General features: G+C 30.5%; 65 protein-coding genes, 2 tRNA genes and 1 rRNA gene (1 of these 68 running past the window's edge). 39 read left to right on the top strand and 29 right to left on the bottom strand.

The annotated features are described in order from the left end of the window. Window positions 1-640 carry the 3' portion of a fructose-1,6-bisphosphate aldolase/phosphatase gene (gene fbp / locus MBBWO_RS06575; RefSeq protein ID WP_116670099.1) on the top strand. 455 nt of this gene lie to the left of the window's left edge, so only the last 640 of its 1,095 coding nucleotides appear in the window; its start codon lies beyond the left edge, outside the window; its stop codon occupies window positions 638-640. A 16-nt stretch (window positions 641-656) separates the two neighbouring features. Here the strand turns inward: fbp and MBBWO_RS06570 are convergent, their stop codons facing one another. Next, window positions 657-899 (bottom strand): DUF3781 domain-containing protein, encoded by a 243-nt coding sequence (locus tag MBBWO_RS06570; protein WP_116670098.1) that lies wholly within the window; start codon window positions 897-899, stop codon window positions 657-659. A gap of 52 nt (window positions 900-951) precedes the next feature. On the opposite strand from MBBWO_RS06570, the gene MBBWO_RS06565 reads away from it, so the two are divergent. Then, on the top strand, window positions 952-2,079 hold the full coding sequence (locus tag MBBWO_RS06565) for an ABC transporter permease (RefSeq protein ID WP_116670097.1): 1,128 nt from the start codon (window positions 952-954) through the stop codon (window positions 2,077-2,079). Window positions 2,080-2,088: 9 nt separating this feature from the next. Beyond that, window positions 2,089-2,793 (top strand): ABC transporter ATP-binding protein, encoded by a 705-nt coding sequence (locus MBBWO_RS06560; RefSeq protein WP_116670096.1) that lies wholly within the window; start codon window positions 2,089-2,091, stop codon window positions 2,791-2,793. A 43-nt stretch (window positions 2,794-2,836) separates the two neighbouring features. Here MBBWO_RS06560 and MBBWO_RS06555 read toward each other — a convergent pair whose 3' ends face one another. Together MBBWO_RS06555 and pgsA are read right to left on the bottom strand one after the other, a co-directional pair. Next, on the bottom strand, window positions 2,837-3,079 hold the full coding sequence (locus MBBWO_RS06555) for a DUF357 domain-containing protein (RefSeq protein ID WP_116670095.1): 243 nt from the start codon (window positions 3,077-3,079) through the stop codon (window positions 2,837-2,839). After that, complete coding sequence (gene pgsA, locus MBBWO_RS06550) at window positions 3,076-3,642, bottom strand: archaetidylinositol phosphate synthase (RefSeq protein ID WP_116670094.1); 567 nt, start codon at window positions 3,640-3,642, stop codon at window positions 3,076-3,078. Before pgsA ends, MBBWO_RS06555 begins: the two co-directional genes overlap by 4 nt. A gap of 58 nt (window positions 3,643-3,700) precedes the next feature. Between pgsA and MBBWO_RS06545 the strand changes: the two genes are divergently transcribed. The 5 genes from MBBWO_RS06545 (at window position 3,701) to MBBWO_RS06525 (ending at window position 7,411) form a co-directional block, all read left to right on the top strand. Beyond that, entirely contained in the window at window positions 3,701-4,282 is a 582-nt protein-coding gene (locus tag MBBWO_RS06545; RefSeq protein ID WP_116670093.1) for an L-threonylcarbamoyladenylate synthase, read from the top strand. A 33-nt stretch (window positions 4,283-4,315) separates the two neighbouring features. Further along, a complete protein-coding gene (gene radB / locus MBBWO_RS06540) occupies window positions 4,316-5,020 on the top strand; it encodes a DNA repair and recombination protein RadB (protein WP_116670092.1) in 705 nt (234 codons plus the stop codon). Window positions 5,021-5,103: 83 nt separating this feature from the next. Further along, window positions 5,104-6,279: a pyridoxal phosphate-dependent aminotransferase gene (locus tag MBBWO_RS06535; protein WP_116670091.1), complete on the top strand. Its 1,176-nt coding sequence runs from the start codon at window positions 5,104-5,106 to the stop codon at window positions 6,277-6,279. A 3-nt stretch (window positions 6,280-6,282) separates the two neighbouring features. Beyond that, complete coding sequence (locus MBBWO_RS06530) at window positions 6,283-7,032, top strand: ferredoxin (RefSeq protein WP_116670090.1); 750 nt, start codon at window positions 6,283-6,285, stop codon at window positions 7,030-7,032. A gap of 1 nt (window position 7,033) precedes the next feature. Then, window positions 7,034-7,411 (top strand): putative zinc-binding protein, encoded by a 378-nt coding sequence (locus MBBWO_RS06525; protein ID WP_116670089.1) that lies wholly within the window; start codon window positions 7,034-7,036, stop codon window positions 7,409-7,411. A gap of 4 nt (window positions 7,412-7,415) precedes the next feature. Here the strand turns inward: MBBWO_RS06525 and MBBWO_RS06520 are convergent, their stop codons facing one another. After that, complete coding sequence (locus tag MBBWO_RS06520; protein WP_116670088.1) at window positions 7,416-9,194, bottom strand: ribosome biogenesis/translation initiation ATPase RLI; 1,779 nt, start codon at window positions 9,192-9,194, stop codon at window positions 7,416-7,418. Window positions 9,195-9,317: 123 nt separating this feature from the next. On the opposite strand from MBBWO_RS06520, the gene pth2 reads away from it, so the two are divergent. The 7 genes from pth2 (at window position 9,318) to MBBWO_RS06490 (ending at window position 13,292) form a co-directional block, all read left to right on the top strand. Further along, window positions 9,318-9,656 carry an aminoacyl-tRNA hydrolase gene (pth2, locus tag MBBWO_RS06515; protein ID WP_116670087.1) on the top strand — a complete coding sequence of 113 codons (339 nt, stop codon included), beginning with the start codon at window positions 9,318-9,320 and terminating at the stop codon, window positions 9,654-9,656. 89 nt (window positions 9,657-9,745) lie between these two features. Further along, window positions 9,746-10,399, top strand: a complete 654-nt coding sequence (locus MBBWO_RS06510) for an amino acid kinase family protein (protein WP_116670086.1) — start codon at window positions 9,746-9,748, stop codon at window positions 10,397-10,399. Beyond that, window positions 10,400-10,561: a zinc finger domain-containing protein gene (locus tag MBBWO_RS06505; RefSeq protein WP_116670085.1), complete on the top strand. Its 162-nt coding sequence runs from the start codon at window positions 10,400-10,402 to the stop codon at window positions 10,559-10,561. It begins immediately after the preceding gene. A gap of 28 nt (window positions 10,562-10,589) precedes the next feature. After that, window positions 10,590-10,859, top strand: a complete 270-nt coding sequence (locus MBBWO_RS06500; protein ID WP_116670084.1) for an elongation factor 1-beta — start codon at window positions 10,590-10,592, stop codon at window positions 10,857-10,859. Between the two features lie 684 nt (window positions 10,860-11,543). After that, a complete protein-coding gene (locus tag MBBWO_RS08250) occupies window positions 11,544-11,666 on the top strand; it encodes a hypothetical protein (RefSeq protein WP_279303191.1) in 123 nt (40 codons plus the stop codon). A 173-nt stretch (window positions 11,667-11,839) separates the two neighbouring features. After that, window positions 11,840-12,559: a DUF4012 domain-containing protein gene (locus tag MBBWO_RS06495; protein ID WP_116670083.1), complete on the top strand. Its 720-nt coding sequence runs from the start codon at window positions 11,840-11,842 to the stop codon at window positions 12,557-12,559. Window positions 12,560-12,734: 175 nt separating this feature from the next. After that, entirely contained in the window at window positions 12,735-13,292 is a 558-nt protein-coding gene (locus tag MBBWO_RS06490) for a GNAT family N-acetyltransferase (protein WP_116670082.1), read from the top strand. Here the strand turns inward: MBBWO_RS06490 and MBBWO_RS06485 are convergent. Next, complete coding sequence (locus MBBWO_RS06485) at window positions 13,282-14,073, bottom strand: type II secretion system F family protein (protein ID WP_243408483.1); 792 nt, start codon at window positions 14,071-14,073, stop codon at window positions 13,282-13,284. The two genes, MBBWO_RS06490 and MBBWO_RS06485, sit on opposite strands and share 11 nt — an antisense overlap. 155 nt (window positions 14,074-14,228) lie before the next feature. Beyond that, window positions 14,229-15,686 (bottom strand): CpaF family protein, encoded by a 1,458-nt coding sequence (locus MBBWO_RS06480; RefSeq protein WP_116670080.1) that lies wholly within the window; start codon window positions 15,684-15,686, stop codon window positions 14,229-14,231. A 109-nt stretch (window positions 15,687-15,795) separates the two neighbouring features. On the opposite strand from MBBWO_RS06480, the gene MBBWO_RS06475 reads away from it, so the two are divergent. Beyond that, window positions 15,796-16,725: an SAM-dependent methyltransferase gene (locus MBBWO_RS06475; RefSeq protein ID WP_116670079.1), complete on the top strand. Its 930-nt coding sequence runs from the start codon at window positions 15,796-15,798 to the stop codon at window positions 16,723-16,725. Here the strand turns inward: MBBWO_RS06475 and MBBWO_RS06470 are convergent. Then, window positions 16,722-17,978 carry a tripartite tricarboxylate transporter permease gene (locus MBBWO_RS06470; protein WP_116670078.1) on the bottom strand — a complete coding sequence of 419 codons (1,257 nt, stop codon included), beginning with the start codon at window positions 17,976-17,978 and terminating at the stop codon, window positions 16,722-16,724. The two genes, MBBWO_RS06475 and MBBWO_RS06470, sit on opposite strands and share 4 nt — an antisense overlap. 643 nt (window positions 17,979-18,621) lie before the next feature. Here MBBWO_RS06470 and feoB point away from each other — a divergent pair. The 3 genes from feoB to MBBWO_RS06455 all read left to right on the top strand — a co-directional run bounded on the left by feoB (window position 18,622) and on the right by MBBWO_RS06455 (window position 21,416). Further along, entirely contained in the window at window positions 18,622-20,637 is a 2,016-nt protein-coding gene (feoB, locus tag MBBWO_RS06465) for a ferrous iron transport protein B (RefSeq protein WP_116670077.1), read from the top strand. Between the two features lie 272 nt (window positions 20,638-20,909). After that, a complete protein-coding gene (locus tag MBBWO_RS06460; RefSeq protein ID WP_116670277.1) occupies window positions 20,910-21,140 on the top strand; it encodes a FeoA family protein in 231 nt (76 codons plus the stop codon). 78 nt (window positions 21,141-21,218) lie between these two features. After that, on the top strand, window positions 21,219-21,416 hold the full coding sequence (locus tag MBBWO_RS06455; RefSeq protein WP_116670076.1) for a hypothetical protein: 198 nt from the start codon (window positions 21,219-21,221) through the stop codon (window positions 21,414-21,416). A gap of 259 nt (window positions 21,417-21,675) precedes the next feature. Here MBBWO_RS06455 and MBBWO_RS06450 read toward each other — a convergent pair whose 3' ends face one another. Genes MBBWO_RS06450 through MBBWO_RS06440 form a run of 3 tightly spaced genes read right to left on the bottom strand, consistent with a single transcriptional unit; the run spans window position 21,676 to window position 23,959 of the window. Next, window positions 21,676-22,965 (bottom strand): oligosaccharide repeat unit polymerase family protein, encoded by a 1,290-nt coding sequence (locus MBBWO_RS06450; RefSeq protein WP_116670075.1) that lies wholly within the window; start codon window positions 22,963-22,965, stop codon window positions 21,676-21,678. Between the two features lie 13 nt (window positions 22,966-22,978). Next, window positions 22,979-23,770, bottom strand: a complete 792-nt coding sequence (locus tag MBBWO_RS06445) for an adhesin (RefSeq protein ID WP_116670074.1) — start codon at window positions 23,768-23,770, stop codon at window positions 22,979-22,981. 15 nt (window positions 23,771-23,785) lie between these two features. Next, entirely contained in the window at window positions 23,786-23,959 is a 174-nt protein-coding gene (locus MBBWO_RS06440) for a 4Fe-4S binding protein (RefSeq protein WP_243408482.1), read from the bottom strand. Window positions 23,960-24,128: 169 nt separating this feature from the next. On the opposite strand from MBBWO_RS06440, the gene MBBWO_RS06435 reads away from it, so the two are divergent. Next, window positions 24,129-24,211: transfer RNA gene (locus MBBWO_RS06435), tRNA-Leu, on the top strand. A 39-nt stretch (window positions 24,212-24,250) separates the two neighbouring features. After that, window positions 24,251-24,323, top strand: a tRNA-Thr gene (locus tag MBBWO_RS06430). Between the two features lie 54 nt (window positions 24,324-24,377). Here MBBWO_RS06430 and MBBWO_RS06425 read toward each other — a convergent pair. From MBBWO_RS06425 to hmd, 7 genes are all read right to left on the bottom strand, one after another. Continuing rightward, complete coding sequence (locus MBBWO_RS06425; RefSeq protein WP_116670073.1) at window positions 24,378-24,938, bottom strand: UPF0254 family protein; 561 nt, start codon at window positions 24,936-24,938, stop codon at window positions 24,378-24,380. Further along, window positions 24,931-25,572 (bottom strand): hypothetical protein, encoded by a 642-nt coding sequence (locus MBBWO_RS06420; protein WP_116670072.1) that lies wholly within the window; start codon window positions 25,570-25,572, stop codon window positions 24,931-24,933. Before MBBWO_RS06420 ends, MBBWO_RS06425 begins: the two co-directional genes overlap by 8 nt. Window positions 25,573-25,585: 13 nt before the next feature. Further along, window positions 25,586-26,293, bottom strand: a complete 708-nt coding sequence (locus MBBWO_RS06415; protein WP_116670071.1) for a Nif3-like dinuclear metal center hexameric protein — start codon at window positions 26,291-26,293, stop codon at window positions 25,586-25,588. 4 nt (window positions 26,294-26,297) lie between these two features. Continuing rightward, window positions 26,298-27,110: an SAM-dependent methyltransferase HcgC family protein gene (locus tag MBBWO_RS06410; RefSeq protein WP_116670070.1), complete on the bottom strand. Its 813-nt coding sequence runs from the start codon at window positions 27,108-27,110 to the stop codon at window positions 26,298-26,300. Beyond that, complete coding sequence (locus tag MBBWO_RS06405) at window positions 27,107-27,589, bottom strand: DUF3236 domain-containing protein (protein WP_116670069.1); 483 nt, start codon at window positions 27,587-27,589, stop codon at window positions 27,107-27,109. Before MBBWO_RS06405 ends, MBBWO_RS06410 begins: the two co-directional genes overlap by 4 nt. A gap of 35 nt (window positions 27,590-27,624) precedes the next feature. Then, complete coding sequence (gene hmdB, locus MBBWO_RS06400; RefSeq protein ID WP_116670068.1) at window positions 27,625-28,623, bottom strand: 5,10-methenyltetrahydromethanopterin hydrogenase cofactor biosynthesis protein HmdB; 999 nt, start codon at window positions 28,621-28,623, stop codon at window positions 27,625-27,627. A gap of 150 nt (window positions 28,624-28,773) precedes the next feature. Continuing rightward, entirely contained in the window at window positions 28,774-29,787 is a 1,014-nt protein-coding gene (gene hmd, locus MBBWO_RS06395; RefSeq protein ID WP_116670067.1) for a 5,10-methenyltetrahydromethanopterin hydrogenase, read from the bottom strand. Window positions 29,788-30,128: 341 nt separating this feature from the next. Between hmd and hmdC the strand changes: the two genes are divergently transcribed. The 9 genes from hmdC to MBBWO_RS06350 all read left to right on the top strand — a co-directional run bounded on the left by hmdC (window position 30,129) and on the right by MBBWO_RS06350 (window position 38,544). Further along, window positions 30,129-31,631: a 5,10-methenyltetrahydromethanopterin hydrogenase cofactor biosynthesis protein HmdC gene (hmdC, locus tag MBBWO_RS06390; RefSeq protein WP_116670066.1), complete on the top strand. Its 1,503-nt coding sequence runs from the start codon at window positions 30,129-30,131 to the stop codon at window positions 31,629-31,631. An 89-nt stretch (window positions 31,632-31,720) separates the two neighbouring features. After that, window positions 31,721-32,539 carry a hypothetical protein gene (locus MBBWO_RS06385; RefSeq protein ID WP_116670065.1) on the top strand — a complete coding sequence of 273 codons (819 nt, stop codon included), beginning with the start codon at window positions 31,721-31,723 and terminating at the stop codon, window positions 32,537-32,539. An 18-nt stretch (window positions 32,540-32,557) separates the two neighbouring features. Next, window positions 32,558-33,442: a phosphate signaling complex PhoU family protein gene (locus MBBWO_RS06380; protein ID WP_116670064.1), complete on the top strand. Its 885-nt coding sequence runs from the start codon at window positions 32,558-32,560 to the stop codon at window positions 33,440-33,442. A gap of 164 nt (window positions 33,443-33,606) precedes the next feature. Then, window positions 33,607-34,422 carry a phosphate ABC transporter substrate-binding protein gene (locus MBBWO_RS06375; RefSeq protein WP_116670063.1) on the top strand — a complete coding sequence of 272 codons (816 nt, stop codon included), beginning with the start codon at window positions 33,607-33,609 and terminating at the stop codon, window positions 34,420-34,422. A gap of 106 nt (window positions 34,423-34,528) precedes the next feature. Continuing rightward, on the top strand, window positions 34,529-35,338 hold the full coding sequence (locus MBBWO_RS06370) for a phosphate ABC transporter substrate-binding protein (protein ID WP_116670062.1): 810 nt from the start codon (window positions 34,529-34,531) through the stop codon (window positions 35,336-35,338). 24 nt (window positions 35,339-35,362) lie between these two features. Beyond that, window positions 35,363-36,238 (top strand): phosphate ABC transporter permease subunit PstC, encoded by an 876-nt coding sequence (gene pstC, locus MBBWO_RS06365; RefSeq protein ID WP_116670061.1) that lies wholly within the window; start codon window positions 35,363-35,365, stop codon window positions 36,236-36,238. Window positions 36,239-36,240: 2 nt separating this feature from the next. Continuing rightward, complete coding sequence (pstA, locus tag MBBWO_RS06360; protein WP_394340367.1) at window positions 36,241-37,086, top strand: phosphate ABC transporter permease PstA; 846 nt, start codon at window positions 36,241-36,243, stop codon at window positions 37,084-37,086. Window positions 37,087-37,089: 3 nt separating this feature from the next. After that, window positions 37,090-37,839 carry a phosphate ABC transporter ATP-binding protein PstB gene (gene pstB, locus MBBWO_RS06355; RefSeq protein ID WP_116670059.1) on the top strand — a complete coding sequence of 250 codons (750 nt, stop codon included), beginning with the start codon at window positions 37,090-37,092 and terminating at the stop codon, window positions 37,837-37,839. A gap of 15 nt (window positions 37,840-37,854) precedes the next feature. Beyond that, window positions 37,855-38,544, top strand: coding sequence for a phosphate signaling complex PhoU family protein (locus tag MBBWO_RS06350; RefSeq protein WP_116670058.1), 690 nt, complete (start codon window positions 37,855-37,857; stop codon window positions 38,542-38,544). Window positions 38,545-38,581: 37 nt separating this feature from the next. Here MBBWO_RS06350 and MBBWO_RS06345 read toward each other — a convergent pair whose 3' ends face one another. The 7 genes from MBBWO_RS06345 to MBBWO_RS06315 all read right to left on the bottom strand — a co-directional run bounded on the left by MBBWO_RS06345 (window position 38,582) and on the right by MBBWO_RS06315 (window position 43,325). Then, window positions 38,582-39,421 (bottom strand): fumarate hydratase, encoded by an 840-nt coding sequence (locus tag MBBWO_RS06345; RefSeq protein ID WP_116670057.1) that lies wholly within the window; start codon window positions 39,419-39,421, stop codon window positions 38,582-38,584. A 123-nt stretch (window positions 39,422-39,544) separates the two neighbouring features. Further along, window positions 39,545-39,973 (bottom strand): 4Fe-4S dicluster domain-containing protein, encoded by a 429-nt coding sequence (locus MBBWO_RS06340; RefSeq protein ID WP_116670056.1) that lies wholly within the window; start codon window positions 39,971-39,973, stop codon window positions 39,545-39,547. A gap of 12 nt (window positions 39,974-39,985) precedes the next feature. After that, window positions 39,986-40,480, bottom strand: coding sequence for a 4Fe-4S dicluster domain-containing protein (locus MBBWO_RS06335; RefSeq protein WP_116670055.1), 495 nt, complete (start codon window positions 40,478-40,480; stop codon window positions 39,986-39,988). Between the two features lie 16 nt (window positions 40,481-40,496). After that, a complete protein-coding gene (porB, locus tag MBBWO_RS06330) occupies window positions 40,497-41,363 on the bottom strand; it encodes a pyruvate synthase subunit PorB (RefSeq protein ID WP_116670054.1) in 867 nt (288 codons plus the stop codon). 1 nt (window position 41,364) lies between these two features. After that, complete coding sequence (porA, locus tag MBBWO_RS06325; RefSeq protein ID WP_116670053.1) at window positions 41,365-42,510, bottom strand: pyruvate synthase subunit PorA; 1,146 nt, start codon at window positions 42,508-42,510, stop codon at window positions 41,365-41,367. 24 nt (window positions 42,511-42,534) lie between these two features. Further along, window positions 42,535-42,777, bottom strand: coding sequence for a pyruvate synthase subunit PorD (gene porD / locus MBBWO_RS06320; RefSeq protein WP_116670052.1), 243 nt, complete (start codon window positions 42,775-42,777; stop codon window positions 42,535-42,537). Between the two features lie 23 nt (window positions 42,778-42,800). Beyond that, a complete protein-coding gene (locus MBBWO_RS06315; protein WP_116670051.1) occupies window positions 42,801-43,325 on the bottom strand; it encodes a pyruvate ferredoxin oxidoreductase subunit gamma in 525 nt (174 codons plus the stop codon). A 335-nt stretch (window positions 43,326-43,660) separates the two neighbouring features. Between MBBWO_RS06315 and MBBWO_RS06310 the strand changes: the two genes are divergently transcribed. Then, window positions 43,661-45,259 (top strand): dihydropteroate synthase-like protein, encoded by a 1,599-nt coding sequence (locus tag MBBWO_RS06310; RefSeq protein WP_116670050.1) that lies wholly within the window; start codon window positions 43,661-43,663, stop codon window positions 45,257-45,259. A gap of 11 nt (window positions 45,260-45,270) precedes the next feature. On the opposite strand, the gene MBBWO_RS06305 is transcribed toward MBBWO_RS06310, so the two are convergent. Then, window positions 45,271-45,678: a 1,4-beta-cellobiosidase gene (locus MBBWO_RS06305; RefSeq protein ID WP_116670049.1), complete on the bottom strand. Its 408-nt coding sequence runs from the start codon at window positions 45,676-45,678 to the stop codon at window positions 45,271-45,273. A gap of 141 nt (window positions 45,679-45,819) precedes the next feature. Between MBBWO_RS06305 and MBBWO_RS06300 the strand changes: the two genes are divergently transcribed. The 7 genes from MBBWO_RS06300 to MBBWO_RS06270 all read left to right on the top strand — a co-directional run bounded on the left by MBBWO_RS06300 (window position 45,820) and on the right by MBBWO_RS06270 (window position 51,471). Beyond that, window positions 45,820-46,677, top strand: a complete 858-nt coding sequence (locus MBBWO_RS06300; RefSeq protein ID WP_116670048.1) for an AAA family ATPase — start codon at window positions 45,820-45,822, stop codon at window positions 46,675-46,677. Between the two features lie 5 nt (window positions 46,678-46,682). Continuing rightward, window positions 46,683-47,843 (top strand): VWA domain-containing protein, encoded by a 1,161-nt coding sequence (locus MBBWO_RS06295; protein ID WP_116670047.1) that lies wholly within the window; start codon window positions 46,683-46,685, stop codon window positions 47,841-47,843. 10 nt (window positions 47,844-47,853) lie between these two features. Beyond that, window positions 47,854-48,774: a TIGR00269 family protein gene (locus MBBWO_RS06290; RefSeq protein WP_116670046.1), complete on the top strand. Its 921-nt coding sequence runs from the start codon at window positions 47,854-47,856 to the stop codon at window positions 48,772-48,774. Then, window positions 48,767-48,979, top strand: coding sequence for a MoaD/ThiS family protein (locus MBBWO_RS06285; protein ID WP_243408481.1), 213 nt, complete (start codon window positions 48,767-48,769; stop codon window positions 48,977-48,979). The genes MBBWO_RS06290 and MBBWO_RS06285 overlap by 8 nt, the downstream gene beginning before the upstream one ends. Before the next feature lies 1 nt (window position 48,980). Next, window positions 48,981-49,844, top strand: coding sequence for a damage-control phosphatase ARMT1 family protein (locus tag MBBWO_RS06280; protein WP_116670045.1), 864 nt, complete (start codon window positions 48,981-48,983; stop codon window positions 49,842-49,844). An 11-nt stretch (window positions 49,845-49,855) separates the two neighbouring features. After that, a complete protein-coding gene (locus MBBWO_RS06275; RefSeq protein ID WP_116670044.1) occupies window positions 49,856-50,587 on the top strand; it encodes an HIBADH family dehydrogenase in 732 nt (243 codons plus the stop codon). A 92-nt stretch (window positions 50,588-50,679) separates the two neighbouring features. Continuing rightward, the gene (locus tag MBBWO_RS06270) at window positions 50,680-51,471 is read left to right on the top strand and encodes an ADP-ribosylglycohydrolase family protein (RefSeq protein ID WP_116670043.1); all 792 of its coding nucleotides are present in this window, start codon (window positions 50,680-50,682) and stop codon (window positions 51,469-51,471) included. A 2-nt stretch (window positions 51,472-51,473) separates the two neighbouring features. On the opposite strand, the gene MBBWO_RS06265 is transcribed toward MBBWO_RS06270, so the two are convergent. The 4 genes from MBBWO_RS06265 to mer form a co-directional block, all read right to left on the bottom strand. After that, the gene (locus tag MBBWO_RS06265; RefSeq protein ID WP_116670042.1) at window positions 51,474-52,772 is read right to left on the bottom strand and encodes a nucleotidyl transferase family protein; all 1,299 of its coding nucleotides are present in this window, start codon (window positions 52,770-52,772) and stop codon (window positions 51,474-51,476) included. Window positions 52,773-52,804: 32 nt separating this feature from the next. After that, complete coding sequence (locus MBBWO_RS06260; protein WP_116670041.1) at window positions 52,805-53,287, bottom strand: DUF308 domain-containing protein; 483 nt, start codon at window positions 53,285-53,287, stop codon at window positions 52,805-52,807. A 43-nt stretch (window positions 53,288-53,330) separates the two neighbouring features. Next, the gene (locus MBBWO_RS06255) at window positions 53,331-54,413 is read right to left on the bottom strand and encodes an archaeosine biosynthesis radical SAM protein RaSEA (protein ID WP_116670040.1); all 1,083 of its coding nucleotides are present in this window, start codon (window positions 54,411-54,413) and stop codon (window positions 53,331-53,333) included. A 190-nt stretch (window positions 54,414-54,603) separates the two neighbouring features. Next, window positions 54,604-55,566 (bottom strand): 5,10-methylenetetrahydromethanopterin reductase, encoded by a 963-nt coding sequence (gene mer / locus MBBWO_RS06250; protein WP_116670039.1) that lies wholly within the window; start codon window positions 55,564-55,566, stop codon window positions 54,604-54,606. A gap of 659 nt (window positions 55,567-56,225) precedes the next feature. On the opposite strand from mer, the gene MBBWO_RS06245 reads away from it, so the two are divergent. Next, a 16S ribosomal RNA gene (locus MBBWO_RS06245) occupies window positions 56,226-56,339 on the top strand; the annotation flags it as partial.

The raw sequence follows: 56,339 nt of genomic DNA, 5'->3' as shown, positions 1-56,339 counted from the left end.
TGCAGGATTAGTAATCGATCCAAGTTTACACGATGGATTTACTTTTGAAGTGTTTGATGTAATTGAACATAGAAAAGTATTATTAAAATGTCCTGAAGAAATGTATGACTTACTTGCATTAATTGGTTCCACTGGAAGATATGTAATTAAAAGAGTATTCAAGAAAAATGGTGAAATCGCTGCTGCTGTAAGTACTGAAAAATTAAACTTAATGGCTGGTGAATACGTAGGTAAAGATGACCCTGTAGCTATTGTAAGAGCACAATCTGGTTTCCCTGCTAATGGTGAATGTGTTGAACCATTTGCATTCCCTCACATGGTAAGTGGATGGATGAGAGGGTCCCACAATGGTCCTATGATGCCTGTTTCAGAACTTGAAGCAAATCCAATTAGATTTGATGGACCTCCTAGAGTTGTTGGTTTAGGTTTCCAAGTTGCAGATGCTAAATTAATTGGTCCTGTTGACTTATTCGATGACCCTGCATTTGACCCAACAAGAAAAGAAGCAGCTGAAATAGCTACTTACATCAGAAGACATGGTCCATTTGAACCTCACAGATTACCTGCTGAAGAAATGGAATACACTTCATTACCTGGTGTAATGGAAAAACTCGAAAAAAGATTCGAAGATATGGAATAATTAATCCATATCTAATTTACTTTTTTTTATGTGCCGTAATTATGGTATAACTAGTTTTATTAATTGTTAATTCTATGTTATCTATTTGAATATAGTAATTTTTACCTTTGCATTTTATTTGTGAATTTTCTTTTTTTATTAAATTTATACAGTATTCCACTACATTTTCTACATCTATATCTAAGTTCTTTTTTATTCTTTCAATGCCTAATTCTGTAGTATGGATTTTTGAGATATTTGATAAAAGTTCTTTTTTCATATTTTTTTATGGTGGTTAATTTTATATAATATTTCACTACAAAAAATTAATCATGTCATTTTTATCGTTGATTGTTAAAAACCCCTTTAGGAATAAAAGTAGGGCTCTTTTAGCTATTATTGGAATAGGTATTGGATTAGCTACTATTGTTGCTTTAGGTGGAATTACAAATGGTTTAATTGCCAGTGCTGAAGATACTTTGCACTCAGGAGGTACTGATATCACTATTGTGGGTTCAGAATCTGCTTCAGCGCAAGCTACATCTTTTGGAACAGCAACGGTTAGTGAAGATTGGATTGATAAAGTAAACAATGTTAGTGGTGTTGATCAATCGGTTGGAGTTTATTCAACAATGCTGACATCACAGGAGATTCCTATGCTTTCAATTGTTGGAATTGACCGTGATGATGTAAGTTTTGCCGATTTAACTATTACTGATGGAGAACTATTTGATAAAAATAGCTCTGAAGTTGTAGTTGGTAAAGTAATGGCTGAAAATGAAGATATTGATGTTGGTGACTCCGTAACTATTGGACAAGAGGATTATGATGTTGTAGGAATCTTTGAATCTGGTAATTCAAATCAAGATATGAGTTTATTTATGGATTTAGGAAAGACTCAAGAGTTAGTTCAAGATGAAGGCAATATAACTGCCATATTTGTTAAAGTTAATCCAGATTATGATGTGGATGCAGTAGCAGATGATATTACTAACCAATATGGTGATAATTTAACTACAGTCACATCTTTATCTGATATGGCAATGGTTGGAGACATGATTGACATGCTTAATGGTGCTAGTTGGGGTATTTCACTTTTAGCTATTATCATTGGTGCTGTTGGTATTATTAATACTATGTTAATGTCCGTTCTTGAAAGAACTAGAGAGCTTGGTGTTTTAAAGGCAGTTGGATGGTCTGGAAAAAGAATCCTTGGAATGATTATTGGCGAATCAATTGTAATTACTTTATTTGCAGGTGTTGTTGGTTCAATTGTTGGAGTAATTGTTGTTGAATTATTTACTTCCCTTAATTTACTTGGAGGTATGACTCCTGTTTATACAATTGACATATTTGTACAGGCATTTGCAATAGCTATTGTTGTAGGTATTTTAGGTGGTTTATATCCAGCTATTAAAGCAATTAAACTTCCTCCAACTGAAGCATTGAGGTATGAATAGGTGAGTAACATGGCTAATATAATTGAAATTAAAAATCTAAAAAAATCTTATGAAGATGGCCATATTAAAGCTTTAAATGGAATTGATTTAACAATTGAAGAAGGAGAATTTGTTTCAATTATAGGTCCTTCAGGTTCTGGGAAATCCACATTGTTAAATATGTTAGGGGCTCTTGATTTACCAGATAGTGGTTCAATTAATGTTGCTGGTTATGATTTACTTTCTAACACTAAATTAAATGAGTTTAGGGGAGATAAATTGGGATTCATATTCCAGCTCCATAATTTAATTCCTAATATCTCTGTTGTTGAAAATGTTGAAATTCCAATGTTTACTAAAGATTGGTCTTCTAAACAAATGCGTGAAAGAGCTTTAAATCTTTTAGATATTGTTGGTCTTAAAGATAAAGCAAAACAAATGCCAAATAAATTATCTGGTGGGGAAAGACAAAGAGTAGCTATTGCAAGGGCATTAGCTAATGAACCCTCTATAATTTTGGCAGATGAACCTACTGGATCTTTGGACTCTAAAACAAGTAATAAAATTCTAAAACAGTTAACAAAACTTCATAAAGAAGAGAATGTAACTTTAATTGTTGTTACTCATGATATGAATGTTGCTAAATTAGCAGATAGAGTAATAGAAGTTTTAGATGGAAAAATAATTGATGGATCTGAAGGTTCTCTATTAAATAGTGAGATTAGTATTAACTAATCCTTTTTTTTCTTTTTTTTTAAATAAAATAAAAAATAGTGGACTAGATAAGTCCATGTATCATTCTTAATGCATCTAAAAGTCCGTGACTATATTCAATGCATCCAAAGGCAGTACGTATGTCTTCTTTTTCAAGATAATATTTTGAATCGTTTTTATAGTCTATAGCTCTGTCATAAACTTCTTTTTCGCTGCCTTCAAATGTTATGTGAGCCACTTGTTTTAAATTACGTTCTAATTTCTCAATATCAATAGCTATTTTTTCAGCACTTTCTAAATCGTTCATTTAAGTTGCCTCCATACGTGATATACTCTTTGACCAACAGTAATGTAAGATAAAATTACTAAGATTATTATAATGTATGTGAAATAGATTGGACTTGTGAAATATCCTATAAGTGCACCAATCATTAATATTATCATACGAACAGCTCTTTCAGCTATTCCTACTTTACATTCAACCCCCTGGGATTCTGCTCTTGATCTAACATAACTTACGGTAATTGCAGAATGTATTGCTAAAATTCCAACAAACCAGTCACAGTATCCTCCAAAGATAATACCGATATAAATTATTGCATCTGCGAATCTGTCCATTGTTGAATCAAAAAATGCTCCAAATTTGCTTGTTCTATTGTGAAATCTTGCAATAGCCCCATCCATAACATCTAAAAATCCACTTATTAAAATAGCTATTACTCCTAAAATAAGCATATGATTTGCGAATCCGTATGCTGCAAGAAGTGCAACAAATGGCGAGATTAATGTAACAATATTTGGATTTATATTTAAATTCTGAGCAATTGGATTCAATATTTTTGTTAAAAGGGGTCTTAAACTTTCAAGCATAAGTATATATAAAGAATTTAATCATATATAATTGTTTATAAATAAATTAGGTAATTTAATGAGAATATTGAAAACAAATAATGAAAATCCAGATAAGGAAGTTATTGAAGAAGCTATTAGGGTAATGGCTCATGGGGGTATTGTTTTATACCCTACTGATACAGTTTATGGTTTGGGAGTCAATATTTTTAATAAAAAAGCTGTTCGTCGCATTTATGATATTAAGAAAAGATCTTTAATGAAACCATTATCCATTATTGTTTCAAGTAAGGATGCAATTTCTCATGTTGCTAATTTAAGAACTAGGGACAAAATTTATGTTGACAAATTTTTGCCAGGACCATATACTCTTATTTTAAATAAAACTAAAATCGTTCCAAGAGTTGTTACAAGTGGTTTAAAGCATGTTGGAGTTAGAATACCTGATAATGAAATAGCTTGCAGGATTTCTGATTTATTCCCAGTTACAACAACCAGTGCTAATTTGTCTGACCATGAAGTTTGTGAAACACCTGATGAAATTTTAGACCAGTTGAATCATGATGTTGATTTAGTAATTGATGTAGGTAAACTAAAAAGAAATAAACCATCTACAATTATTAATTTAACTTCTGAGAAGCCTATTATTTTAGAACGTTAACTTTTTTATATTAATTATCACAAAGTTTATATTATGAAAATATTAGCTGATTTAGAAGATAACTATAAAATTCCAACAAATTCCTCTATTGATGAGCTTATTGGTGGTGGAATTGAAAAAGGAACTATTACTCAGATTTTTGGCCCACCAGGTTCTGGTAAAAGTAATATTGCTTTAACTTTAACTGTTAATGTGGCTAAAAATAATAAAAAAGCAATTTATATAGATACTGAAGGAGGTATCTCTGTTGAAAGAATTAAACAAATTGCCAAATTTGATTTTTCTAAAATAGCTAGTAATATTATGGTTTTTGAACCAACTACTTTCACAGAACAAAATGAAAATCTAAAATCTATTGAATTTTGGCTTAGAAATAATCATGAAGATGTGGATTTACTTATATTGGATTCTGCGGTTGCTCTTTATAGGGTTGATGATATGAAGTCTTCTAAACTTAATAAAGAGTTAGGTAAACAGATGGGTATCTTATCTAAGATTGCACGTCAATATGATATCGCTGTTGTTTTAACTAACCAGATTTACAACTCCTTTGATGATGATGGTAACAATGATATTAAAGCTGTTGGTGGAACTATTTTACAATATTGGAGTAAAGTCATTCTGCAACTGGATTTAGGTGATGAACCAAATCAGAGAGTTGTTACCTTAAAAAGGCATAGGAGTATTGCAGAAGGTAAATCCTCTACTTTTAAAATTACTTCCAGGGGTATTTCATAGCTGTTTTTCCATTAATTTTATTAATTATAATTAATAGATATATAATGATAATAATTTTATTCAGATTATGATATGTGATAATTATGAACACTGATAATAAGGGGATTGAGGATACCCTTCAAAAGAAATATGATAAAATTGAAAGAGTTCCTCCAAAAGGTTATGATTGCGCAAATGACTTTTTTGAAGATGTTTTTAATGATAAAGAAATGATTTGGATGGGTCAAAACACAAATCATTTACATGATGATACAATAGCTAAAGCTATGGCTAATTGTGTAATGACAAAAGAGTATTGTAAATATCCACCTCCAGAAGGATTTTCCGATTTAAAACAATTAATTTTAGATGACTTAGGTTTAGAGAATCAAGAAGTATTTTTAACAGCTGGAGCTACTGAATCTTTACATATTTGTATGAATGGGTTATTAAACAAAAGTGATAATGTAATTACTTGTGATCCAGGTTATTTGATTATAGGTACTTTCGCTGAAAGATTTGCAGATGAAGTTAAATATGTTCCAATTTACAGTGAAGAAAATAATTATAAGTTAACTCCAGAACTTGTAAGGGAAAATATGGATGAAAACACAAAAATGATTATTTTAATTGATCCATTAAATCCATTAGGAACTGCTTACACTGAGGAAGAAATCAAAGAATTTGCTGAAATAGCTATTGAAAACGATATCTATCTTTTACATGATATTACCTATAAGGATTTTGCAAGACAACATTTTGTAGCTGCAAAATATGCTCCTAAGAATACTATAACTATTTATAGTTTCTCTAAAATATTCGGTATGGCTGGTTTAAGGATTGGGGCAGTTATATCCACACCTGAAATTAATGAAGTTTTAAAAAATGTTGTTGTTAATGATTTAGGTGTAAATATAGTTGCACAATATGGTGCAATGGCTGGATTAAAATCTAAAGACCAATGGATAGGTGAGATTAGGGAAACTTCTTTCAGCAATCAAAAATTAATTAAAGAAATGATTGATGGAATTGATGGAGTATTTTTACCGGTTTACCCATCTGATGGTAATATGATGGTTATTGACTTGTCTGGTGTTGGAATTTCTCCTAAAAAAATGTCTGAATATTTATTAGACAAAAAAATATTTACAAGAGAAGGAGAATATACTAGCCGGTTAGTTGGGGATAAATATCTACGTATAAGCTTTTCAATTCCAGAAGAAGGCATTAAAAAGTTCTGTGAAGAATTCCCTAAAGCTGTTGAAGCTTTAAAGAAGTAAATTATGATATCTAATACTGAGGAAAGGAGAGATATAAGATTTAAATATCATTCTCCAGTTCCTAATTCTTATAGAATTCCAAACCCTTCAAAACCTCTTAGAAATATTTCTGATGAAGTTTTTGAAGAATTTAAAAAAATGGCCTTTGAAATAGGTGTTGCTGGTTTAAGTTATTCTAAATTAAGTGATGACTTTAAAGCAGAGTGGAATATTGATTTTGATAATGTAATTATTTTAAAATATGAAATGAGTCCTGACTTCCTTTATTTAGAACCATCTAAAGAAAAATGTAAATTAATTGATGATGAATTTCAGGAAGTTGGGGGATTTATTTATGACATTGCTGATTTTTTAAGAGAGAATGGATTTGAAGCTAATTTACTTAATCCTTTAGATGATGAAGTTAGTTTAAGAGCCATTGCTACACAATCCAATGATTGTGTAATTCTTAGAAGCAATATGTGTCTTTTTAAAGAAGGATTAAACATGGGTTTCTTCATGTTATCTACTTCTATTGATAATTTGCCTTTCAAAGAAGAAAATGATATGTTATGGGCTGCAAAGTACTGTGAAACCTGTGGTAAATGTATAAACAAATGCCCGCTTAATGCATATGATGAAAATGAAAAAGTGCTTCGTAAGGTATGTACTGCCCATAGTGAGGGCTGTAATGATTGTATTTTAAATTGTCCTTTTTTTAAGAAAGGTTATGACTTTTTAGAGAAAAAATTCAAGAAAAAATTGGTTGGTTAATATGAGAGATAAAATAGCTTTAGTTTCATGTAGTGGTTTAAGTCCTTTAGGTTTAGTTGTAAGAGCAGCTACTGTTGATTTAGCATTGGAAGAAGATAATATTGTTGCAGCTTGTATTACGGAATATTCTGCACAACCTAATCAATGTAGCCCTATTTTAAAAGATGCTCCAGTTGTGGCTATTACTGGATGTAAAGATGACTGTGTATCTACAATATTAAAAGAAAAAGATGTCAAAGTTGAAAAAACTATTGATGCGGAGTCTATTGTTGTAGGTGCAAATTTAAACCCAAATGATTCCGCTAGGTTAGATGAACAAGGAGAACTAGCTGTTGTGGAATTAAAAAAAGCAATTTTAAAAGAGTTAGAAGATTTATAATCTTCTAATCTGATAAATAATAATATTCTCCTTTTTCTTTTTGTTCACGATCAAGATAACTATCTAATTTATTAACTCTTGGTCTTTTTGTTTCTTTGTCTCTTCTAAATGTGATATTTAAGTTTCCAAGGAATTCGTTCATTGATGTTCTTAAATCTGCTGGTTTTGATGCATGACCATTTAATCCTGGAGTTCCACTAAATACCATTGCTCTATCGGAGATGTAATCTATAAAGACAATATCGTGGTCAACAATTAAAGATGCAGCATTTCTACTTTCTACAAGTTTTCTGATAACTCTTGCAGCAACTAATCTTTGTTCAACATCTAAGAATGCTGTTGGTTCGTCAAAAAGATAAATCTGTGCATCTTTTGACAATGTGGTTGCAATAGCTAATCTCTGGAGTTCTCCTCCACTCAATGTTTTAACATCTTTTTCTAAAATGTCTTCTAATTTAAGAGGAGCCATAATTTCACTATTGAATATTTTAGATCCATAACTTGGAGCATACATGTATAAAAAGTCCTGTACACGTCCTTCAAAGTTTGAAACGATATATTGTGGCTTGTAAGCTATTGTGACTTCTTCATTGGTTTCACCAGTAGTTGGTTTATCCACTCCTGCAAGTATTTTTGCAAAGGTTGTTTTTCCAATACCATTTGAACCAAATGCAGTTACAATTTCATCATAATAAATTTCTCCAGCATCTACTTCCAGATTAAATCCATCATAATCCTTAGTTAAATCACTATAGCTGCTTAAAACATCTCCTTCATCTTCAGGAGTTGGAGGTCTTATTGTGAATTCAATTGGATTTTTTCTAATTCTTACATTTTCTTCAGATAAAAATCCATTGATATATGCATTAATTCCAATTCTAACTCCTTTTCTTCCAGATACAACACCATATCCTCCAGGTTCACCATATAAAATATGGATGTTGTCAGATAATGCATCTAAAGTAGCTAGGTCGTGTTCAATTACAAGTACTGATTTTCCATCTTCTGCAAGGGATCTGATTACTTTTACTGCATTTAATCTTTGAGATACATCTAACCATGATGTAGGTTCGTCAAAGTAGTAGAAATCTCCTTCTCTTAAAACAGTTGCAGCAATAGCTACTCTTTGAAGTTCTCCTCCACTTAAGTTTTTCATATCTCTATCTAAGACATTTTCAAGGTCTAATTCTTCACAGACATAATCAAATTTACCTCTTTCATCTACATTTTCAAGTAAATTTTTAACATTTCCTTTGACTACTTTTGGAAGCTGATCTACCATCTGTGGTTTTAAAATAGCTTTAATTTCTCCAGAAGACAATTGTTTAAAGTAGTTTTGAAGTGAAGAACCTTTATAATATTCAATTATATGATCCCAATTCTTAGGTTCAAAATCATAATCTCCTAAGTTTGGAATTAATTCTCCAGATAAAATTCTCATAATTGTGGATTTTCCAATACCATTCTGTCCTAAAAGACCTAATACTGTTCCTTCTGCAAGGTCTGGAAGTCCAAATAGTTCGAATTGGTTTTGTCCAAATCTATGAATTGGTTCTCCAACAGCTTCAGGTAAATTAATTATAGAAATAGCATCAAAAGGACATCTATTAGTACAAATACCACAACCTTCACATAATTGCTCTGAAATTAATGGTTTTTTAGTATCTTCATCGATTACTATTGTATCTTCTTCCATTCTAACTCCAGGACAATAACTAATACAAACATAATCACATTTTTTTGGTTGACATTTCTCCTTGTCTAAAATAGATATTCTGCTCATTAACATTCTCCTAAAAAAAGTTTAATGATAAAAATAAAGATAATTATATTTTATATTACCTCCTTTAAAAAAGTTATTTTTTTTCTAAAAATATTTAAATAGCTATTTAGAAATCAATATTTTATGAAACAAGTAATGGTTGTAAGAAATGATTTAAAAATGGGTAAAGGAAAAATAGCTGCTCAATGCTGTCATGGTTCATTAGGTGCATATAAAAAAACCAATTCTGAAAAAATTCGTAAATGGGAAAATGAAGCATATGCTAAAGTTGTTTGTAAAGTTAATTCTTTAGAAGAACTTTTAGAACTTAAAAAGCAAGCTATTATTAATAAAGTTTCTTATTATCTTGTAGTTGATGCTGGAAGGACTCAAGTACCTACATCAACAACAACAGTTTTGGCCTTGGGGCCTGATGAAGATGAAATACTTGATAAAATCACTGGGGATTTAAAGTTATTGTAGGTTAACTATCAATTTAATCGAAGCTATTTTCAATTAAATGACTATTAAGATGTTGGTGGATTTCTTTTTTTGTAGGTTGTGAAATTATTATTAAACAGGTTGTTAAGGTTGGGGGCAGTTTATTTCCAGATTATGCTATTGATTTAGTTAAAAAGTTAAAAAGCACTGATTCTTTAGTTATTCTTGGTGGAGGAGAATTTGCAAATCTTATTCGTAAATATGATGATATTTTGAATTTATCTGATGAAACTGCACATAATGCTGCTATTGATTGTATGGATATTTTGGCACAGCTGGTTGATGATAAAGTAAGTTCTTCTAGATTAGCTTATTCTATTGAAGAAGCAGAAGAAATAAATAAACTTGGTTTAACTCCTATTTTGATTGTTTCAAAGATTTTAAAAGAAGATGATCCTTTTGAATGTTCATGGGATGTTACTTCAGATTCAATTGCGGCCTACATTTCTCACCTTTTAAATGCAAACCTTTTAATAGTAACAAATGTAAATGGTATATATACCCGTGAACCTAGTGAAGAAGGTTCCAAATTCATTAGTAAAATTGATGCAAAAAAACTACTAACTTTTGAAGAATCATCAATTGACTTAATGTTGCCTTCTCTTTTAATTAAGTACGGGTCTAATTGTTATGTTGTAAATGGTAAATATCCTAATAGAGTTTTAGCTCTTATTAATGATTCAAAGGATTACAATTTCGATTATACAAAAATAATTGGTGATTAAATGAAAACAGTAGAATGTATATCTTGTAAACAAGAAATTCCATTAACTGGTCCTTTCGTTGAATTCGAATGTCCAATTTGTGGTGCAAAAATCGCTAGATGTGAAAAATGCCGTACTTTTGGCCATGCATACAAATGTGAATGTGGATTTGAAGGACCTTAATTTGATTTAATATTTTGGAGGAATAATTATGAGTGATGTAGTAGCAACTATGAAAATCATGCCTGAAAGCCCTGATGTAGATTTAGAAGCTTTAAAAGCAGATATTCAAGCTGCAATGCCTGATGATGCTGAATTCCATAAAATCGATGAAGAACCAATTGCATTTGGTTTAACTGCATTAAATTTAATGTTCATCATTGAAGATGGTGAAGGTGGAACTGAATCCACTGAAGAAGCTATGGGTAAATTAAACAACGTAGCTAGTGTAGAAATCACTGATACTAGAAGATTAATGTAATCTTCTTATTTTAACTTTTTTTATTTATTTTTACTATTTGAAAGATTTTTTCTTATTTTAATAACTTAACTTATATATTTTTGATTTGAGTTGGATGTTCTTTTGATGGAACTTGTAACATATTATTTTTACTTTGTATGTAGATCTTAAAAAGTCAACTGTAGATTATGTTAGTATAATGAATGCAGATTTTTAGAATCCTCCTTTTTTTTAAATTCCAAAAATGGTGGGCTCTATGAGAAATATTAATTATGATGTTATTTTTTGTAGAAGAAAAAATAGGAAATATGTTGTAAATCACAATTAATGTGATTTTATAAGTTTTTTTATTTTTTTTATTTTAAGAAATAAGTTTAATGACTCTCTCAGTAGTGTTAATTAACTTTTTCACTTTTTATTTTTTTATCATAATTTAGGTATACCTAAAAAAATCAAAACATTTAAATACTACTTACAACAACTCTTATTTGATGATGAAATTTAGGCATGACTAAAACTGTCTGGTTTTGTTATCTGTGTTATTGGTTACTAAACCATATTAATACACCCCAATTCGATATTAAATTAGTACTCTCTTTCTCTAATTTAATAAAAAAGACATATAACTACTCTCACGAAATTAAATATGTTTTATCATATTTAATTTCACCTACCTTTTTTAAAAAAACTATTTTTGTGATATATATGGTTAAAACTATTCCAAAAAGAAGTTGTTGTGAAACTGAGGATAAAAAGCCTACAGGAGCTAAAAAAGTCGTTAAAAAAATATTTAATTTCTTTTTTGGGTGCTGTAAAAATAAAAAATAATTGTTGCTCTTTTTTTATTAAATTTTTAAGTAGAAAAATCTTTTTCAGGTAATGCTTTATTATTCTAAACTAGTTTCTTTATTGTATATAAATTCATCAAAAAAAATATATATCTTCGATATAAATATTAAATTAATTTAATATATTCACTTGGTAAAGTTTATAGTGATAATATGAGAAGGAGAAAAAAGATAAGTATTGCCATTATAGTGGTTATTATCATAGGTATTGTAGCAGTTGTTGCGGGAACTATGTTTATGCCAACTAATAATGAGCTATCGACTGGGGAAAAACATATATTGATATGTGCATTGGATGAAAGTGAAGCTCGTCAAGGAATGGGGGGCTGTGATATGGCATTTATTGTAACTCTTAATAATGGATCCTTAGTTAATTATTCTGCAGTTTATCCTGGTGGTTTAACACACCCAACTGCTGAAGAGCCTCAAGAAGCTCAGGAAATGGGTGCTGGAGAAAAGTTACTTATGCATGATTCCTTCTGGTATGATGATGATGAACAGTCTATGAAACTTGCTAAAGAGATTGTTGAATACAATTTAAATGTTTCAATTGATGCAGTTGTTGCAGTTAATACTGAGGCAATTGATGCAGTTATTCAAGCAGCATCACCGATTGAGGTTAATGGTCAAACATTAGAGGTTAGTGGTATTGATATTATTAGGGAAGAACAATATGGTCAAGGTGTAACAAGAGGAACTGCTGTTTTAGATTTAGTTCAAGGTATCGCATCATCTGCTGATGATCCTTTAACAAAAGCAAAAATGGTTCAAGCAGCTATGGATCAATATGCTAAAGGAAATATTGTTATGACTCCTGCTGATGAATTTATTGGTTTATTAGCTTCTAAAGGTTTATCCAGTTTATTTGGATAATCTTTTTATTTTTCTTATTTTTTCTATTTTTCAACTCAAATAATAAATTTTAAATAGTATTTGATTATTTAATATAGTAATAGTCTTACAAAACTAAAAATAAGTATTACTAATGGCTTAAAATTATTTAAAAAAGTAATACTTCTAAATTTATGTTGTCTAAAGGAGTTTTAAAATGGCTATTGTTATAAAAGAAGTGTCTGAAATTCAAAACAAGATACCTTATATTAAAGATTTTATTTTTGACCAAATTAAAAAGGAATATAATGGTGATATCAATCCTCAGTATCATTATGATATTCTTGAGATTGAAAAATATTATTTCACACCTCAGAGAAATAATCTTTTTGTTGCCATGGAAGGCGACGAAATAATTGGGACAATAGCTGTCAGAGGATATGATAAATCCTTTGATGAATTTAAAGGTAAATATGATAAGGATACAACAGCAAGCATTTGGAGATTGTTTGTTGATGAAAAATTCAGACGCAATAAATTAGCTACTAAACTTTATACTGCTGTTGAGGGATTTTCAAAGGAAAATAACTATAAATATATTTATCTTCACACTCATAAGAATTTGGAAGGTGCTTTACTTTTCTGGCAAAAAATGGGATTTGACATTACTTTAGACACAGATGATGAGTTTCAGACAGTCCACATGCATAAAAATTTAATGAAATTGGATTTGGAGTATGTGGAAGATAGCGAAGAAACCATAATTAAATCTTAGGCTCTAATTTTTTTATGAAAATGGCTAAAAAAACTACAATTAATGGAAAAAAGAATATATAAAGGATTAATAAGATATCTCCCGAAACTATGTCTCCCATTACAGTAGAACCTGCCATTAACATTATTAATAAAATTACTGGTGCTAAAATAGCTATGAATGTGTAGATTAATATAAAGCTATTTAACTTCTGTGAATATTCTTTTAACTTAATCTGCATATCAAAGGTAATATCTTCAGCTATTACATTTAAACTATTGGCCAAATTTCCACCAACTCTTAAAGTTCCAACTATCTGATGAACTGCACGGGATAATCCATCAGATTTCACTCTGTCAGATAATAAATACAATGATTCTTCAGTACTCTTTCCATATTTTATTTCTTCTAAAACACGGTTAAATTCATCAGATAATGATCCGTAATTGCTTCTTGAGATTGTTATTAATGTATCATGAAGACCTTTTCCTGATTTAAGTTCAGTTCCCATATGTCTAAGAGCATAGGGCAGCTCTTGATTTAAATCATCATATTTTTTACTGTTAGCTATTTTTGGCCAATAAATTATGAAAAAAATAGTAATGGAGACTAAAACTATAAAAATTACACTAATCTCAAATCCAAAGAGTACAGTTAATAAACCAGTTATTATTAATAGGACTAAAAATAATCTGATAGAGAGATAATTAATTAATTTTATTCTTAATTTTTCTATTTCTGCTGTAAATTTACTTTTTTCTTTTTTAGATCCTTTTTCATAGATAAATTGTTTAATTAACATTTCATCAATCTGGGTTTCTTTAAATTCATTAATTGAATGGTTAATTTTTTTTAATAATTTATTTTTCTCAGATTTTGGTTTAATTCTGAAAATATCTATGAAGCTCAGTACTAAATCTCCAATAGCTATAAAAAACTTATCAAAAATAATATCACCTAACTGGTTAGTTTAATTTGGTTTAATATTGAGTCTGGATTTACATAGTAAAGATCCAATAATTTTTTAACTGCACCTATTGAGCGAATATGATTATGTACCATATAGTTCAATAATAATTTACGATTTTCAATTTCGTTGTAGAGGTAATTCATTGATTTTCCACTTGTTTTGGAGATTTCTGTTAATGTCTTGCTTGTAACTCCTATATTTTCAATGGTATCATTTTGAGGATTCCATTGAAAGATTTTATTTAGTTGAATTACATCTCCTTCCATTCCTGTAACCTCAGCTACTTCACTTATGCGTCTGAAAGAGCCTCTTGAGGAATTATAAATTCTATTTTGCATTATAATAAAATCAATGGCTGAAATCATTATTTTAGGAACTGACATTGGACTATTTGTTAATCTATTTATTGTTTCACGTGCATCATTTGCATGAAGTGTTCCAAATCCAGAATGTCCTGTATTTAATGCTGTAAAAAGAGTTATTGCTTCATTTCCTCTTACTTCTCCAACGATTATTCTGTCTGGTCTTTGTCTAAGTGAATTTTTAACTAAGTCATTCATTGTTAGTTCGCCTTTATTTTCAACATTGGGAAGACGTGTTTCCATTCTAATTACATGTTCATGAGGTATTTGGAGTTCTAAGGTATCTTCAATTGTTATTATTCTTTCCTTGGGATTAATAAATGAGGTTAATGCATTTAAGGTGGTTGTTTTTCCAGAACTTGTACCTCCAGAGATTATTGCATTTGCCTGGCGAACACCTAAACCATCAAAACAAAGCCAGAAAAATGCAGCTAATTCTACAGAAATAGTTTTAAAATTTATCAGGTCTATTATGGTTAAGGGGTCTTTTTTAAATTTTCTTATTGTCATTGAAGGCCCGTCTGCAGAAACTGGGGGTATAGTTGCATTAACTCGAGAGCCGTCATTTAATCTTGCATCTAAAATGGGTGTTTCCTGATCTATTCTACGGTTTATCTGCCTTGCAATGCTGTCAATTAACTCTATTAGCTCTTGTTCATTATCATAAATGAGATTTGTTTTCATCATTCCATATTTTCTATGATATACATAAATCGGTTTATTTACTCCAATTATCATTATTTCTTCTAATTCGTCATCTTTTATTAAGGAATCTATTTTGCCATAGCCTACAATTTCTCTTAAAAACTTCTTTGAGAGAATTTTTATATAATCAGTCCCTAGTTTTTTATTTGCTGGATTTTGAGAAAGTCGTAGAAATAAGAAATCCTGAATATCATTTAACAACTTTCTTTCATTTATCTGTAAATTTTTATCTGAAGACATTGCAATATCAACTAAATTTTCACGCACTTCTGTTAGAAGAATTTTTTCTTCAGGGTTATATTTTTCTTTTGTAACATTATATTGAGGCACTATTGATTTATTATTGTTAAATCTATTTATTTCATTTTTATTTATCATAAAACCAACACAAAATCATTTATTTGTATTTTAAAGCTTTGTTAAACTAGTTAATATAATTTATATTTCAACCGAAATGATAATTATCATAAAAGAACAATTAATTATCATGAATGAAAAATGCACCTTTGAAAACTTATCTGAAAAAATAGATGATTTAAATCCTTGTGGGAACTGTCAGGATGTACAGATAAAGAAATTCACTCCAATTAAAGATTTTGCTGATTATGATAAATTGAATAATGATTATAAACGTTGTTCTTGTGGAAAGAGACCCCTTGATGTTGTAATGGCACACATATTAAAAATAATGGTTGAAGAAGGAATCGTAAGTGAAAAAGCTAATTTAAGAAGAAATTCTCCAATTCCTCTTCCTGCATTTTGTTTCAGTTCTTTAAATCCTCAGTTTATTGGAAAAGATTCATTAATATTAATTCATTCTGATTTTGATAAAGAAGTAGCTAGTAGAATTTTTAATGAAGTTTTGGAAGTTAAGGGTGTATTAAAAGGGGACTTGTCAAAAACTATTGGGATATTTGATAAAGATTCAACAGAAGAAACATATGAAATACTCGCTGGGGATGATTCAAGGTGCGATGTATTGAGAACTTTAATCAAAAAAGATGATAAACTTGTTAAAATAATCATAAACAAATTTCAATCAGTTAATCATATTGAAGTAGCTAGTACAACAGAAGAAAAATTATTAAAGCTTTATAATTATCTTGAAAATAATGATGTTGGTAAGGTCATAGCTATTGATGGAATGTGTGGTTCAGGAGCTATTGGGATATTTTTAATGCACTATGGGTTTGAAAAAGTAATATTTAATGATATTAATCCTAAACTAGTTGAAATTACCCTAGATAATATCATTACTAATAATATTGATGGAAATTATGAGATTTTAAATTGTGCATTTGAAGATTTAGATATAACTGGTCTGGATTTATGTATTATAGATATGTATCCTGGAGCAAATATTGAAAAAATAAAAGAAAAAGCTAATAAAATAGCTAATGATGTGTTAATTATTTAACTTTGAAACATTTGCATGTAAATTATGATGGCTGGAATTATTAAAACACCCATCAAATGAGACTTGCCCACATCCAAGTAGTGAGGTAAAAGTCCCATAGCTGCGGAAGTTACTAACATTAAGGTTAGGTATGGAAGTGGGGCTTGATAGTATAGGCCAAAAATGTAGAGCAGTATAACTTGTAAGATAATCACTGCTATAGATAACTTTCTATAGTCTATGCCACTCATTAATTTTGAAAATGAATCTCCTAATTTTAGACATAAAGCTAATGATAGTGAAACAGCTATTAAAGAAGCAAAAATAAAGACAATTAAATGAGACAGGTTAAATTCAGATATTAAATAAGACATATAAACCGCTATTCCGCTTCTGGGATTTCCAATAAGATAAATTGCAATTAAAGAAAATAAACAGTCGGATGTATTTAATCCAGAAATTGCCAATAAAAAATTAGTTGTGTTTTCATCATCATTATTTGACTGTCCACTTGCAGATTGAGCAATAACACTTCCTTGAGCTGGTCCAAATCCCGGTAGGAAACCTAAGATAGCACCTGTTGTTCCACCAGTTATTATGCTTTTAATTTTGGCATTATCAATGTCTAAGTCATAAAATTTATTCTGATGGGGTATTGTTGAATTATCATTTAGACTAAATAGGATAGTGCTAATTCCAAATAATCCTGAAAATACACACATCAATGAAATGCCTGAAGATAATGGGGCTTGGAATATAATCCAGCCTAAAATTCCTGATAGGATAAAAAGTAAAAGAGACCATAGAAATCCTTTTAGAGTGCTTGTAACTTTATAAATTAAGTAAATTGATGCAATTAAAAGTAAAATCCATGTCACTGGTTTTAATAATTCATAGGTGGGTGGTAAAACAATTGCAAAAATTGGGAGAAGTAATATTGTTACAATAATTGCTCCAAATCCACCTATTGATACTATGCGAATAGCTTCTTTTGATCTTCCTTCTAAAACCATTTTATGTCCTGGAAGGACTGAAAGTGCAGTTCCTTCTTCTGGAACGCCTAAAAGCATTGATGGTATAAATTCTAGAAGTGCATGAGCTATAGACATTGAAACCATTAGAACGCAAAGAAATTCTGGGCTTACAAAAGATAAAAGAATTGTTGAAACTGCAAATAAGATTGCTCCTGCAGTATTTACATGTATTCCTGGAGTCATTCCAGTTATTGTTCCAATACCAATGCCTAATAAACATGCAATAACTAACTCAAACATAGCTATTAATTAATTTAATAGAAATATAATTCTTGTTTAAGTAAAAATATTAATTTTGATTCTATTTATTAAATTTAAGCTATTTTAAAAAGTTGTTCTTAAGTAATAGAAAAATTATAAAAAAGAGATAATATGGTGTTTAAAAGTGAGCTTCGATTTAAACACCGACTTTTTTTAGGAAAAATATGGGTTAATATGGACCCACGTGTTTCAATTAATATTAAATTAGAAAATTGTGAAAAAGCTAATTTAATATTAAACTTGTACTTTGGAGATTATATTTTTTGACCAATAATATAACAAGGCAATGTATTAGAAATTTTGGTATTCCTAAATTTCATCACCATGTATAACATTGTTGGGAGTAGTATATAAAGGTTTCTATTTTTTTAGGTATGCCTAAATTTTTACACAATTTTTTTCATGAGTGTTAGATCTTTTGGTGCAAAATGTTGACAATTTAAGTAACTTTTTGTTATTATTTAGGAATACCTAAACCTTTATATATCATAAAAATAAATTTTAGTATATGTTTAGGTTCACCTAATTTTTAGATGGGTGTTCATGAACGTTTATCAATAACCATATGTTATGGTTAATTATTGTGTGAATAAATTTTAAAAAAATTTATGGAGACTGTTTAATGAAGAATTGTATTGTAGGATTAGCGGGAAACCCAAATGTCGGTAAAACTACAGTATTCAATCAATTAACAGGTATGCATCAGCATGTAGGAAATTGGCCCGGTAAAACTGTTGAAAGGGCAGAAGGTCATTTTGATTATAATGATGTTCGTTTTGATGTTGTTGATTTGCCTGGTAATTATGCATTAAGTGCTCATTCAATTGAAGAAATCGTTTCTAGGGATTTCATTATTGATGGGGACTCTGATGTAATAGTTAATGTTGTAGATGCTGCTAATTTAGAGCGTAATTTATATTTAACAGTTCAAATGATGGAATTGGGTGCTAATTTAGTAATGGCGCTAAATATGAATGATTTCGCTCAAAAAAAGGGACATATTATTGATATTAAAGCAATGAGTGAATTGCTTGGTTTTCCTGTCATTGAAATAAGTGCTAAAGATAAAACAGGCTTTGATGAATTATTAAGCACTGTTAAAAAACAAGCTAGCAAGCCTAAGGATACTAGTGTAAAATTAGCTTATGGAGATGAATTAAAAGAACATGTAGAAGAAATAAGAGTTTTAATAGAAAAGGATAATTCTTTGAATGATGTTTCTTCTTTCTGGACAGCTGTTAAATTACTTGAAAATGATGAAATTGTACTTGAAAAAGTAAAAAATTCAAGTAGTGGTAATAAAATTATGGATAAGGTGAATGCAGTTTCAAAACACCTTCAGGATATATATGGAGAAGTGCCTGAAGAAGTAATTGCAAATGCAAGGTATGCATACATTGATGGCCTTATTAAAGAAACTGTACAAAAACCTGCTGTTGAAAAACCAACTTTAACAGATAAAATTGATAATATTGTAACTAACAGAATTTTAGGATTCCCTATATTTTTAGTTATAATGTATATTTTATTCCAAGTTGTAGTTAATGTGGCCACACCATTTATGGATCTTATTGATGGAGGATTTGCATGGCTTGGTGATTCAATTTTGGCAATTACTGGCGAATCAATTCTCGGATCCTTTTTAGTTGATGGTATCATTGGTGGTGTAGGTGGAGTACTTGTGTTCTTGCCACAAATTGTATTGATGTTTTTAGCAATCAGTATTCTTGAAGATAGTGGTTATCTTGCAAGAGCTGCTTTTGTTATGGATAAGATCATGCATAAGTTTGTAGGTCTCCACGGTAAAGCATTTATTCCACTTATATTAGGATTCGGTTGTGGTGTTCCAGCGGTTATGGCAACAAGGACAATGGAACATGAATCTGACCGTTTATTATCAATGTTACTTGTTCCATTTATGTCTTGTACTGCTAGATTGCCAGTATATGCATTATTTATTTCAGCATTCTTCTCTGCATATCAAGGAGAAATGTTATTTGCAATCTACTTGTTAGGTATTATTGTAGCTATTATTGTTGCAGCTATACTTAAAAGAACAATGTTTAAAGGATTATCTTCTCCATTTGTTATGGAGCTTCCAACATATAAAGTTCCATCACTTAAAGGTGTTCTTTTACACACTTGGGAAAAATCCAAAGGATTTATTAGAAAAGCAGGTACTATTATATTAGCTGCTTCAATTATCATATGGGTATTAAGTAGTGTACCATTCGGTGTTGAATATGGATCTCAGGAAAGTGCAATTGGTCAAATCGGTACTGCAATAGCACCAATATTTGCTCCACTTGGATTTGGAGAATGGCAACCTGCCGTAGCATTAATATTCGGTATTGTTGCTAAGGAGGTGGTTGTAGGAACATTCAGTTCCCTATTCGGAGTAGCCGAGGAAGGTGCCGGTATAGAAGGTGCTGTTCATGAGTTGTTCACCCCATTATCTGCATTCTCATTTATGGTCTTTGTATTGTTATACATACCATGTTTTGCAGCCCTTGGTACAATCAAATCAGAAACTAATGGTTGGAAATGGCCATTAACTATGGCAGCCGTTACCTTGGTAACTGCATATGTTGTTTCATTAATTGTTTACTGGGGCGGTTTGGCATTAGGTTTCACATAGGAGTTAATCTATGAGAAGTAAAAGCGGAATAAGAGGTATTAAAATACCTAAAGATAAAAAAGATTTAGAAGGTAAACTTCCTTCTAAATAATCTTTTTTTCTTATTATAATATAAATTGTAAATTGATTTTGTAAGAATTTTTTATAATAAAATATTTTTTTTGTTTACCTAAAGTTTTATATATTAGGACTTCCATATTATTATTTAGTTAAGTTTGGGAGTACCTAAAAAACTTCAATTTAGGTAAACCTAAAAATGGAGGTATACTATGATTACAAGAACTTTAAATGATGTTGCACCTGGTGAAGAAGTAACTTTAAAAACTTATCATGAAGGTGGGGATCTTGAATTAAGAAGACATCTTTTAGGTATGGGATTTGTTAAAGGTTCTAAAATTAAAGTAGAAAGAGTTGCACCTTTGGGAGATCCAGTAAAACTTAGAATAAAAGGTTATTCAGTTTGCCTTCGTAAAGAAGAAGCAAAAAATATTGAAGTCCAATAATTCTTTTATTTTCATCCTCTTTTTTTTATTATTTTAATTTAATTTTTACATATATCTAGGCTATTTTATGGTGATTTTATGGAATGTAGGATGTGTGGATTTAAATTTGATGAAACAAAAGTCCCAAATGGAGGATGTGCAAACTGTGGAAAGCACTGTTCAAACACAGTGCACTGTCCTAATTGTGGATATGCCAATTCTTTAGATTTTGAAGAAGAATTTGCATTCATTAAAAAATTAAAAGATAAATTTAACTCAAAAAAAGCTAGCCATTAATTCTTTTTATTGCTAGCTATTTTACTAACATTGATTACTTTTTTTTAACTTTAAAATTTTCATACGGTTTGCTATTGTTTATTATTAAATTAGCTATTGTAAAACTTGATGATTGATTTTTATTTTTTTAATATTGGAAGCTAATTGTAATTTAATTTATTTCAGTTGAGAAATTATCATTTTTCAAATAGTATATGTAAATGCAGAAATTAAAAAATAGATTTTTACTAAAATTTTAAAAAAGTAAAAATAATAACAGCTATTTAGCATAATGTGCTCTAAAAATATAAACTAAATATATGAAAATAGCTGCAATAAAGTAAACAAGAACTTGAATATCTAAAATTCCTGTTTCAACACCTAAAATGGTGTAGGTTAAAACTAAGCTGTATAATGAAATATAAAAATAATTTTTAGTTTTTCTCATTATTTTAAATCCAATTCCTAAAGTTGATCCAAGGATTAACATCTCAATAGCTACTCCTATTTTTCCAAAATCAGCAACCATCTGTCCGATTAAAGTTGGTGTAACTGTAACTTCAGTTCTCCATGCGATTAATTTTCCAACAAGCATTCTAGGCCCTAATTCACTTCCCGGTATTGAACTGGCTAACATTTCTCCATGTGTTGCACCAGTTAAACCTCCAATTAAATTTAAATGGTCAAGTACATGTAAAGTAAAGTCTGCTCTTGACTGTAAAGTGTAAAAAGGATTTGTTGCGGTAGTTACTGTATATTCCTCAACAGATCTGAAGTATCCAATTCCAATAATTGCACAAACTCCTAAAATGGCTCCAGCAACAACTTCCCACATTGATAGGAGGTTTCCATAATATCCAATAATAATCATAATTAGAAGAACTGCAAGTAATGGAGTTCTATAACCTAAAGCTAATAAGAATCCACAACTGATTGCTGTTAATAAAAGCAATCTAAATCTTGCCTGTGATCTTGTTATTTTTCCATCTTGATAGTATTTAAGATAAACTCCAGCTAGTATACAAACTCCAGGGATTATTAAAAATACTGGCATGGTAAATGCAGGTATTAATAAATATCTTATTGATGGCTGTAATATTGGAATTCCACCAACAGAAGCAACACTTATGAAGAAAAATACAATTGCTACAAGTATTAAACAAAAACCAATGGAATAAATATCTTTTTCATTGAAATCAATTAAGGGTTTTTCAAATTCTTTATTTAATAGAAATTTTGGAACTATAACGGCACCAATAAAAAAGGCAATAAATGCAATAATTATAGTCATAACTAGACTGTCGCTGACAGGTGTTAGTGATAACAATAAGAATGCTGCAAAAATAACTAAAACAATTAAAGGTGAGAAAATATAGGTATTTAGGATTTTATTCTTTTTAACAAATCCTAAAAAGTTTTCACCAGGATATAGTTTTTTAAAATAGCTATTGACCCATTGATTTTCAATAAAACTAAGTATTGAAAAGATTACTCTAAATATTAGAGATCTGTGGAATTCATCAGATATTCTATTTATTATATGGGTTAATTTAGTGTAGATATAGCTCATTTTTTACACAACATTAAAAGGTTTTAACATTAAGAACATTAAAGTTGTTTTCAATGTTTTCTAAGTCCTGATTAGTGCAGTTATAAATTCTAATGGTTATTTCATCGCTAGTTCCATCAATATTTCCAAGAATTCCACTAACTAAATTTATTTCATCTGAAGTAGCCCTTATTATTTTTAACTGTTCATTTAAACCAGTATTTGTTGATTTAATTGAAATCCTATGGTTGTCACTGTAAAGTGCATTTTCTGCTTCTTGGAAACTGGAACTGTCTATTGAATCAACAGTTACTGTTGTGGATATTTCATAATTGGTTTTATTTCCAAGTGAATCTGTTAACTGGCTTAAAGAAGTTACATTCATTGGACTAATCATTACTTCAGTTAAATTAGGGTAAATGCTTCCATCTACAGTAAGTGTCATTCTATTTAAATATATATCTGCATTAGGGATGTCCTGATATTCTCCTAAGAGATATTCATTTCCATTAGACTCAACAAGTACCTTAAGGTTATTTCCGGAATTATCATCCATCCATATGATATTTCCATTTAAAGAAACTGGTTCGTTATTGCTTGCATTAATACCTTCAACAGTTGTTGTAACTATATTTCCAGTAAGATAATATTTTAAATAATTTTCTACAACCTTGTTAAAGGTTGATGAATCATAGGAAGAACTTTCATCTTCACTTTGATTAGGTGAACTAATTTCTACTACTGCAAATATGATTGCAACTATAACAACTATTATTATTAGATAATCAATAATTGTAAATTTTTTTAAAAATCCTGGCTTTTTCATAATAATACCTGTAATTTAATCTTCTTCATATATTGCACCAACTGGACAGCAGTCTAAACAATTATAACAAAAAGTGCATTTGTCTTCAGTAATTTCTACTTTGAATGCTTTTTTAATAATCGCTTCTTCTGGACACATTTCTAAACATTGTTCACAGACGGCACATTCCTCGTAATCAATTTTTATCATATTTATTTCCTTTAAAAATTATTATATTATTTTTATTTAATAATATCAATATTTATATAGTTTTTTGATAAATAGTATAATATTGAGTTTTTCAATTTTTCTTTTTAGATGATAGAAAAACGATACATTTATATAGTAGAATGACACAATAGTATATTGTTGTATATATGCAGGGGTGCCCGAGCGGCCAAAGGGGGAGGACTTAAGATCCTCTGGCATAGGCCTTCGAGGGTTCGAATCCCTTCTCCTGCACTATTTTGTAATTTTTTTCTGTAAAATCCGATTTTTTTTGCCTTAGTGGCTCAGCTGGTAGAGCGCTACCTTGGTAAGGTAGAAGTCGGGGGTTCGAATCCCCCCTAAGGCTCTAATTTTATCTATTTTTAGCTATTTCTTATTAATTTTAGATTACTTTTTATAGCTATTTTTTAATAATTTCAATATTTTCAATAGATTCTAATTTCTTAAAATCGTTATTTAAAAGTAGTAATATTATTTCAATAGCTTTTTTTATGCCGCTTTCTTGACGTTTAAGTAAATCAAAACTATTATTTTCACGTAAGTCTGCATTAATGTTAGTTGTGGTTGTTATTTCCAGTTCATCGGTAACTACAGATATTCCTCCACGTCCAATGCCTGCAGTTGTTCCAATAGCTATATCACAATTAGTTAATTTTTTAACAGCTTTGGCCATTACTTTGGAAACTTCTTTATCTCCATATTCATCATAAACTTTAATTCCTTTAATAAGCTCTTTTGGTTCTGGAGGGTTTGGAACTCTTAAAATAGTTTTTACAGCATCAATAGTTGGAATAAATAGGCTGCAGGTAACTGAAATTTCACTGTAGTTAAATCCACCATATTTTTCAGGATTTTTTATATATTCACAGCCGAATTTTCCTTCATAACTTTGTCCAAGGGCATGTAATTCATTACCTATTTTTCCGTGAGTAAAACATTCAGCAGTTGCTATTTTAATCATAAATATCAATAAGTAATTTTAAAGATGTTTTTGTAACTTCTTTAGCTACTTCATCAAGAGTATAAGGTGTTACAGGCTCCATATCTCTTATAAATTTTCCAGTTGTTATTACAAGATGGTTTTCAGTAATTCCTTCTTTTCTAAGTTCTTCAACAGCAGGATTTGTATCATCAAATTCAGAAATGTCTTTAATTTCTATTTTTTCATCCCCCATACCAAAGATTCCTGCAGTACTAATTGTTTTTCCACCATAACTGTGAACATGTTTAATAATATTGGCTGCTGTAGGTATTGTATTTCCACCAGCTATTTCAATAACAACAACATCTCCTTTTACAAAATCAAGATTATTTTCATTTACATATTCTGGAATACTTATAATTTCTCTATAACTTTTATCATGAGTGCATAGTTTTTTAAAGAAATCAGTTTTATATTCTTCATTTTTTGCACCAAGCAGTGTAAATATAATATCTGAACCTGAAATTTTCTGTCCATCAAAAACAGCTATTTGAGAGGGTCCTCCTCTATGGACTTCAATAAGGTTAAGTCCTGTTCTAATACCTAATCTTCCAAGTCCAATTAAATCTATTCTTCCTTTTGGAATCATTTTACTTTCTAATTCTGATATCATATTTTAAGATCTCCTATAATTTATTCCAAGGTTCTCCTTTATTTATAACTTCTACATTTACACCACATGAAGATATGATTTCTCCAAGTTTATAAAGGCCTGGAATTTCACTATTGTGGTGGCCTAAATCAATTAATGTTAAATTGTTATTTTTGGCAAGAACTGCAGTTTCCTGAGTCAAATCTCCAGAAATAAATATGTCTACTTTTTTGTCTTTAGCTAATTTTATGTAATCTGGATTTTTAAGACCAAAACCAGAAACAATAGCTACTTTTTCTATTTTATCATTTAACTTAGGTTTATTTACAATTCTTGTATTTTCCTGAGGGAAATTTTCTTTAATGATTTCTTCTAAATCGTGATAAGTTCCATTAAATTTGCAAAGTCTTCCAATTCCAGTTTGGGCATGGAAAACATCAACAACTTCTAAATTTAAGCTATCTGCTAAAGCTTCATTTGCACCACCTTTGATTATATCCCAACTTGAGTGGATTGTATAAGTGGGTGTTTTTGGTTTGAAAATGGGCGGATGATGTGTAATGATTAATGTTTTTTCATCAAATTTATCATCATCTTCCTTAAACAAATCCATTAACACTTTAACAGAATTAATTTCAAGATTCAAATCATACTCATCTGCAAATCCAATTTTGTCACTAGCTAGTGCATATTTTAATGGTATTTTAGTTTCAATAAATTTACAGATATCCTTAAGTAACATTTTATCATTGAGTAATTATTTTAGAATTGATTTTATCTATTTCCTCATTTAGCAAATCATCACAGTCAAATGGATTGATGGTGGAAATTTTCATGGCCTGTTTATCAGTTAGTTCAATGAATTTAGCTATATCCTTTTCTTTAAAAATAACCTCTTCAAAAAATCCCATTTCACAAGCAGAATATAAAACACCTTCTTTTTTAAGAGATTTATTTAAAGCATTTGTTAAAACACCAATAGTTAAAGTCATAGTTCCAGATGTTTTTGTGTTTATTCCATGAGTTTTAATAATAGCTTTATTTTCACTTTTAACTGCATTTATTCTATCATAAATGTTGTTTTTGTTTTTAAGTAATATGTCATTATCTTCAGCCACAGGATCTTCTATTAAGAAACCTTTCACATCAAATTTAGAGGATTGTTCAACAGTTATTCCTCCAAAACCTGTTGTATCAATAACAACATCTCCACTATATATTAAATCTAAATCTGATGAAAATGAGATGTTATCTTTTTCTTCATCTGTTAATATATCCCCTATTGGCACATTAATAAATTCTTTGAGGTGGGGATAAATATCTATTAATAAAACATCATTGAAAGTTTTAGCTAGTTTTTTAACAATACCAATGCCTGTAAAATAAGTTCCAATAACAATAATTTTAGAGTTTTTATCAATATCTAAATCTAAAACCCATTCATAGCTAACTTGACTTTTTTTATCAATTATGCTATTAAAAATATCTATTAATTTTGTTTGTGATTTGATTGTAAATACTTCTTCTGTAATTCCTGTGTCAATTTCTTCTATTTTCATTCTTTAACCTTTTTAAAACCAATTTTTATTAAGGCTTCATTAGCTTCATTATACACGGCTTCTTCTAATGTTTTATTATGAACAACATGTGAAGGTGATGTTCCTGCAGTTAAAATTCTACCTTTATTATCCATAAAAATTAAAAAAGAACCAGAGCCAGGAACTCCTAAACGACCTCTAGCTATTATTAAATCTGCATCACTTTGATCTAGAGCCATGTATGCTTTTGCTAAAGCAGGAATTCTACTTGCATCTGCAGCATTAGTATTAATTTGTAATATTCTAGCTGTAGGTAATCCATATTCATTTAAAACTTCATTTAAAACTTCTACTTTTATTCCATTTTTATTAGGAATGTAAATCTTTTTAGAGTTTTTTATATAATTCTGGATTGCAGTTATTTCCTCTACTTTATCTCCAAATCTGCAATTATTTTCTGATTCTTCATATGCATTTTTAATAATTTCTTCAAAAGCCATTTTAACCACTTTAAAATTTTAAAAAAAAAGAAGTTTTATAAATATTGTGGTGTTAACCCTAAACTTTCAATAACTGAAACAACTTCTTCTAAATTACCGTATGTAGGAGAACCAACACCTTTAACTTCTAAAGGATAATTTTTAGCTATTACTGTTGCTAAATTATTTGCCCCTGCATTTAGGGAATATTCTACATTTTTAGGTCCAATTGTTGGTGTTGGAACAGTGATTCTTATTTTAGGATACATTATACGTGTAATTGCAACCATTTTTAATTGCAAGTCTAATGGGCATGCTGGATGATTTTCCATTGGTGTATCTTTGTAAGGATTGAATCCCATTATAGGAATTTCTCCAAGTGTTTTAAATTGATTAAGGAATAATAAATGATTTAATCTATCTTCATCACTTTCTCCAATACCTAATAATAATCCGGAGGATAATTCAATTCCAGCATCACAGACTTGGTTACATACATCAATCCTATCTTGAAGTGTTTCTCCAGGTTTTACATTATTAAAAATAGCTTCATTTGTTGATTCCAAGTTACAACAGACAGTGTCTGTATTTAACTCAGCTAGTTTATTTGTTGAATTTTCAGTTAAATCTGCACCAACATTAATTAATAATTCAAGATTAGTTTCTCCTTTTACTATTTCTGCAGCATGAACAGCTTGTTTTCCTTTGTATCCATGACCTCCAGAGCAACTGACTCTTGGCACTCTTGCTTCTTCTATTGACTTAGCTGCTTGACGTATTTCATCATCAGTTTTATAAAAAGCATTATAATATCCGTCTCTGGATGTTTTAGCTGCAAATCCACAGTATTTACATCTTGGTTGTACTTGACATTTATTTGTAATATGTACTGTTGAAGTTAATTTAATTGTTTTAGAATATTTATTTCTAATATTAGATGCAGTTTCACATAACTTTTTTAAATCTTCAGCATTATTTACTGAAAATAGTTGGAATAATTCTTCATTATCTAATTTTTTTCCATTCTCTGCTCTTTTTAAAATTTCATCAATCAATGTTACACCTAATAAGAAGTTATTTAGTAGTTAAAAAATAGTTAAAACTTATTTTTTAATAATTAAAAAAGTAGTTTCTTCCCCATTTATTAAAAAATAAGTTTTAATATGTTGATTAAAAATCAACATTAAACTTATTTAAGACTACACTTAGTCTCTTTTTGCTAAGTTGTCTAATACAGTAGGAACGATGTCTGCTAATGCACCGAAGTTCATGGAGTCAGCAGTACCTACTAATGCGGAAGGTGCTAAAGCATCATCCATTTTGTCGATACCTTCATCGTTCATTAATGCAGTAACTTGGGTTAAAGCTTCGTTTGCCATCATTTGTGCGAAGTCAGCTGGAGCACCTAAAATTTGGGTAACGGTGTCTCTGTAAGCTAAAATACCTGCGTAAGTAATAGCAGTTACTGCGGAACACATATCACATACAGGACCTAATAAGTTTGCAGGTAAGGTGTATGCGTTTCCTCTTGCTTTGGAACCTAAGTCTTTAAGAGTGTTGATTGCAGCTTCATCAGCGTATCCTTCAGCAATGTAAACTTGACCTTTCATTTCAGGTACAGCACCTGGGTGGTAGGAAGTTACGTTTACGTTTGCACCTAATTCTTGGAAAATGTCGTTGAATTTGGTAGTAGGAATAGTACAAGCGTGAGTTAAGATTGCACCTTCTTTTAATTGATCAGCGAATTTTTCGATGATACCTTTTTGCATACTGCCTTTTGGTAACCAGGTCATTACCCAGTCAGCGTCAGCTACTGCGTCAGCATCGTCGGTAGTGGTTTTGATTCCAACATCTTCTGGGTGAGTAAAGTGAATAGCTCCTTCGGATGGTTTTGGAATTTCTTCAGCTAATTTAGCTACTTTTTCTCTGATAGCTGGCATTACTTCTTCAGGGTTTCCTGCTTTGTGAGCTGCAATTACTTCTGAGTAATCAAAGTCATCTACTACAGTGAAATCTCCGTCAAATACTGGGTCAGATACAACTACTTCATCTACACCTGCTAAGTGTAATAATTCTGCACCCATTTCAATAGTAGAGTGAGTCATTGCAATGTTTTCTTTTCCAGTTGCTTCTGCAACTTCAACAGCTCTTGAGAAGTTGGTAATACCTGCTGCAGCATGTGTTCTGTAACATCCTGCACCTAAAATTGCTACTTTCATCTTTTATTTCTCCTTAAAAAATATATATTTTTTCTTAAAATGATTATTTTATAGTTTTTTTTACTAAAAACTATTACTACAGCTTCTAATTATTTAAAAAGTTTGTTAATAGCAATCGTATTAATTATATAGCGAACATAATCATTGTTCTATTTTTAAATAATCATTTTTTATTGAATTCAGCAACGTAGTAACATTAGTAATTTTTTTTGTTTGCATTATATAAATCTTTATATTTACTTTTAGTAGCTAATTTGCCAAGATTGTTTGTAATTAATAAAACAAAATTTATATATGTTTAATTAATATAATATAATTTAGTATTTATAGAGGTTATTTTGATGCATGATTTAATTAAAGAAGCAGTTTATGATGATGCTGCAGCTATCGAATTGTCTAAAATGGATAAAGATGTAGTTAGTGTTGTTGATGCAATCTCTGAATTGTCACTTGAAGAAACAATGAAATTAGGTATGCAGTTTAAGAGATTCCCATTGGGATGTGATTTGACTGAGGTTGTTGTAGGTACTTGTGCTTCTGATTTACAATTAAAAGAATTACTTGGAAATTGTCGTTTAGCTAATATGATTGGGGCATCTATACATATATGTGCATATGCATTTTCTGACATTGCTGAAGAAAATGGTATGAGTGGTATTGATGTAATGAAACAAGTATATGATACTGTTGATGTTCCTTTAGATTTAGATCATTTTGGAGAAAATGGTCCTATGAGATTCCCTAAGGAAATTGTAAAATGTGGTGGGGAATGTTATCTAAAAGGTCCTGCATTTACTGAATGTCCTAGAGGAAGGATTCATTCAAGACTTATTGATAAGGAAATGCTTGAAAAACCAGATAAAGAAGATTGGGTTAAACTAGCTTCTTCTGTTGCAGTTAATGTTACTAGTGAACAATCTGGTGAAGGACATGCAGCTCCATTAAGGGAAGCTAAAGATGTTGCAGATTTAGCTAAAAAATATGGTCGTGGGCTTGAATCAATAATGTTTGTTGGAGATGGTTATGATGAAGTCATCACTGGTTTTGAAAAATCCTTAGAACTTGGTGCTGACATTTTTGTCATTGAAGGAGGTCCATTTAACAGAGCAGAAAATCCTGTTGAAGCATATGCTAAAGCTATTGCTGCAGCTCGTGTTTTAGTTCCAGGAAAAGTTGTAGCTACTAATGGTGCTTATGAATATGAATGTAGGGCAGGTCTTAGAACTGGTTTAAACATAATCATTACTGGTTTTCCTAATAATCATCATGGATATATGTGCGGTTATGAACCTGGTACTGCAAGAAGAGGTAAATTTGGTCTTCCAAGAGTTATTGAAATTATGAATGAAGAACTTAAGGCTACAAATACTCGCATACCTGTTCAAAGAGATGAATTAGTTGCATTAGCTACAGCAGTCAAATTAGCAGGGCCTGATTATATTTATCCAAGGAAAATTGGAGATTATACAGTTGGAGATGCTCATTGGGCAACTTTAATTCATTCTAAAATGCATGATGGAATCACTTTAAAAAACACTATTGAAGATGCGGTGAGCTCAGTTAATGGAAATAGTGTGGCTTTGTTAGGTGGTAGATTTATCTCATGGGTATTGGCTAATGAATTAGATAAATATGTCGATGAAATCATTATTTCAGATACTGACCCATGGGTTCAAAAAATGACTGTTGATAATTTACAAGGAGCCGTTAATGCTACTGTAATAGCTGGTGAAAATGATAAATCATCAGCTAATGCTGCAGACGACTCTATTATAACAACTACAGTTCCTCAAATTAGTAAAAATATTTTAAACACTGTACCAAATGCTTTCAATTTGGTATAATTTCTTTTTTTCTTAAAGTTTAAATTTATTAAAAACCATATAGTTAATCAAAGAATTTATTTCTATAGATTAACTATGCTGGTGAAAATTTGAAACATTCAAAAATAATTTTAGTTGCATTTATTTCTGCTTTTGTAGCATTTACAACCGCTGTTTTAGGTGTTGCAGGAACAATTATAGGGTCTGTTTTATCATCAGTTCTTTATAATGTTCTATCTGAGGTTTTAGAAGAACCTTTTACAAAACATGCTTTTCGCAGACGTTTTGAATGGGAAATAGCTTATGTTTTCCCTTTAATTGTTATTGCTCTTATTCAATTATTATTAATTGCTGCATTTTTATCTGAATGGGGATATCTACCAGCAACATTTTTAAATATATATTTATTACTTCAAGGTGTTGCAGATAATAATTTATATAAAATATTAGGTGTTTCTCTTTTAGTTATGAGTGCTTATCCATTATTACTAAAAGCAAACATTTTGAAAAGATCTCATGGATGGATTATTGCTTTTGTTGGTATAATCTTTTTAGCAAGAGGATTTGTTGATGCAGATAATTTTATAACATATCTTTATGCAGATATTTTTAGATTATTTGATTTTCCAATTGAATTAATAGCTTTAATTCTTATTGTAAGTGTTATCTATAAAATTCTCAAATCTGCTAATGAGTCTAGAAATAATTCTAAAGAAATCCCATATAACCCTAGAAAATATCCTATTAAAGAGGATGATTTGGAAGATTTGCAATTAAAAGAAATTTATTCTGAAAATCATGATGCCTATAGAAATCATAACATTAATAAAATGCATATAAATAATCAAAGAAAACCTAGAAAAAATAAGACTGGAATTAATGAGTCTTCTGATGATATTGAATTTGAATCATCTGAAAAATATATGTAATGAATGGGGGGTTAAAATATTCCGAAAAAGAATAAAACTCTTAAAGATATTTTAGATTTAATATTATATGAAAACCCATCAACTCAGGAAGAAATAGCTGAGAAATTGGGAATCACCCGTAGGTATGTTACTCAATTATTACAACCTTTAGTAAAAGATGGGACTGTTAAGAGAGCATACATGATTGACTTGAAAAGTTATGAAGAAATTTCCGAGTCTTTTGGTGAGTCTTTTACTCCTAAAGACACTACTGGAAATACTTTAATTAATGATATGCTTGAGAATATGGCAAAACATGTTAAAGATCAGCTTAAAACATCTTTTGAATCTTTCTTAGAATATGATAAAGAGAAAGCAAATTATTCTCTTGAGATGGATTACACAACAAATAATATGGTTGAAAAGGTAAGGACAACTGTTGAAACTGTTGTTAGTCTTAATCAACATCCTGAATTTTCAAAGTCTGTATTATATAATGAGGTTGCATATGATTTGGAACGTATTGGTGATTACTGTGCCCATATTTCCAAATTTGTTATTAATGATGATTATATAATTGATGAAAAAATTCTTAAAAACATTAAAAAAATGTACTCTGCATCTAAAAAAATGATTAATTTATCGATGGGTGCTTTTTTATCAAATAAAACTCATTTAAGAGATGAAGTAATGGAGTTAGAAGATTCTCTTCATATTTTACAGTCCAAATCTGTGAACTTAATTGCTACTCAAATGGCTGAAAATTCCTTTGAAGAAAAAGAACGTTCAAACTACTTCATTTATTTATTCCGTGTTATCAAAGCTTTTGAAAGAATTGGAGATATCTGTATTGAAATTATGGATGTAGCTATTGAATTCCATGATAATATTCCAAGATCAACAACTCCCCGTACTTTTAGATAACTCTATTTTCTTCTTTTTTTGCACTATTTGTTCCTATTATGAGAATTATAATTCCTAATAATTTTTTAAATTATTTTTTTTATTCACTTTTTAGGAAATAAAATTCACATTAAAGGTAACATTTATATAGGTTTAATTTCCAAAGTATGTTTGAGGTTAAAGAAATGAATACAAAAAGTAAATATATTATTGGTATTATTGTAATCATTGTACTCATTGCGGGAGCAGTTCTCGCTACTGGTAGTGCAAGTTCCTCTCATATCGACGTGGTTGGATCAACCTCTGTACAACCTGTCGCTGAGAAGTTAGTCGAAGTTTATAAAGAGTCCCATCCTGATGCAGATATCACTGTTCAAGGTGGAGGTTCTAGTGTAGGTATTAAAAATGCAAATGATGGAACCGCTGATATTGGTATGAGTTCTAAAGATGTTGACCAAAGTGAAGGTCCAAATTTAGTCAAACATGAATTAGGTCAAGACGGAATTGTAATGGCTGTAAATCCAAGTAATTCTGTTTCTGATTTAACCACTGAACAATTACAAGGAATTTTCTCTGGTGAAATTACCAACTGGAATGAAGTCGGTGGTGCTGATGGTGAAATCAATGTCATTACTCGTGAAGAAGGTTCCGGTACATTAGATGCATTTGAAAGTATCGTAATGGGTGACAAAGAATTAAAAAGTGATGCTGTAGTTCAAAGTTCCACTGAAGCTGTAAAACAATCTGTCGCTCAAGATCCTAATGCAATCGGTTTTGTATCTTACGCTCATATGAGTGATGATGTAAAATCTTTAAATGTTAATGGTGTAGCTCCATCTGATGCTACTATCGCAGATGGTACCTACGAATTACAAAGACCATTCTTATTCCTTACCAACGGTGAACCAACTGGTGATGTAAAAGAGTTCATTGATTGGGTATTAAGTGATGAAGGATCTAAAGTATTAGCTGAAGAAAAAATTGTTAAATCTGCAAGCTAAGTTTAATTGTCAATATGGTCGATGACCATATTCATTTATTTTTTTTCATTTTAAAATCTTAATTTATTTATAGTTTTTAAGTTAAATCTTTTATTAGGGTTTTATCATGAAAACAAAATATAAAGGTTTAATTTTAGTTGTTATAATTATTGTAATTATTGCAATATCTATAATTTCTGGATTTGATAAAGATAGGATAGATATAGCCGGATCTACATCCGTACAACCATTAGCTGAACAATTAGCCACTGAATATGTTGGTAATCGGGATGATATTCAAGTCAATGTTCAAGGCGGAGGTTCCGGAATGGGTATTAGATCAGTATCGCAAGGTATTGCTGATATAGGTACAAGTTCTAAGGAATTATCTGCTGAGGATAGTGTTGGTGTTGAAACTGTGGAATTAGGTAAAGAGGGTATTGTTATTGGGGTTCATAATAGTAATACTATTAATGATTTATCTACTGATCAGATAAACCAGATTTTTAGTGGTGAAATAACTAATTGGAAAGAATTAGGAGGACCTGATGAAGAAATTCATGTTGTGACTCGTGAAGAAGGTTCTGGTACTAGAGATGCTTTTGAGAGTATTGTTATGGGTGATGAAGACATTAAATCTGATGCTATTGTTCAAAGTTCTACTGAATCTGTTAAGCAAGCAGTTTCTACAGATCCTGGAGCTATTGGATATATGTCTTTTGCACATATGAGTGATGATGTAAAATCTCTTACAGTTAATAATGTTATTGTTTCTGAAGAAACTATAGCTGATGGTTCTTATGAACTTCAAAGACCATTTTTATTTGTTATTAATGAAGATAACTATTCTCAAGCAGTGCATGATTTTGTAGATTGGATTAAATCTCCTGAAGGAGAACAAATAATTATAGATGCTAAAATTGTTCCACCAAATTAATATTATAATTAATGTGTGATGTATATGGAGAGTAAAAATTTTGATGAAATATTAATAGAAAAGGGACTTTTCATTACAGCAATCCTTTCTATTTTTATAATTTTAATCATATTGGTATTCATCATAAGTGAAGCAGTACCTGCTTTCCAAGAATATGGATTTTTCCATTTCTTAGCAGGCATGATATGGTCTCCAGGTGACAACCAGTATGGTGTACTGCCAATGATTGTAGGTTCTATCTATGTAACATTACTTTCATTAGTTATGGCAGTTCCTTTATCTTTATTATGTGCTATTTTCATGGAAGAAGTTGCTCCTAATAAAGTTAGATTAATATTAAAACCAGTTATCCAAACTTTAGCAGGTATTCCATCCGTAGTATACGGTTTCTTTGGTCTCACTGTTGTTGTACCTATAATTCGTGAAAGTTTTGGAGGTACTGGTTTCAGTGTATTTACTGCAGCTTTAATTTTAGCTGTTATGATTTTGCCAACAATTATATCTGTTTCACAAGATGCTATTAAAGCAGTACCTCATGAATTTAAAGAAGCTGCATTAGGTCTTGGTTCAACTCACTGGCAAACAATACGTCATATTATTTTCCCAACTGCTTTACCTGGAATTATCACCGCGATTATTTTGGGTATTGGGAGGGCTATTGGTGAAACTTTAGCAGTTATTATGGTTGCAGGTAACGTTGCTCAAATTCCAGGATCCATATTTGAACCTGTAAGAACTCTTACTTCTAACATTGCATTAGAAATGGGTTATGCTACTGGTTTACATTATAATGCATTATTTGGAACTGCAGTAGTATTGTTCTTGATTATTATTGTATTATTATTAATTGCAAACTATGTACAAAACAAATATGGTATTGATAGTGATGGAGGTGCTTAATTATGAGTATTATGACTCCTAAAACCTCTCAAAAAATTATGAACGGTATTTTCATATTATCTGGAATTGCTACTTTGTTGATTCTGATTATTATTTTAGGTTATATTTTAATTAAAGGACTTCCTGTAGTAAATCTTGATTTTTTACTTGGAGAACCTATTGATTCTGGTGAAGCTGGTGGTATTTTCCCAATGATTATATCCAGTATATATGTGGTTCTTATAGCTGCAATTATTGCAACTCCTCTTGGTGTTGGAGCAGCTATTTATATGTCTGAATATGCTACTAACCAAAAAATTATTAAATTTATTAGATTTGGTTCAGAGACTTTAGCTTCTATTCCATCTATTGTATTTGGTTTATTCGGGTTAGCGTTTTTCGTTGTATTTTTACAATTAGGTTGGTCTATTTTGTCTGCTGGTTTAGTACTAGCTATTATGGCAATTCCTACTATCTTCCAAGTTGCTGAGGTAACATTAACTTCAATTCCAGAGAGTTATAAAGAAGGAAGTTATGGGTTAGGTGCTACTAAATGGCAAACAATTTATTCTGTTGTTTTACCTGCAGCTATTCCAGGTATTATTACAGGTATTATTCTTGCTATGACAAGGGCTATTTCAGAAGCTGCTGCTGTTATGTATGCAGTAGGTTCAGCATTGACAGTTCCTATTTCTATATTTGATCCTGGTAGACCATTACCACTTCACTTGTATGTATTAGCTACTGAAGGTATTTCTTTAGATAATGCATATGGAACTGCGGCTGTTCTTGTTATAATTGTATTGATATTAACTATTATAACCAATTTCGTTGTGGATAGGTATCAAAGAAAAATGATGGGGAGATAACTAATGAAAATTAAAGTTGAAAATTTAAATACTTACTTTGGGGAAGCCCATATCCTAAAAGATCTTAATATGGAGGTTCCAAAAAATTCTGTAACTGCTCTTATTGGACCTTCTGGTTGTGGTAAATCCACATTTATTAGAACTATTAATAGGATGAATGACTTAACACCAACATTTAGACATGAAGGAAATATATATTTAGATGGTGTTGACATTTATGATGATTCTGTAGATGTTGTAGATTTAAGAAGAAGAGTTGGAATGGTATTCCAGAAACCTAATCCATTCCCAAAATCAATATTTGAAAATGTAGCTTATGGATTAAAAATACATGGTGAAACTGACAAAGATCATATTGCTCAAGTTGTTGAAGAAAGTTTAAAAGCTGCAGCAATTTGGGATGAAGTTAAAGATAAACTTGATATGTCTGCTATGGGTTTATCTGGTGGTCAACAACAAAGGTTATGTATTGCTCGTACTATTGCTACAAGTCCAGATGTTATCCTTATGGATGAACCTTGTTCTGCTTTAGATCCAATTTCAACATTAAAAATCGAAGATTTAATACATTCTCTTAAAGAAGATTATACTATTGTTATGGTTACTCACAATATGCAACAAGCAACAAGAGTTTCTGAATATACTTCATTCTTCTTAAATGGTGAAATTATTGAAAGCGGATTAACAGATCAAATATTTGTAAACCCTAAAGAAAAAAGAACTGAAGAATATATTACTGGTAGGTTCGGATAAATTAAAGGTGATAAAATGCCAAATAAAAAATATCCAAGTGTTGTTTTCAAAGAAAGGATTAAATCAATTAGATTAGAGCTAGAAAATTATTGTAATGAAACAGTAAGTTTATACAAGAAAGCTATTTCTTTATTTGAAAAATACGATCAAAAGAAAGCTGATGAAGTTGTTGAAAAAAGTAAAGAAATGGATATATATGGTTATGAGATTGAAAGAAGTTGTATTCGTTTCATAGCTGTTGAACAACCTCTTGCTAGTGATTTGCTTTATGTTGAATCTTCTATCCGTGTAATGTCTCACATTAAAAGAATTGCATATTTATGTAGAAATATTGCTGAAGCTTGTAATGAAATTAAAGATATTAAAATTTCTGAACAATTAAAAAGTGATGTACAGTTTATGATTGATTATGTACAAATTATGTTAACTAAAGGTTTCAGTTCTTTTATAAATCAGGATATCTCAAGAGCTAAAGAATTGGCTGTTGATGATGATAAAGTAGATGATTTATTTGATTCTATTTTAAGACAAATCACTCAACTTGTAGCTCAAAAAACAGATTTTGCATTAGGTATTATTAACCTTCTTTTCCTTACAAGATATTTGGAAAGGATAGGGGACAGAGTTGTTCAGATTGGGGACAGAGTTGTATTTATTAATACTAACAGAAGACCTCGTATTGAACAATTAAAAGAAGAAAATTGATTATTTTTATAATCAATTCTATTTTTTATTTTTTTTTTTAATCATAAATTTTAGTTGTAGCATGTCTATTTGCCCAACATTGTATGCATACTCCAACAGGAAGTCCTGCAGTATGAGTATGTGCTTTTAAGATTTTTACATCAAGGGTTGTTGTTTTTCCACCTAATCCCATAGGTCCTATTCCACTTGCATTAATTTCATCCATTATTTCTTTTTCTAGATTAGCAATTGTTGGATTAGGATTTCTTTTTCCGATTTCTCCTAATAATGCTTTTTTACCTAATTTCAAAGCTAAATCTGAGGTTCCTCCAATACCTACACCAACAACGGTTGGAGGGCAAGGTTTACCTTTAGCTTTAAGAACAGATTCAACAACAAATTTTTTAATTCCTTCAATTCCTTCTGCAGGTAATGCCATTTTTAAAGCATTATTGTTTTCTGAACCGAATCCTTTAGGTAGAATAGTAATTTCAAGGTAATCTTCATCAATTAGTTCAATATCTATTGGAGGGATTGCAGTTCCAACATTAATATTTGTATTTTCTCTTGTTATTGGATCTACGATATTTGGTCTTATTGGAATTTCTTTAGTTGCTTTTATGATTCCCTCTTCGATTCCTTTTCTAAGATTTTCAACTTCAACATTTCCAAGTTTAATAAAAATCACGGGAAGACCTGTATCTTGGCACATTGGAATTCCTTTTTCTTCAGCTATTTCAATATTTTTAAGGATAGCTTTAATATTTAGTTTACCTAATTCATGAGTCTCATTTTTAAGAGCATCTTCAAGTGATTTTTTCATATCTTCTGAGAGATTTATGACAGCTTCTTTGTAAAGTTCATAAACTGCTTCTTTAATTGTGTCTTGACTAATCAATGTTAAAACCTTTATAAAATTTTTTAAAAATAAAACTATTATTAATTTTATAATAGTGGTCTTATATAGTTTTGTTTAATATAATTTGATGAAAAAATAAGTAAAAAAAGTAAATAAAAATAGCTATTTGAGAATTTCTTTAATTTTGTTAAATTCACTAGCTATTTTTTTCTGTTTTTCTGCAATTTGTTCGTCTATATCGTCTTTAAGAGCTCCAGTTGGGCAATTTGCGACGCATTGTTTTTCATCTTGGTCATTGCAAAGGTTGCATTTATGAACATCTCCAAAACCATCTATATGGATTGCTCCTATTGGACATGCTCTTTCACATGCTCCACAGCCAATACATTTTTCATTGTTGATGGTAATTGCACCACCTAATGCTTCAATTGCACCTTCTGGACATATTAATAAACATGGAGCTTTTTCAGGACTACAATGCATACAGAATAATGGAACTTTATCAACTAATTTCATTGAATTTTGTGGACAGTTACGTTCACATTTCATGCAGTCCACACAAAGTTCTGGAGTAAATATTAAATCGCTCATTTTAATACCTCTTTATTCTTTTAGAACCTTATTTGTTCTAGCTCCTGATGTTATGATATTGACAAAGCTATTTTGTCTCTTACCTTTTGTTTTTCCAGCGAGTTTGGCAATATACTTTTCTTGTTTTGCTGCTTTAAGTTTTTCTGGATTAATAAGAGAGATAGCTCTTTTAGAACATGCTTTAATACATGCAGGTCCTTCTTCTCTATCTGCACAGCGATTACATTTTTCAGCAGTGTTTGTAATTGTAATTGCACCAAATGGGCAAACCATACTGCATAATCCACAGCCAATACATTTATCATGGTCAACATCAGTTTGTGACATTGCTTCTGTTGGACATATTTTAGCACATGGTGCATCTTCACATTGCTGACAAATTATGGGATAGAAAGAAGAATCATATTCTAAAATTTTGATTCTAGAAGAACTATGTAATGATTGACAAGAATGTTCACAATCTAAACATCCATCACATAATTCTCTATTTACATTTATTTTTTCCAATGTTCTCCTCTCCTTTTTATAATCCTAATTCTTCGCATTGACTATCAACAAGTTTTTGTATTTCTTCGATATGATCTTCAGTTAAGTGTCTGAATCTTTTTTGTGGTTTTAAATATTCAGATACTGGTTTTCTTTCAGATGGTCTGTATGTTACATTGAATTCTCCGTTTTCAATTTCATACAATATCCAGGAACCAGTTTCTACTGCTAATCTACCCATTTCAATGGTTTTTGATGATGGATATCCCCAACCAGTAGTACATGGCTGATTTAAGTGGATGTATGCAGGTCCATCAACTTCAGCAGCTTTTTTAACTTTTTTCATGAAGTCTTCAGGATAAGAGATTGATGCAGTAGCTACATATGGGATACCATGAGCAGCCATAATCATTGGCATATTCTTTTTAGGTTTGTTTTCCCCAAAGCTGTCTTTACCTACTGGTGAAGTAGTTGTTGAAGCACCGTAAGGTGTAGCTCCACTTCTTTGAATACCTGTGTTCATATATGCTTCGTTATCATAACAGATGTAGGTAAAATTATGTCCTCTTTCCATTGCTCCAGAAAGGGATTGTAAACCGATATCTACGGTACCTCCGTCTCCTCCGAAAGCAACAACATTTACATCATCTTTTCCTTGAATTCTAAGTGCACTTTCTACACCAGATGCAACTGCTCCTGCGTTTTCAAATGCTACGTGAATCCATGGAATTTCCCATGCAGTTTCAGGATAAGGAGTGGTCATTACTTCAAGACATCCAGTAGCTGAAATAGCTACGGTGTTTTTACCTAATGCTTTAAGAGCTAATCTTACTCCAATGGAAGCTCCACATCCTGCACATCCTCTGTGACCAGGTGCTAATAATTCTTCTTCAGGTATTTTCATTTTATTCCTCCTTAAGTCCTATCCAAGTAACCTCTTTTTCAGGGTTTTTGGTTTTTTCATAAACTTCTAATATTGATTCTGGTGTGATGTCTCTTCCACCTAATCCAACAATAAATCCATATGCATCTTTGTGGATTTTTGCTTTAATATCTGTGAATAAAGCTCCACCAATTCCAAAGGTAACGTTTTTATCGATAACTGCTAATTTTTCACAGTTTTTAACGATTTCATCAATAGCTTTTACAGGGAAAGGTCTGTAAGCTCTTACTTTGAGTAAACCTACTTTTTCTCCTTTTGCTCTTAATTCATCTACCATTACTCTAAGAGTACTGCAGACAGAACCCATTGCAACGAAAATAATATCTGCGTCTTCGCATTTGTATGGGTCAACTAATCCATATTCTCTTCCAAATTTTTCTGCAAATTCTTTACAGGTTTCTTCAATTACTTCTAATGAATTTTCCATAGCTACTTGCATACTATGTCTTGCTTCAAGGTAGTAATCAGGGTCAGCTAATGTACCTACTGACATTGGTTCATTTGGATCTAAATAGGAATGTTTTGGGTTATATGGAGGTAAAAATTCATCTACTTTAGATTGTTCTGGAATTTCAACAGGTTCTACTGTGTGAGTTAAAATAAATCCATCTAAACAAACCATGGATGGTAATAAAACTTTTTCATTTTCAGAAATTTTAAATGCCATTATAGTAGTATCTAATGCTTCTTGTGCATTTTCTACATATATTTGTAACCATCCAGAATCCCTTTGAGCAATGGAATCTTGTTGGTCGTTCCATATGTTTAATGGGGATGAAATTGCCCTATTTGCATCTGCTAAAACTATTGGTGTTCTCATACCTGCTGCTGCAAATATAATCTCATGCATTAACATTAATCCTTGTGATGATGTTGCTGTAAATACTCTTACTCCTGCACCACTTGCTCCTACAGCGGCACTCATTGCACTATGTTCTGATTCTACTTTTACATATTTTGCATCAATTTCTTCATCTGCTACAAATTGAGCAAGGTATTCAGAAATAGTTGTTTGTGGAGTAATCGGGTAAACAGGAATGACTTGTGGTTTACATAATTTAACAGCTTCAGCTACTGCTTTATTTGCTGTCATAACTTCTTTTTTCATGTATTCTCTCCTACCTTTTTTAATTTATTCTTTAATCATTTCGATTGCATTAACTGGACATTCATTGGAACAGATTCCACAACCTTTACAATAATCATAATCAATGTCGTGATCTTTATTTACAGAAGAGTCTGGACAAAATATAATACAATTGTCACAGTCTACACATTTTTCTTTATCTAAAATTGGTTTAAATGTTCTCCAACTTCCAGTTTTGTTATTTCTACTGTTTCCAGGTGTTTTAATAACGCATCCTAGTGATACCATATATAAATCTCCTTAAAAATTAGTTAACCCATTTCGTAGGCTTTTTTAGTAGCTTCTGCATTTAATTCGCCGACTTTTCCAGGGAATGTTTCTTTAATAACTTCAATTAAAGAATCGATACTTACAACTTGGGTTTTTTTAGCGAAATAACCTAAAATAATTGTATTTACAATATTACGGCCTAACATATCTAATGCAATTCCTGTTGCATCAATGGAATGAACTGGAACATCTACTTTTCCTTTAAATTCTTCTGCAATATTAATAATTACTTCAGTATTTTCTTTAGCTCCTGAAAACACGTCTATAACATTCATTAATCCATCATCTAAAACTAAAACATAGTCTGGTGTGTATATTTGATATCTAATATCGATTGGCTTATCGTCAATTCTTGTAAAAGCCATAACTGGAGCACCCCTACGCTCTACTCCAAAGAATGGAAACGCTTGGACATATTTACCATCTTTAAAAGCTGCTTTTGCTAAAATTTCAGCAGCAGTTACAGATCCTTGTCCTCCACGTCCGTGAAAACGAATCTCAATCATTTATTTTTCCTCCATAGTTTATCATGTATAATCATTATAAATTACAAAATATATAAAGTTTTATATTATTTTAACAGTTGATAAAAATTTCCCATTTATTTTTAAATTTGATTAATTTTTATATATTATTTTTCTTGAAAAATAGTTATTTGTTTTATATTTTAATTGATTTTATAACAACTTTGATATGATTTTTAATTTTCATTGCTTCTTTTTATCTTTTGATTAGGTTAATTTTGAGTAAAAATATATTATATTATTATATAGTTAATTTAAGAAATATTGTTAATGATTATAAATTATATGATAAATATGAATTAACAATGAGGCATTTTATGAAAATTTTAATTATAACTGGAAATTTGGCTTATCCTTTAATTAAAGATGTTGTTAAAGGTTTAAAAGAAGATATTATTGTTCATGTTGCAGATACTCAGGTAGCTGCTTTTTTAACTCCTAATCAGATTATAAATGAAATTAAAGAAAATTTTTCTGATGAACTAAATGAAATTGATTTGATTTTAGTACCGGGATTAATTAAGAAGGGCACTAGTGAAATTACCAAAGAGATTGGTGTTCCTACATTTAAAGGTTCTACTGATGGGGCGGATTTAGCTATGGTTATTAATCTTTTAGATAAAATTGAATTATCTGAGGATAAACCTGCGGATAAATTAATAGCTGAAGAAAAAAGAAAAGAAGCACTTAAATTCATTGAAGATTTTGAAAATGATAAGGATAAAATTAAAGAACTTCTTAAAAAGCCAAATAATATGATGATTGGTAACCTTCCAGTTGGTGAAGATTTTCCTATGAGGGTACTTGCTGAAATAGCTAATGCTCCTTTTTTATCTAAAGAAGATTTAATTAAAAAATGCCATTTTTTTGTTGATTCCGGAGCAGATATGGTTGATATTGGTATGGCTGCAGGAGAAGATTACTCTGATAAAATTCCTGATTTAATTAATACTTTAAGACCAATTGTTGGGAATCGTCCTCTAAGTATCGATACATTAAACCCAAAAGAAATTAAAGTGGCTTGTGAAAATGGAATTGATTTTGTTTTAAGTGTTGATTTAGGAAATGCACCTAAAGTTCGAGATACTTTAAAAGAGTATGATGTTCCTGCAGTACTGCTTCCAACTAACTTTACTGAGGGAATTTCACCTGAAACTCCAAAAGAAAGGGTGGATGCAATGGCTGAACTTATTAAGAAAACTGAAGGGGTTTCAGGAGTAGCTGATTTAATTTTAGATCCTGTTAATAGTAGTAGTATTGTTGAATCAATTATTGCATGTCATGATTTCCATAAGATAAATCCTATGCCTATGTTTTTTGGTGTAGGAAATGTTTCTGAATTAATGGATGCTGATTCAACAGGTGTTAATGCACTTCTTGCAGGTATTGGAATGGAATTAGGAGTAAGTATTTTATTCACTCCTGAAGAGAGTGGTAAAACAAGAGGTAGTGTTTATGAATTAGCTATTGCAAGTAAAATGATGTTTTTAGCTAAAAATAGAAACTCTATTCCTAAAGATTTGGGTATTAATTTGGTAGAATTTAAAGATAAACATATAAAATTAGATCTTGTTGATGTAGATATTGATGAAGTTGAAAGAGTTAAAAGGGATTCTCCTATGAAGTTTAGTCGTGATCCTGCAGGCAGTTTTAAAATCACTGTAAAACATGGTTCAACTGTTGATAAAAGTAGAATATTTGCTATTCATTTTAAGAAGAATCAGCCAGATTTAATAATTGAAGGAACTACCGCTAAAGAAGTTTATGAAGAAATAATTAATCAAAAATTAGTTACACGTATGGAACATGCTGCTTATTTGGGTAGTGAACTTCAAAAAGCTGAAATCGCAAAAATTACAAAAAAAGATTATGTTCAGGACTTTGATTTATTTAAAGTCCCAGAAAAATTTAATTAATTTTTTTTTATTTAGTCGAAGTCTCCTCCAGTATCAGTTCCAGGTGCTTGTCCTGCACCACTGCTACTTCCTCCAGTGTCTGTGCTTCCACTAGAGCTAGAATCTCCGCCTGAGCTTGATCCGCCAGTGTGTGAGCTTCCACCTGTACTTGATCCGCCTGAGCTTGATCCACTAGAACTTACACTACTTCCTGAACTGGAACTACTGCTTGAGCTTCCACTATCTGCAGATGAACTGCTGGAATCTGCATCATTATCTATAAAACTGGTATTTGTGGTGTTATTTGACATGTTCATACCAGTTAAATTACCAGTATTATTTAATGGATTCATATCTTCAGCTATTAAAAATACTGTTCCTGCTGCGATTATAATGATTACAGCAATTAACACAACAATTATTGCATTGTCTCTTTCCAATAGGTCTCCCCCTTTTTCAGTTAATTAAATTTATATTGTGTTATATTTGTTATATATTTTTCACTTTTTCTCACTCATAAATTTAAGTAATAATATATATAATAGTATATTGTTAAAAATCAATAGGGGAGGTTTATAAAATTGCAAAATCCAAATGTTATTTCAATTAAAGAGATTAATAAAATTCTCAAATCAAATGATTATGTGCCAAATAATGAGATTTCAACTACATTGTACTTATCCTTATTACTTTCTAAACCAACATTAATTGAAGGACCTCCAGGTGTTGGTAAAACTGAATTTGCTAAAGTTATAGCTAAAGCATTTGACAGGGATTTCTTCAGGATTCAATGTTATGAAGGAATTACTTTTGAACAGATTGTTGGTGAATGGAATTATCAAAAACAGTTGTTATTTTTAGAAGTTGCCAAAGATAAAGAGAAAAATAAGGAAGAATTATTTGATGAAGAATTTTTCATTAGAAGGCCACTTCTTAAAGCTTTTTTAAATGATAAACCTTCAGTATTGCTTATTGATGAAATTGATAAGGCAGATGAAGAAGTTGAAAGTTTCCTTCTTCAGGCATTAGGTGAAAAGGAAATAACAATTAATGATTTAGGCACTTTCCAACTTCAAAATGATTTAATAGTAGTTTTAACATCTAACTCTCAAAGGTCTTTACTTGATGAAACAAAAGACAGATGTCTTTTCTTATATATGCCATACCCATCAATGGGTAGGGAAATTGAAATTGTTAAATCTAAAATCCCTAATGTGGATGAAGAAACTGTATCTAAAGTAGTTTCACTTGTACATAAAATACGTAATCTTAATTTAATGAAAAAGCCATCGGTTAGAGGTACTGTTGACTGGGTTAGATCTGCTATGAATTTAGATAATAAAAACTTAGAAGATTCTCTTGAAGATAGTATTGGAGTAGCTATTAAAACTGAAAGTGATAAAAAAAGAGTTTTAAAAGAATTTTTTAACAAAGGATAATAACTATGATTGATGAAATTGCCTTATTGTCTAAGAAGTTAAGAGATGCAGGCATTCCAGTAAGTGTTAGAAGTACACAGTCAGCAGTAGTAACCTATAATAATTTGGCTGATGAAGATAGGAATATTTTAAGGACTGCTCTTCGTTCTATTTATATTAAAGATAAATATGATATTCCTAAATTCAATAAGATTTTTGATGAACTATTTAGGCCAAATGATGAATTTGAACAGGAAGCAAAAAGTAAAGCTAATGAGAAGTTCACTTATGGTAAAGGTGGTCCAAAATCTAATAAATACATAATTAAAAAACCAAACTCTAAATCCAGTAAGCTCCGTAAAGAGAAAATTAATAATGAAATGCTTAAACAACTTTCAGGCCAGCCCTTACTTGAAGAAGTACAGAAACTTGAAAGAGATGGGGAGTTAATGAATAAGGATCTAACTAAACTTAACCGTTTTGATCCTAGAATGCTTGAAATCTGTCAAAGATTAGGTAGGAGAATAGCTAATAAACGTTCAAGGAGAAAATCTTTAGCTAAAACAAATAGAATTGACATGAGGAGAACTATTAGGGCTAATCTTAAGTATGGTGGAACTCCTATTGAGCTTGTAAAAGCAAAACCAAGACTTCATAAAAATGAGCATCTTTTCTTAAATGATATCAGTGGGTCTTGTGAATGGATTAGTAGCTGGTTTTTTATGCTGATGTATTCTACTCAAACAGCATTTAAAAATTCCAGAACCTTTGAATTTGATAATAAGGTTATTGAAACAACTGGGGCTTTGAAAGAAGATACTTTGCTTAATTCTTTTATTAAAGTGAAAGATTTACGTATTAAGAATGCTATGATTCATGGAACATCTAATATGTATACTGCCTTTGAACAGTTTATGGATAAGGTAAATTTAAGTAACAAATCCTATGTCATTATTTTGTCTGATTGTAGAGATTGGGCAGGACCTAAGGTTGATGGAGTTCAGTCCAGTCGTGATTTAATTGAAGAAATGGTAAGAGATTCAAAAAAGGTTATTATTTTAAACCCTGAAGATAGAAATAAATGGGATATTGTTGATAGTTGTGTTTCCCTTTATGAAGATGCGGGAGCTCAAGTTTTTGAAGTTAATACATTAAATCAACTAGCTAGATTTGTAGAATCTATGTAGGGAGATTATTATGAAATGTACTAAATGTGGTAATCCTCAAGTTATAATTAAAAAAGAACAGTCTGGTCAGGCTTTGTGTAAGGACTGTTTTATTGAATCAATTGAGAAAAAAGCTATTAAAACAGTTAAAAAAGAAAAACTTCTTGACAAAGGAGATAAAGTATTAATTGCGCTTTCTGGAGGTAAAGATAGTGTAACTGTTCTTGAAATTTTAGATAGTTTTCGTAAAATGCATATAATTGATATTTGTGCAGTAACTGTTGATGAAGGAATAGATGGATATCGTCAAGATGGTGTAGATATAGCTATAAATCATGCAAAACGATTAGGAATTGAGCATAGGGTTGTTTCTCTTAAGGAAGAATATGGCATTACTTTGGATGAAATAATGCAAAGAGAAAACCACAGAGGGTCCTGCACTTATTGTGGTGTTTTTAGAAGAGCTCTTATTAATAAGGCAGCACGTGAAATGGGTGCTACAAAAATAGCTACTGGGCATAATTTAGATGATGAAGTTCAGGGTATTATGATGAATTATCTTGAGGGAAATATTGATAATTTGACTAAATTAGGTCCAAAGACTGAATCTAAAGCTGAAGAGTTTACAGTTAAAATCAAACCATTAAGAGAAATTCCCGAGTATGAAATAGGATTATATGTTGTTGCTAAAGGTTTGGATGTGCATTTTGATAGCTGTCCATATGCTATGCAGTCTTTCAGAGCTGAAGTTTCAGATTTAATAAATAAACTTAATGAAAAACACCCTACAATCAAATATTCCACCTTAAGAGGATATGATAAAATTAAAAAGGCACTTGGTAATTCTTTAGATAAGCAGTATTCCTCTTCTAGATGTAAAATATGTGGTCAGCCTTCAGCAAATGAATTATGCAGAGCCTGTAGTTTTATTGAGGAATTAAAAGGTGATTAAAATTTCATTCACATTAAAAATTAAAGACAAAATAGAAGATATGGAATTGCCTCATGATGATTTCACTATTGAAGATTTATTTAATCAGCTAGAATTATCTTCTCAGCTATATGTTCCAAAACAAAATGGGGAAATTGTAATTAAAGAAAATAAAATTAATGATGGCGATGAAATTCAATTAGTTCAAATTATATATGGTGGTTAAATTGAAAATTGGTTTTGAATGTGGAGCATGTTTTTTAAGACAAGCTAGTGAAGCTATTGATTTAGCAACAGAGGATTATAATCTTAAAATAGAATTAATAAGAGAAATTTATGAATTTTTAAGTTCTAATTTTTACAGTACCACCAACTCAAATAAAACTGGTTCTCAGATTCATAATTTAATTAAAGAAAGAACTGGCTGCAGGGATCCTTATGTTCAGGAAAAAGCTGAAGGAAATAGGATAGCTTTGAAATATATTCCTGTTGTTGAAGATATTCTTAGAGAAAATGATAGTCTGGAAAATCATGTTAAAATAGCTATTATTGGAAATATTTTAGATTTTGGAGCTTTTAAAATTGATACTGATGTTGATTCACTAATAAACAATGCGCTTAAAAAGGAATTAACTATAAATGATGTAGAACATTTTGAAGAATCTTTAAAGAAACATAATAAAGTCTTATATCTTGTAGATAATACTGGTGAGATTGTATTTGATAAGTTACTTCTTAGAAAAATTAAGGAGTATGATGTTGATATTACAGTTGCAGTAAAATCTGAACCAATTATAAATGATGCGTGCATGGAAGATGCTTTGGATGTGGGTCTTGATGAATTTGCTGACCTTGTAGAGATTGGTGCAGGAACTGTTGGATATGTGGATAGTGAAATCTCTGATGAATTTAGAGAGATCTTTAATGACCATGATTTCATAATATCTAAAGGAATGGGAAATTATGAAGGTCTTACAGAGATAGACACTTCTGATAAAGATTTATACTTCATGTTCTGCTCTAAATGTGATGTTATTTCAAGAGATATTGGAGTAAACCTTCAGGATATGGTTATTTTAAAAGCTAATTAATAAGATTCAATATGATAATAGGGTTTATTGGTTTTGGAAGAGTTAGTGAAAACTTAACTATACTCTTCAGAAATGAAAAAATAATCTCTTCAGATTATGGCAGATCCAAACAATCAATTAACAGGATGAAAAAAGCTAATGTTGAGATTTTAGATGATTTTAATCAGGTAGCTATTGAATCAGATTTATTAATCTCTGCAAATTCTCCTTCACAGGCACTTGAAGTAGCTAGTGAATACGGGTCTAAAACCAAAGGAATATTTCTTGATTTAAATAATATTTCACCTGAAACATCTGAAGAAATAAATAAAACTGTTGATAATTTTGTGGATGGGGCAATCATTGGAAAAGTTGAATCCTCTCCTATGATTTATTTATCTGGTGAGAAAGCAGACCAGCTTGTTTTCTTAAATAGCTATTTGCCTGTAAAAATAATAAGCGATAAGATTGGTGATGCTTCCCGTTTGAAACTTTTAAGAAGCATTTATACAAAAACTGTTTCTACAACACTTATTGAAACAATGGAAATTGCAAAGGAATTTAATTTAGAAAAAGAAGTTCTTGAAACAATTGCATACAGTGAAGGGGATGCATTTATCAACAGTGCACTCTCTCGGATAAAAAATACAAAAAATAGTTCCTCTAGAAAAGAAGAGGAACTGGAAGAAATAATTTCTTATTTTAAAGATTTCAATGATTTAACTATGACTCGTGCCACATATAAAAAGTTAAAAAGAATATGATAATTTCCTTTTTTGATATAAACTTCAAATAGAAGCACTTATTATAATCTTATTATCTAATTAAATATAATTTATTAACTGAGGATGTTAAAATGAAAGGAATTATTGGTGCTATCTGTGGTGACATAATTGGTTCTACACGTGAAAGAGAAGGTCTTAAAAGTACTGATTTTGAATTGTATCCTGTAAATTCACGATTTACTGATGACACAATCATGACAGTAGCTATTGCATCATGGATACTTGAAGATAGGAAAGATTTAAGTGAAAAATCTCTTATTAAAAATTTAAAATACTTTGGAAATAATTATCCCTCAGCTGGATATGGTGGTCTCTTTTTAAACTGGCTGGAAGCATCAAGTCCAGATCCATATAATAGTTGGGGTAATGGTTCAGCTATGAGGGTATCACCAGTTGCATGGATTGGAAATTCATTGGAAGAAGTTGAACAGCTGGCTGAAAAATCAGCAAAAGTGACTCATAATCATCCTGAAGGAATTAAAGGGGCAAAAAGTGTTGCAGCAACTATTTATCTTGCAAAAACTGGGAAAAGTAAAAATAAAATTAAGGAGTATATTGAAGAAGAATATCATTATGATTTAAGTAGGGATTTCAACAGACTCAGAAAGGAATATTCTTTTGATGCATCATGTCAGGGTTCAGTTCCAGAATCCATTATGGCCTTTTTAGTAAGTGATGATTATGAAAGCACTATAAGGAATGCAATTTCTTTAGGTGGAGATGCTGATACACAGGCAGCTATTGCTGGAAGTATTGCATCAGCTTACTGGGAAGTGCCACAGGATATTTATAAACCAGCTATTGATATTTTAAATGATGAACTAAGAAATATATTATTCAAATTTAATGATATCTCTCTATAGCGTTATTTACCAATTTCAACTTTTATTTTAAACCCTTTCTTACTTTTTTCAACAACACCAGTAACTGGAATAAAATTTGAATCTATAATATATCTTAAATAGGTCACTTCTTTTGCAGGTAATCTAAGATTGGTTTTTATTTTTTTACCCTCTGCCCTAAGCTCAACAGATACCTTATTGTCCTTATCAACATAGACATCTGCATTTATGCCTTCTTTCATTAATTTTGTTTCAAATTTAGTCAAGTTAAGTCCAGCATGTATTTCAAGAGGTGTTGAATCGATAGCTATTTTTTCACTTCTAAACTTTTTGTTAGCTTCACCTGCACTTAGGCCATTTTCTATTTGGGATGCAACATACCATGCACGGTCAATAACCCTTTGAACTTTCTGTTCACTTGGAATTAGATTTAGGGATTCATATTCTTTCATTAAATCCATTACTTCTTTTTTAGTAACATTCATCTCAATTGCACTTACTGCAAGTCTTGTCATTACAGGACCATAGTCAGCTCTTCTAAAGGCTGCCCAGATAGATTCATTATCTCTATAAACTCTTCTTTTAATAATTTCATTAACTGCTTTTCCATTTAAATAAGCAATTTTGGATAAATAGCCTCTGGAGGTGGTATTCATTGTTTTAAAAATCTCTTTATAGTTGCGTTCATTGTTTATCTGGCCTTTAGCTATTTCTTCTTCAAGAATTTCTATTGTGGATTTTGGAAGAACTTTTCTTGTTTCTTTAGGGATGGTATAATCATTATCAATAATTGACTGTCTTATTAATCTTCCTGAAACTTTTCCACCATCTTTGACTTCTTTTATAACATGAAAATCAAGTTTACGACCATATTTATCTTTTAAAAATTCATTCAATGCATACCATCTAATTTCATTTCTATTAGGATAGTTTTTGGGCATTCCAACAAATTTTCCTTCTTTTATAAAGCGTTCTGCCTTTTTAGCTATTTCATCAAGTGAAATTGAGGCTCCAGTAATATAATCTGTTGCTCCATCTTCATGCATCATAGAAAGCCTTATTGGAACACTGTAAGATAAAATGAATCTGTGATGAAGTCCTTCAACAGGAACTATTCTATCAGCACCTAAAGCCAGTGCCATTTTAGATCTTGCATCAAAATTAACAAAAAAAGGTGCATGATTAGCACTGAAACCTTTATTTAGGTAAACAACAAGTTCACATCCCTTTTCATCAGCTATTTCTCTACCCTTTTTAATTAACTGTTCATGCCCTTTATGAACAGGGTCAAAATCTGCACTTATACATATCATTGTAAACACCAAAAAAAGAAGAGTGATAGATTCTTTTAATTCTATCTATCTAAGAATTTTAATATTCCGCTAATTATTAACCAAACTCCAATTAATGTTCCTAAAACAATAGGATCAGATATGTAGGTTCCCACAACAATGTAAATTACACCGAGAAGAATTCCTGCAATACCAATCCAAAATCCAAATCTGCCTTGGCGATTATTAATAAGAGCTACAACTCCAACAATTATTAGGAATATTCCTCCAAGGTATAATAGGATTTCAGCAAGGAATGGGAAGAAATTTGGATTAAAAATTATAATTAAGCTGACAATAAGCATTACAATACCTAAAAAATAGTCTAGAATCGCTCCAGATGTATTGTAATCCATAATTGATACTCCTGTAATTAAAAGAATAATGGCTATTAAAAGTAAAGCTAGTCCAATCAAGTCTGAAGCAGCAATAACTCCCATTATAGGAAATGCAATAATTAGTATACCTAAAATTACAGAAAGTACACTTACTAATTCCATCTTCATTTTTTTCCTCCTATTGTATAAAATATCTATTTTTCATGTTATATTAGTATAATGGAATATGTTTTACAGGGGTTTTTGATTTATTCATATCACTTGCAATAACTTCTGCTTTCCACTGTTTTTTACATTCACAATCATATTCAATGAGACTTTGGGTAAGATTTGAATCAATTATCATATTTTTCAAAGTCTTGTTACATTTTTTACAATTATATGGTCCTCTCCTAGAACCAAAACCAGAAGTATCCAGTAGTGCAGGAATTTTAACATTTTCACGAACTGTATTTATGATTTCAATTGCACTCCAAATCCAAGGAGGGTTGTATGCGCCCTGTCTCCATAATCTTTCAATTAAAGTTTGAGCATGGATGGTTGCAGGACAGAAAGACAATCTGTCAACGCCTAATTCTTCACAATAATATGCAGTTTCAATAGCTTCATCAATAGCTTCTTTTTCATTTAATAAGATAGGCTTAACAAAAACATATGCTTTAGATTTAATATCATAATCTTTTTCATCTCTCATTTTTTGAATTAAATGAACTGCATCTTCAAAATCTTTAGCTGTAAATCCTTTATTGATTTTGTTTAATCTGGTTTCATCATTGTATGTTTCAAGACCCATACTAACTTCAAATAATTTATCACCAATTATTTCAAAGATTTCATCAAGAACTTTTTCATTTACATATTCAGGTCTTGATTCAACAATAATTTCGCAAACATTATCCATTTCAGCTAGTTTTTTAAGAATATAATCACGAGCTGTCTTTGGAAGTTCATATGGATTTAAAAAACTTCCAGATGCAAAAAGTTTAACTGATATTTTATCTTCTTCAGCTATTGGAAATCTAGATAAGTGGTTGTTAAATATTTCAATGATTTTATCATCATCAATAGGCTCTAATGTACAATCAGAAACATAACTGCACATTGTACATCCACCACTGTCTCCAAGAGCCCATGAACATCCTGGAGTAGGTAAAATCATAAATAATGTTTTTGAAACACCATTGTAAGTTAAATCATCATTATACCAACTAGCAGCAACTTGTTCAGGTGTCTTATCTTTCTTTTTTTCAAAAGCACGATTTCTAATTTCTTTTGTTAATTTTTCAATCTCCATTATACTACCTTGTCATAACTAATTCCTACAATATTATTATAATATAAGAAATTGTTTTTAATTAAAAGTTTGTATAATCTGGAGAATAAGACTTTTAAAAAAATAGCTAGTGCTTATAAAATTAGAGTTAAAAAAACAGTTTTGATATTTGATTAAAAAAAGAAAAAGAAAAAAAGAAAAAATTAGGAGTTTAGAAACTTGCGATTACGTCTCCTAATAATTTGATAGATTCTTTTACATCTTTACCTACAGGGGATCCAGCTACGTATTGGGTTACACCCATTTCAGCTAAACCTTCAATCTTAGGTATAAATTCGTCAGGAGTACCACATACGGAAAATGCATCGAGTACAGCATCGTCTACAAGACCAATTGCTCCACCGAAGTCACCTTTACCTAAGCATGCACCGATTTTTTCGTTAATTCCTTCAGGTAATCCGTGTCTTTCTAATACAGGAGCTGGGGAACCTGCTGCAATGAATGCTGCAACAATTCTTGCTGCGTTTTTAGCTGCATCAGAGTCAGCACCAATAGAAGTTGCAGTGTATGCACCTACATCGAAGTCTTTTGATCCGCCAGCATTTTCAATACCTTTTTTAATCATAGGCATTGCTGCTTCATAATCTTTAGGGTTGGATGCGTTGATTAAAACACCGTCAGCGATTTCTCCTGCGGTTTCTAACATTTTAGGTCCTTGTGCACCCATGTAAATAGGGATTTTTTCTTGTACAGCTTTTACTCCACCTAATGCTGCTCCACCTTCAGTTTTTTCTCCAGCTAATAAAGTGTTAATATCAGCGATAGCAGATCTAATGGTGGATACTGGTTTAGTCCATTCAATACCTAATGCATCGAAAGTAGCTTTGTCTCCAGGACCAATACCAAAGGTAGCTCTTCCTTCAGAAATTTCATCAATGGTTGCAATTGCAGATGCTGAAATAGCAGGACTTCTTACATATGGGTTAGTTACACCAGGTCCTAATTTAATAGTTTCAGTTGCGTCAGCGATTAATGCTAATGCTGCGTATACATTTTTGTTGTTGTAATGATCTGTAATCCAGGTGTATTCAAAACCAACATCTTCTGCTAATTTTACTAATTCTACAATTTCACTTAATGGTTGTTGCGGAACAAATTCTATACCGAACTTCATATTTTATCACCAAATTAAATTATATTTTGGTATATATAAAGTAATTATTATTTGATTTAGATAGAAAGTTTTAAATATAATCTGATATTCTGCTACTACATAATATAATAAATAACCTATGTATTACAAATTTTATTTTTAGTATTAATCATTATTTCATGGGTATTAAGGATTATAATTATCTTTAAAGAAAATTTTATTTTCATTATTTGTCTATTAAACGTGATTTATATTCATAATATTTTTTGAATTTATGATATGTAATGATTATTATGAATATTTTAAGTTTTTAATAAAAATTGCAATATTTTTAAAATGAATTTGTGTATAAAACTTCTCTTGCTATTAGATGTGCTATGTGTTTTATGGCGATGACCTAAGCTTATTGTGTTGTAACAATTTCAGCTATGATGGTTGCTTTTCCGCATGTAGCTATAATTTATTATAATTATATTATTATTGTGTAGTGTTTTTTTGTAAAATGCTATATTTTATATTAATTGATTATTATTCATGATGAGTGTCTAATATTATTTAGATATGATGTAGGTTTTGTAGATGTGGTGATATTTGATTGTTAGATTTTTATCAAGTATGCATATCCTGTCTATTACTTTTGTGTAGTTTTGTACTTTACATATTGTATTCTGCTTTTTTCAATTCTGTTTGATCCTGGCAGATGCTACTGCTATTGGGATTCGATTAAGCCATGCAAGTTGAACGAATTTAGATTCGTGGCGTACGGCTCAGTAACACGTGGATAACCTACCCTT

This window comes from Methanobrevibacter woesei (assembly GCF_003111605.1).
In the GTDB taxonomy this organism is placed as follows: Archaea; Methanobacteriota; Methanobacteria; order Methanobacteriales; family Methanobacteriaceae; genus Methanocatella; species Methanocatella woesei.
The sequence above is the reverse complement of the archived record's forward strand: the minus strand, read 5'-3'. Positions and strand labels throughout refer to the sequence as shown.

Coding starts and splice junctions, on each gene's coding strand:
- MBBWO_RS06485 (WP_243408483.1), bottom strand. CDS start 14,073: ATGTTAATTAAACAATTTATCTATGAAAAAGGATCTAAAAAAGAAAAA.
- MBBWO_RS06480 (WP_116670080.1), bottom strand. CDS start 15,686: ATGATAAATAAAAATGAAATAAATAGATTTAACAATAATAAATCAATA.
- pstC (WP_116670061.1), top strand. CDS start 35,363: ATGGAGAGTAAAAATTTTGATGAAATATTAATAGAAAAGGGACTTTTC.
- MBBWO_RS06260 (WP_116670041.1), bottom strand. CDS start 53,287: ATGAAGATGGAATTAGTAAGTGTACTTTCTGTAATTTTAGGTATACTA.
- MBBWO_RS06560 (WP_116670096.1), top strand. CDS start 2,089: ATGGCTAATATAATTGAAATTAAAAATCTAAAAAAATCTTATGAAGAT.
- MBBWO_RS06315 (WP_116670051.1), bottom strand. CDS start 43,325: ATGATTGAGATTCGTTTTCACGGACGTGGAGGACAAGGATCTGTAACT.
- MBBWO_RS06270 (WP_116670043.1), top strand. CDS start 50,680: ATGAAAGGAATTATTGGTGCTATCTGTGGTGACATAATTGGTTCTACA.
- MBBWO_RS06530 (WP_116670090.1), top strand. CDS start 6,283: ATGATATCTAATACTGAGGAAAGGAGAGATATAAGATTTAAATATCAT.
- MBBWO_RS06495 (WP_116670083.1), top strand. CDS start 11,840: ATGAGAAGGAGAAAAAAGATAAGTATTGCCATTATAGTGGTTATTATC.
- MBBWO_RS06455 (WP_116670076.1), top strand. CDS start 21,219: ATGGAATGTAGGATGTGTGGATTTAAATTTGATGAAACAAAAGTCCCA.
- MBBWO_RS06570 (WP_116670098.1), bottom strand. CDS start 899: ATGAAAAAAGAACTTTTATCAAATATCTCAAAAATCCATACTACAGAA.
- hmd (WP_116670067.1), bottom strand. CDS start 29,787: ATGAAAGTAGCAATTTTAGGTGCAGGATGTTACAGAACACATGCTGCA.
- pstA (WP_394340367.1), top strand. CDS start 36,241: ATGAGTATTATGACTCCTAAAACCTCTCAAAAAATTATGAACGGTATT.
- porA (WP_116670053.1), bottom strand. CDS start 42,510: ATGAAAAAAGAAGTTATGACAGCAAATAAAGCAGTAGCTGAAGCTGTT.
- porB (WP_116670054.1), bottom strand. CDS start 41,363: ATGAAAATACCTGAAGAAGAATTATTAGCACCTGGTCACAGAGGATGT.
- pgsA (WP_116670094.1), bottom strand. CDS start 3,642: ATGCTTGAAAGTTTAAGACCCCTTTTAACAAAAATATTGAATCCAATT.
- MBBWO_RS06505 (WP_116670085.1), top strand. CDS start 10,400: ATGAAAACAGTAGAATGTATATCTTGTAAACAAGAAATTCCATTAACT.
- MBBWO_RS06475 (WP_116670079.1), top strand. CDS start 15,796: ATGAATGAAAAATGCACCTTTGAAAACTTATCTGAAAAAATAGATGAT.
- MBBWO_RS06370 (WP_116670062.1), top strand. CDS start 34,529: ATGAAAACAAAATATAAAGGTTTAATTTTAGTTGTTATAATTATTGTA.
- MBBWO_RS06275 (WP_116670044.1), top strand. CDS start 49,856: ATGATAATAGGGTTTATTGGTTTTGGAAGAGTTAGTGAAAACTTAACT.
- MBBWO_RS06535 (WP_116670091.1), top strand. CDS start 5,104: ATGAACACTGATAATAAGGGGATTGAGGATACCCTTCAAAAGAAATAT.
- MBBWO_RS06555 (WP_116670095.1), bottom strand. CDS start 3,079: ATGAACGATTTAGAAAGTGCTGAAAAAATAGCTATTGATATTGAGAAA.
- MBBWO_RS06520 (WP_116670088.1), bottom strand. CDS start 9,194: ATGAGCAGAATATCTATTTTAGACAAGGAGAAATGTCAACCAAAAAAA.
- pstB (WP_116670059.1), top strand. CDS start 37,090: ATGAAAATTAAAGTTGAAAATTTAAATACTTACTTTGGGGAAGCCCAT.
- hmdC (WP_116670066.1), top strand. CDS start 30,129: ATGCATGATTTAATTAAAGAAGCAGTTTATGATGATGCTGCAGCTATC.
- MBBWO_RS06420 (WP_116670072.1), bottom strand. CDS start 25,572: ATGATATCAGAATTAGAAAGTAAAATGATTCCAAAAGGAAGAATAGAT.
- MBBWO_RS06525 (WP_116670089.1), top strand. CDS start 7,034: ATGAGAGATAAAATAGCTTTAGTTTCATGTAGTGGTTTAAGTCCTTTA.
- feoB (WP_116670077.1), top strand. CDS start 18,622: ATGAAGAATTGTATTGTAGGATTAGCGGGAAACCCAAATGTCGGTAAA.
- MBBWO_RS06490 (WP_116670082.1), top strand. CDS start 12,735: ATGGCTATTGTTATAAAAGAAGTGTCTGAAATTCAAAACAAGATACCT.
- MBBWO_RS06445 (WP_116670074.1), bottom strand. CDS start 23,770: ATGAAAAAGCCAGGATTTTTAAAAAAATTTACAATTATTGATTATCTA.
- MBBWO_RS06440 (WP_243408482.1), bottom strand. CDS start 23,959: ATGATAAAAATTGATTACGAGGAATGTGCCGTCTGTGAACAATGTTTA.
- MBBWO_RS06375 (WP_116670063.1), top strand. CDS start 33,607: ATGAATACAAAAAGTAAATATATTATTGGTATTATTGTAATCATTGTA.
- porD (WP_116670052.1), bottom strand. CDS start 42,777: ATGGTATCACTAGGATGCGTTATTAAAACACCTGGAAACAGTAGAAAT.
- MBBWO_RS06565 (WP_116670097.1), top strand. CDS start 952: ATGTCATTTTTATCGTTGATTGTTAAAAACCCCTTTAGGAATAAAAGT.
- MBBWO_RS06415 (WP_116670071.1), bottom strand. CDS start 26,293: ATGTTACTTAAGGATATCTGTAAATTTATTGAAACTAAAATACCATTA.
- MBBWO_RS06405 (WP_116670069.1), bottom strand. CDS start 27,589: ATGGCTTTTGAAGAAATTATTAAAAATGCATATGAAGAATCAGAAAAT.
- MBBWO_RS06450 (WP_116670075.1), bottom strand. CDS start 22,965: ATGAGCTATATCTACACTAAATTAACCCATATAATAAATAGAATATCT.
- MBBWO_RS06425 (WP_116670073.1), bottom strand. CDS start 24,938: ATGATTAAAATAGCAACTGCTGAATGTTTTACTCACGGAAAAATAGGT.
- MBBWO_RS06255 (WP_116670040.1), bottom strand. CDS start 54,413: ATGGAGATTGAAAAATTAACAAAAGAAATTAGAAATCGTGCTTTTGAA.
- MBBWO_RS08250 (WP_279303191.1), top strand. CDS start 11,544: ATGGTTAAAACTATTCCAAAAAGAAGTTGTTGTGAAACTGAGGATAAA.
- MBBWO_RS06470 (WP_116670078.1), bottom strand. CDS start 17,978: ATGTTTGAGTTAGTTATTGCATGTTTATTAGGCATTGGTATTGGAACA.
- mer (WP_116670039.1), bottom strand. CDS start 55,566: ATGAAGTTCGGTATAGAATTTGTTCCGCAACAACCATTAAGTGAAATT.
- MBBWO_RS06310 (WP_116670050.1), top strand. CDS start 43,661: ATGAAAATTTTAATTATAACTGGAAATTTGGCTTATCCTTTAATTAAA.
- MBBWO_RS06500 (WP_116670084.1), top strand. CDS start 10,590: ATGAGTGATGTAGTAGCAACTATGAAAATCATGCCTGAAAGCCCTGAT.
- MBBWO_RS06295 (WP_116670047.1), top strand. CDS start 46,683: ATGATTGATGAAATTGCCTTATTGTCTAAGAAGTTAAGAGATGCAGGC.
- MBBWO_RS06545 (WP_116670093.1), top strand. CDS start 3,701: ATGAGAATATTGAAAACAAATAATGAAAATCCAGATAAGGAAGTTATT.
- MBBWO_RS06350 (WP_116670058.1), top strand. CDS start 37,855: ATGCCAAATAAAAAATATCCAAGTGTTGTTTTCAAAGAAAGGATTAAA.
- pth2 (WP_116670087.1), top strand. CDS start 9,318: ATGAAACAAGTAATGGTTGTAAGAAATGATTTAAAAATGGGTAAAGGA.
- MBBWO_RS06340 (WP_116670056.1), bottom strand. CDS start 39,973: ATGAGCGATTTAATATTTACTCCAGAACTTTGTGTGGACTGCATGAAA.
- radB (WP_116670092.1), top strand. CDS start 4,316: ATGAAAATATTAGCTGATTTAGAAGATAACTATAAAATTCCAACAAAT.
- MBBWO_RS06290 (WP_116670046.1), top strand. CDS start 47,854: ATGAAATGTACTAAATGTGGTAATCCTCAAGTTATAATTAAAAAAGAA.
- MBBWO_RS06410 (WP_116670070.1), bottom strand. CDS start 27,110: ATGAAAATAGAAGAAATTGACACAGGAATTACAGAAGAAGTATTTACA.